This is a genomic window from Bacillus sp. FG16 (assembly GCF_057809515.1).
The window spans coordinates 1-57671 of the sequence record NZ_JBMDKC010000022.1 but is presented as its reverse complement, the minus strand read 5'-3'; the positions used below and the strand labels follow the sequence as shown (position 1 = coordinate 57671).

Annotated in this window: 66 protein-coding genes, 3 pseudogenes and 2 riboswitches (1 of these 71 running past the window's edge); of the genes and pseudogenes, 53 read left to right on the top strand and 16 right to left on the bottom strand. The window is 34.4% G+C overall.

What is annotated here, in order from left to right:
• Together ACODS7_RS10855 and ACODS7_RS10850 are read left to right on the top strand one after the other, a co-directional pair.
• Positions 1-640, top strand: the 3' portion of a protein-coding gene (locus ACODS7_RS10855) for a tyrosine-protein phosphatase (RefSeq protein ID WP_029442848.1). Its footprint begins 380 nt before the window's first position; only the last 640 of its 1020 coding nucleotides appear in the window; its start codon lies off the left edge, out of view; it ends in the stop codon at positions 638-640.
• An 89-nt stretch (positions 641-729) separates the two neighbouring features.
• Positions 730-1440, top strand: a complete 711-nt coding sequence (locus tag ACODS7_RS10850) for a YjjG family noncanonical pyrimidine nucleotidase (protein WP_029442847.1) — start codon at positions 730-732, stop codon at positions 1438-1440.
• Between the two features lie 459 nt (positions 1441-1899).
• Here ACODS7_RS10850 and ACODS7_RS10845 read toward each other — a convergent pair whose 3' ends face one another.
• A complete protein-coding gene (locus ACODS7_RS10845) occupies positions 1900-2397 on the bottom strand; it encodes a DinB family protein (RefSeq protein ID WP_016080905.1) in 498 nt (165 codons plus the stop codon).
• Positions 2398-2941: 544 nt separating this feature from the next.
• Between ACODS7_RS10845 and ACODS7_RS10840 the strand changes: the two genes are divergently transcribed.
• Positions 2942-3907, top strand: a complete 966-nt coding sequence (locus ACODS7_RS10840; RefSeq protein WP_048564575.1) for a tubby C-terminal domain-like protein — start codon at positions 2942-2944, stop codon at positions 3905-3907.
• 77 nt (positions 3908-3984) lie between these two features.
• Here the strand turns inward: ACODS7_RS10840 and ACODS7_RS10835 are convergent, their stop codons facing one another.
• Positions 3985-4185, bottom strand: a complete 201-nt coding sequence (locus tag ACODS7_RS10835) for a helix-turn-helix transcriptional regulator (RefSeq protein WP_029442846.1) — start codon at positions 4183-4185, stop codon at positions 3985-3987.
• Positions 4173-4532, bottom strand: a complete 360-nt coding sequence (locus ACODS7_RS10830) for a DUF3796 domain-containing protein (protein ID WP_000859213.1) — start codon at positions 4530-4532, stop codon at positions 4173-4175. Before ACODS7_RS10830 ends, ACODS7_RS10835 begins: the two co-directional genes overlap by 13 nt.
• A gap of 179 nt (positions 4533-4711) precedes the next feature.
• Between ACODS7_RS10830 and ACODS7_RS10825 the strand changes: the two genes are divergently transcribed.
• The 5 genes from ACODS7_RS10825 to ACODS7_RS10805 all read left to right on the top strand — a co-directional run bounded on the left by ACODS7_RS10825 (position 4712) and on the right by ACODS7_RS10805 (position 9242).
• Positions 4712-4906 (top strand): hypothetical protein, encoded by a 195-nt coding sequence (locus tag ACODS7_RS10825; protein ID WP_243169141.1) that lies wholly within the window; start codon positions 4712-4714, stop codon positions 4904-4906.
• Between the two features lie 88 nt (positions 4907-4994).
• Positions 4995-5720, top strand: a complete 726-nt coding sequence (locus ACODS7_RS10820) for an ABC transporter ATP-binding protein (protein WP_000570204.1) — start codon at positions 4995-4997, stop codon at positions 5718-5720.
• Positions 5713-7371 (top strand): putative ABC transporter permease subunit, encoded by a 1659-nt coding sequence (locus ACODS7_RS10815; protein ID WP_029442844.1) that lies wholly within the window; start codon positions 5713-5715, stop codon positions 7369-7371. Before ACODS7_RS10820 ends, ACODS7_RS10815 begins: the two co-directional genes overlap by 8 nt.
• A gap of 57 nt (positions 7372-7428) precedes the next feature.
• Positions 7429-8187, top strand: coding sequence for an SDR family oxidoreductase (locus tag ACODS7_RS10810; RefSeq protein WP_016080909.1), 759 nt, complete (start codon positions 7429-7431; stop codon positions 8185-8187).
• Between the two features lie 338 nt (positions 8188-8525).
• A complete protein-coding gene (locus ACODS7_RS10805; RefSeq protein ID WP_029442843.1) occupies positions 8526-9242 on the top strand; it encodes a hypothetical protein in 717 nt (238 codons plus the stop codon).
• A 61-nt stretch (positions 9243-9303) separates the two neighbouring features.
• Here the strand turns inward: ACODS7_RS10805 and ACODS7_RS10800 are convergent, their stop codons facing one another.
• Both ACODS7_RS10800 and ACODS7_RS10795 read right to left on the bottom strand, forming a co-directional pair.
• Positions 9304-10242 carry a hypothetical protein gene (locus ACODS7_RS10800; RefSeq protein WP_029442842.1) on the bottom strand — a complete coding sequence of 313 codons (939 nt, stop codon included), beginning with the start codon at positions 10240-10242 and terminating at the stop codon, positions 9304-9306.
• 71 nt (positions 10243-10313) lie between these two features.
• Positions 10314-10790 carry a hypothetical protein gene (locus ACODS7_RS10795; RefSeq protein ID WP_029442841.1) on the bottom strand — a complete coding sequence of 159 codons (477 nt, stop codon included), beginning with the start codon at positions 10788-10790 and terminating at the stop codon, positions 10314-10316.
• A gap of 282 nt (positions 10791-11072) precedes the next feature.
• On the opposite strand from ACODS7_RS10795, the gene ACODS7_RS10790 reads away from it, so the two are divergent.
• Complete coding sequence (locus ACODS7_RS10790) at positions 11073-12131, top strand: pyruvate kinase (RefSeq protein ID WP_016080912.1); 1059 nt, start codon at positions 11073-11075, stop codon at positions 12129-12131.
• Between the two features lie 39 nt (positions 12132-12170).
• On the opposite strand, the gene ACODS7_RS10785 is transcribed toward ACODS7_RS10790, so the two are convergent.
• Complete coding sequence (locus ACODS7_RS10785) at positions 12171-12452, bottom strand: DUF1292 domain-containing protein (protein WP_025118598.1); 282 nt, start codon at positions 12450-12452, stop codon at positions 12171-12173.
• 153 nt (positions 12453-12605) lie between these two features.
• Positions 12606-13289: an NAD(P)H-dependent oxidoreductase gene (locus ACODS7_RS10780; protein WP_048564577.1), complete on the bottom strand. Its 684-nt coding sequence runs from the start codon at positions 13287-13289 to the stop codon at positions 12606-12608.
• Positions 13290-13418: 129 nt separating this feature from the next.
• Between ACODS7_RS10780 and ACODS7_RS10775 the strand changes: the two genes are divergently transcribed.
• The gene (locus ACODS7_RS10775; RefSeq protein WP_016080914.1) at positions 13419-13799 is read left to right on the top strand and encodes a winged helix-turn-helix transcriptional regulator; all 381 of its coding nucleotides are present in this window, start codon (positions 13419-13421) and stop codon (positions 13797-13799) included.
• Between the two features lie 121 nt (positions 13800-13920).
• On the opposite strand, the gene ACODS7_RS10770 is transcribed toward ACODS7_RS10775, so the two are convergent.
• Positions 13921-14232: a hypothetical protein gene (locus ACODS7_RS10770; RefSeq protein ID WP_098629761.1), complete on the bottom strand. Its 312-nt coding sequence runs from the start codon at positions 14230-14232 to the stop codon at positions 13921-13923.
• 162 nt (positions 14233-14394) lie between these two features.
• Entirely contained in the window at positions 14395-15672 is a 1278-nt protein-coding gene (locus tag ACODS7_RS10765) for a histidine--tRNA ligase (RefSeq protein ID WP_098629760.1), read from the bottom strand.
• A 340-nt stretch (positions 15673-16012) separates the two neighbouring features.
• Here ACODS7_RS10765 and ybaK point away from each other — a divergent pair, with 340 nt between their 5' ends.
• From ybaK to ACODS7_RS10725, 8 genes are all read left to right on the top strand, one after another.
• Positions 16013-16489, top strand: a complete 477-nt coding sequence (gene ybaK / locus ACODS7_RS10760) for a Cys-tRNA(Pro) deacylase (protein WP_000710852.1) — start codon at positions 16013-16015, stop codon at positions 16487-16489.
• A gap of 270 nt (positions 16490-16759) precedes the next feature.
• Positions 16760-16942: a hypothetical protein gene (locus tag ACODS7_RS10755; protein ID WP_000875160.1), complete on the top strand. Its 183-nt coding sequence runs from the start codon at positions 16760-16762 to the stop codon at positions 16940-16942.
• Positions 16943-16967: 25 nt separating this feature from the next.
• On the top strand, positions 16968-17474 hold the full coding sequence (locus ACODS7_RS10750) for a DUF6141 family protein (RefSeq protein WP_072939095.1): 507 nt from the start codon (positions 16968-16970) through the stop codon (positions 17472-17474).
• 354 nt (positions 17475-17828) lie between these two features.
• Positions 17829-18953, top strand: coding sequence for a helix-turn-helix domain-containing protein (locus ACODS7_RS10745; RefSeq protein ID WP_095690495.1), 1125 nt, complete (start codon positions 17829-17831; stop codon positions 18951-18953).
• 16 nt (positions 18954-18969) lie between these two features.
• Positions 18970-19980, top strand: a complete 1011-nt coding sequence (locus tag ACODS7_RS10740) for an alpha/beta hydrolase (protein ID WP_098629759.1) — start codon at positions 18970-18972, stop codon at positions 19978-19980.
• A 179-nt stretch (positions 19981-20159) separates the two neighbouring features.
• Positions 20160-20263, top strand: a riboswitch (purine riboswitch).
• A gap of 176 nt (positions 20264-20439) precedes the next feature.
• The gene (locus ACODS7_RS10735) at positions 20440-21318 is read left to right on the top strand and encodes a 5'-methylthioadenosine/S-adenosylhomocysteine nucleosidase (RefSeq protein ID WP_243168682.1); all 879 of its coding nucleotides are present in this window, start codon (positions 20440-20442) and stop codon (positions 21316-21318) included.
• 212 nt (positions 21319-21530) lie between these two features.
• A complete protein-coding gene (locus tag ACODS7_RS10730) occupies positions 21531-21887 on the top strand; it encodes a hypothetical protein (RefSeq protein WP_016080922.1) in 357 nt (118 codons plus the stop codon).
• Between the two features lie 499 nt (positions 21888-22386).
• The gene (locus ACODS7_RS10725; RefSeq protein ID WP_029442833.1) at positions 22387-23214 is read left to right on the top strand and encodes an endonuclease I family protein; all 828 of its coding nucleotides are present in this window, start codon (positions 22387-22389) and stop codon (positions 23212-23214) included.
• A 170-nt stretch (positions 23215-23384) separates the two neighbouring features.
• Here ACODS7_RS10725 and ACODS7_RS10720 read toward each other — a convergent pair whose 3' ends face one another.
• Positions 23385-24815, bottom strand: a complete 1431-nt coding sequence (locus ACODS7_RS10720; protein WP_243168681.1) for a YfcC family protein — start codon at positions 24813-24815, stop codon at positions 23385-23387.
• Between the two features lie 199 nt (positions 24816-25014).
• Between ACODS7_RS10720 and rraA the strand changes: the two genes are divergently transcribed.
• The 7 genes from rraA to ACODS7_RS10685 all read left to right on the top strand — a co-directional run bounded on the left by rraA (position 25015) and on the right by ACODS7_RS10685 (position 32656).
• On the top strand, positions 25015-25494 hold the full coding sequence (gene rraA, locus ACODS7_RS10715) for a ribonuclease E activity regulator RraA (RefSeq protein ID WP_243168680.1): 480 nt from the start codon (positions 25015-25017) through the stop codon (positions 25492-25494).
• A gap of 339 nt (positions 25495-25833) precedes the next feature.
• Entirely contained in the window at positions 25834-27657 is a 1824-nt protein-coding gene (locus ACODS7_RS10710; protein WP_016080926.1) for a DUF4430 domain-containing protein, read from the top strand.
• Positions 27658-27714: 57 nt separating this feature from the next.
• The gene (locus ACODS7_RS10705) at positions 27715-28542 is read left to right on the top strand and encodes a DUF4430 domain-containing protein (protein WP_243168679.1); all 828 of its coding nucleotides are present in this window, start codon (positions 27715-27717) and stop codon (positions 28540-28542) included.
• Between the two features lie 22 nt (positions 28543-28564).
• Complete coding sequence (locus ACODS7_RS10700; RefSeq protein WP_029442830.1) at positions 28565-29443, top strand: energy-coupling factor transporter transmembrane component T; 879 nt, start codon at positions 28565-28567, stop codon at positions 29441-29443.
• Positions 29416-31077, top strand: coding sequence for an ABC transporter ATP-binding protein (locus tag ACODS7_RS10695; protein ID WP_029442829.1), 1662 nt, complete (start codon positions 29416-29418; stop codon positions 31075-31077). The genes ACODS7_RS10700 and ACODS7_RS10695 overlap by 28 nt, the downstream gene beginning before the upstream one ends.
• The gene (locus ACODS7_RS10690) at positions 31050-31751 is read left to right on the top strand and encodes an ECF transporter S component (protein WP_016080929.1); all 702 of its coding nucleotides are present in this window, start codon (positions 31050-31052) and stop codon (positions 31749-31751) included. Before ACODS7_RS10695 ends, ACODS7_RS10690 begins: the two co-directional genes overlap by 28 nt.
• 182 nt (positions 31752-31933) lie before the next feature.
• Positions 31934-32656 carry a YwiC-like family protein gene (locus ACODS7_RS10685; RefSeq protein ID WP_029442828.1) on the top strand — a complete coding sequence of 241 codons (723 nt, stop codon included), beginning with the start codon at positions 31934-31936 and terminating at the stop codon, positions 32654-32656.
• A 30-nt stretch (positions 32657-32686) separates the two neighbouring features.
• Here ACODS7_RS10685 and ACODS7_RS10680 read toward each other — a convergent pair whose 3' ends face one another.
• Positions 32687-32878 (bottom strand): hypothetical protein, encoded by a 192-nt coding sequence (locus tag ACODS7_RS10680; RefSeq protein WP_016080931.1) that lies wholly within the window; start codon positions 32876-32878, stop codon positions 32687-32689.
• A 131-nt stretch (positions 32879-33009) separates the two neighbouring features.
• Positions 33010-33108: riboswitch (SAM riboswitch) on the top strand.
• Positions 33109-33148: 40 nt separating this feature from the next.
• On the opposite strand from ACODS7_RS10680, the gene ACODS7_RS10675 reads away from it, so the two are divergent.
• The 4 genes from ACODS7_RS10675 to ACODS7_RS10660 all read left to right on the top strand — a co-directional run bounded on the left by ACODS7_RS10675 (position 33149) and on the right by ACODS7_RS10660 (position 35065).
• Entirely contained in the window at positions 33149-33466 is a 318-nt protein-coding gene (locus ACODS7_RS10675; protein WP_016080932.1) for a hypothetical protein, read from the top strand.
• Between the two features lie 261 nt (positions 33467-33727).
• On the top strand, positions 33728-34111 hold the full coding sequence (locus ACODS7_RS10670; protein WP_029442827.1) for an SWIM zinc finger family protein: 384 nt from the start codon (positions 33728-33730) through the stop codon (positions 34109-34111).
• 28 nt (positions 34112-34139) lie between these two features.
• Positions 34140-34715: an NAD(P)H-dependent oxidoreductase gene (locus tag ACODS7_RS10665; RefSeq protein ID WP_029442826.1), complete on the top strand. Its 576-nt coding sequence runs from the start codon at positions 34140-34142 to the stop codon at positions 34713-34715.
• A complete protein-coding gene (locus ACODS7_RS10660) occupies positions 34712-35065 on the top strand; it encodes a hypothetical protein (RefSeq protein WP_029442825.1) in 354 nt (117 codons plus the stop codon). Before ACODS7_RS10665 ends, ACODS7_RS10660 begins: the two co-directional genes overlap by 4 nt.
• Positions 35066-35105: 40 nt before the next feature.
• Here ACODS7_RS10660 and ACODS7_RS10655 read toward each other — a convergent pair whose 3' ends face one another.
• Complete coding sequence (locus ACODS7_RS10655) at positions 35106-36452, bottom strand: short-chain fatty acid transporter (protein ID WP_029442824.1); 1347 nt, start codon at positions 36450-36452, stop codon at positions 35106-35108.
• A gap of 347 nt (positions 36453-36799) precedes the next feature.
• On the opposite strand from ACODS7_RS10655, the gene ACODS7_RS10650 reads away from it, so the two are divergent.
• Entirely contained in the window at positions 36800-37282 is a 483-nt protein-coding gene (locus ACODS7_RS10650; protein WP_016080937.1) for a hypothetical protein, read from the top strand.
• 159 nt (positions 37283-37441) lie between these two features.
• Here the strand turns inward: ACODS7_RS10650 and ACODS7_RS10645 are convergent, their stop codons facing one another.
• From ACODS7_RS10645 to ACODS7_RS10635, 3 genes are all read right to left on the bottom strand, one after another.
• On the bottom strand, positions 37442-38701 hold the full coding sequence (locus tag ACODS7_RS10645) for a serine hydrolase domain-containing protein (RefSeq protein ID WP_029442823.1): 1260 nt from the start codon (positions 38699-38701) through the stop codon (positions 37442-37444).
• Between the two features lie 100 nt (positions 38702-38801).
• On the bottom strand, positions 38802-40001 hold the full coding sequence (locus ACODS7_RS10640; protein ID WP_029442822.1) for an MFS transporter: 1200 nt from the start codon (positions 39999-40001) through the stop codon (positions 38802-38804).
• Positions 40002-40016: 15 nt separating this feature from the next.
• A complete protein-coding gene (locus tag ACODS7_RS10635; RefSeq protein ID WP_016080940.1) occupies positions 40017-40433 on the bottom strand; it encodes a MarR family winged helix-turn-helix transcriptional regulator in 417 nt (138 codons plus the stop codon).
• A gap of 189 nt (positions 40434-40622) precedes the next feature.
• Between ACODS7_RS10635 and phaZ the strand changes: the two genes are divergently transcribed.
• From phaZ to ACODS7_RS10535, 20 genes and pseudogenes are all read left to right on the top strand, one after another.
• A complete protein-coding gene (gene phaZ, locus ACODS7_RS10630) occupies positions 40623-41519 on the top strand; it encodes an intracellular short-chain-length polyhydroxyalkanoate depolymerase (RefSeq protein ID WP_016080941.1) in 897 nt (298 codons plus the stop codon).
• 67 nt (positions 41520-41586) lie between these two features.
• A complete protein-coding gene (locus tag ACODS7_RS10625) occupies positions 41587-41814 on the top strand; it encodes a hypothetical protein (protein WP_243168678.1) in 228 nt (75 codons plus the stop codon).
• Positions 41815-41927: 113 nt separating this feature from the next.
• Positions 41928-43124, top strand: coding sequence for an MFS transporter (locus ACODS7_RS10620; RefSeq protein ID WP_000062800.1), 1197 nt, complete (start codon positions 41928-41930; stop codon positions 43122-43124).
• The gene (locus tag ACODS7_RS10615; RefSeq protein WP_000166303.1) at positions 43108-43308 is read left to right on the top strand and encodes an NETI motif-containing protein; all 201 of its coding nucleotides are present in this window, start codon (positions 43108-43110) and stop codon (positions 43306-43308) included. The genes ACODS7_RS10620 and ACODS7_RS10615 overlap by 17 nt, the downstream gene beginning before the upstream one ends.
• Positions 43309-43912: 604 nt before the next feature.
• The gene (locus tag ACODS7_RS10610; protein WP_243168677.1) at positions 43913-45148 is read left to right on the top strand and encodes a CapA family protein; all 1236 of its coding nucleotides are present in this window, start codon (positions 43913-43915) and stop codon (positions 45146-45148) included.
• Between the two features lie 48 nt (positions 45149-45196).
• Entirely contained in the window at positions 45197-45928 is a 732-nt protein-coding gene (locus tag ACODS7_RS10605; RefSeq protein ID WP_000241993.1) for a M15 family metallopeptidase, read from the top strand.
• 597 nt (positions 45929-46525) lie between these two features.
• A complete protein-coding gene (locus tag ACODS7_RS10600; RefSeq protein ID WP_088114087.1) occupies positions 46526-46948 on the top strand; it encodes a hypothetical protein in 423 nt (140 codons plus the stop codon).
• A 27-nt stretch (positions 46949-46975) separates the two neighbouring features.
• Positions 46976-47281, top strand: a complete 306-nt coding sequence (locus tag ACODS7_RS10595; RefSeq protein WP_029442819.1) for a WXG100 family type VII secretion target — start codon at positions 46976-46978, stop codon at positions 47279-47281.
• 22 nt (positions 47282-47303) lie between these two features.
• Positions 47304-48023 carry a DUF5081 family protein gene (locus ACODS7_RS10590; RefSeq protein WP_029442818.1) on the top strand — a complete coding sequence of 240 codons (720 nt, stop codon included), beginning with the start codon at positions 47304-47306 and terminating at the stop codon, positions 48021-48023.
• Complete coding sequence (locus ACODS7_RS10585) at positions 48023-48349, top strand: hypothetical protein (protein WP_001198201.1); 327 nt, start codon at positions 48023-48025, stop codon at positions 48347-48349. The genes ACODS7_RS10590 and ACODS7_RS10585 overlap by 1 nt, the downstream gene beginning before the upstream one ends.
• A gap of 33 nt (positions 48350-48382) precedes the next feature.
• Positions 48383-50251 carry an ADP-ribosyltransferase gene (locus tag ACODS7_RS10580; protein WP_224980092.1) on the top strand — a complete coding sequence of 623 codons (1869 nt, stop codon included), beginning with the start codon at positions 48383-48385 and terminating at the stop codon, positions 50249-50251.
• 17 nt (positions 50252-50268) lie between these two features.
• Positions 50269-51243, top strand: a complete 975-nt coding sequence (locus tag ACODS7_RS10575; RefSeq protein WP_000609923.1) for a hypothetical protein — start codon at positions 50269-50271, stop codon at positions 51241-51243.
• 16 nt (positions 51244-51259) lie between these two features.
• Positions 51260-51715 (top strand): hypothetical protein, encoded by a 456-nt coding sequence (locus ACODS7_RS10570; protein ID WP_029442815.1) that lies wholly within the window; start codon positions 51260-51262, stop codon positions 51713-51715.
• Positions 51716-52316: 601 nt separating this feature from the next.
• A pseudogene (locus ACODS7_RS10565) lies at positions 52317-52547 on the top strand (DNA/RNA non-specific endonuclease); the annotation flags it as partial.
• Positions 52548-52707: 160 nt separating this feature from the next.
• Entirely contained in the window at positions 52708-52833 is a 126-nt protein-coding gene (locus tag ACODS7_RS10560) for a hypothetical protein (RefSeq protein ID WP_488826637.1), read from the top strand.
• Positions 52834-52854: 21 nt separating this feature from the next.
• A complete protein-coding gene (locus ACODS7_RS10555) occupies positions 52855-53067 on the top strand; it encodes a hypothetical protein (RefSeq protein WP_080681818.1) in 213 nt (70 codons plus the stop codon).
• A complete protein-coding gene (locus ACODS7_RS10550) occupies positions 53064-53714 on the top strand; it encodes an SMI1/KNR4 family protein (RefSeq protein WP_000611386.1) in 651 nt (216 codons plus the stop codon). The genes ACODS7_RS10555 and ACODS7_RS10550 overlap by 4 nt, the downstream gene beginning before the upstream one ends.
• Positions 53715-53925: 211 nt before the next feature.
• Positions 53926-54021, top strand: a pseudogene (locus ACODS7_RS10545) (HNH endonuclease); the annotation flags it as partial.
• The gene (locus ACODS7_RS10540; protein WP_029442814.1) at positions 54018-54506 is read left to right on the top strand and encodes an SMI1/KNR4 family protein; all 489 of its coding nucleotides are present in this window, start codon (positions 54018-54020) and stop codon (positions 54504-54506) included. The pseudogene ACODS7_RS10545 and the gene ACODS7_RS10540, both read left to right, overlap by 4 nt.
• 630 nt (positions 54507-55136) lie before the next feature.
• Positions 55137-55469 (top strand): DUF3895 domain-containing protein, encoded by a 333-nt coding sequence (locus ACODS7_RS10535; protein ID WP_243169368.1) that lies wholly within the window; start codon positions 55137-55139, stop codon positions 55467-55469.
• A 110-nt stretch (positions 55470-55579) separates the two neighbouring features.
• Here the strand turns inward: ACODS7_RS10535 and ACODS7_RS10530 are convergent, their stop codons facing one another.
• Positions 55580-56287, bottom strand: coding sequence for a DNA alkylation repair protein (locus ACODS7_RS10530; protein ID WP_029442812.1), 708 nt, complete (start codon positions 56285-56287; stop codon positions 55580-55582).
• Positions 56288-56577: 290 nt separating this feature from the next.
• Between ACODS7_RS10530 and ACODS7_RS10525 the strand changes: the two genes are divergently transcribed.
• The 3 genes and pseudogenes from ACODS7_RS10525 to ACODS7_RS10515 all read left to right on the top strand — a co-directional run.
• Positions 56578-56916, top strand: a complete 339-nt coding sequence (locus tag ACODS7_RS10525; RefSeq protein ID WP_000831724.1) for a DUF4064 domain-containing protein — start codon at positions 56578-56580, stop codon at positions 56914-56916.
• Positions 56917-57017: 101 nt separating this feature from the next.
• Complete coding sequence (locus ACODS7_RS10520) at positions 57018-57347, top strand: hypothetical protein (RefSeq protein WP_243169367.1); 330 nt, start codon at positions 57018-57020, stop codon at positions 57345-57347.
• A gap of 56 nt (positions 57348-57403) precedes the next feature.
• Positions 57404-57622, top strand: a pseudogene (locus tag ACODS7_RS10515) (DUF7018 domain-containing (lipo)protein); the annotation flags it as partial.
• Positions 57623-57671: the final 49 nt, after the last annotated feature.

Here is a 57671-nt window from a genome sequence, read left to right as displayed (position 1 = left end):
GGATATTGCGTATTTACAAAAGTCTGGTTTAAAGTTAATTTGTGATTACCGTACAGACTTTGAAGTGAAGCATAAGCCGAATCCAGAAATTACGGGTGCTCGTCAAGTGTGCTTACCAGTTATGCAAGACTTAGCGAAAGACTTAAATATAAATGAGTTTTTCCAAGTTGGTGACCTTTCTATGTTAGGAAAACCAGGTGAGTATCTTGTGAAAATGAATCAAGATTTCGTAAGTGGTAACGAGGCATTCGTGAGCTTCTTAAACTTAGCGCAAAACCCGGAAAACTTACCATTAGTAAACCACTGCACAGCTGGAAAAGATCGTACTGGATTTGGTTCAGCGCTTTTATTACTTTTACTAGGTGTACCGGAAAAAACAGTAATGGAAGATTACTTATTAAGTAACGGATTCCGTGAAAAGCTAAATGAAAAAATGATGGCCTTTTTAGGTGCGAAATTACAAAATGATGAGAGCAGAGCAATATTAGGTGCAATGTTTGAAGCGCGCGCCGAATATTTACAAGCTGCGATTGATGGAATCCAAAAGCAATACGGATCAGTCGAAGCATACGCCGAAAAAGCTCTTGGCTTTACGAAAGATTCGTTAGAAGAAATGAAAGTGTTATTGCTGGAAGATTAATAATGAGAAGGAGGCTGATTTGGATTAGCCTCCTTTTACTATTGTTGTTATAATTAAGCTATGAGAATATAGGAGTTGAGGAAAACATCATGAAATACAAAGTAATACTATTCGACGTAGACGATACATTATTAAATTTCCCTGAAACGGAAAGGAATGCATTACACAATGCGTTTGTACAGTTCGGCATGCCTACAGGGTATAATGATTATCTTGCAAGTTATAAAGAGATTAGTAATGGATTATGGAGAGATTTAGAAAATAAAATGATTACGCTAAGTGAATTAGCAGTAGATCGATTTAGACAATTATTTGCACTTCATAATATAGACGTAGATGCGCAGCAATTTAGCGATGTATATCTTGAAAACTTAGGGAAAGAAGTACATCTTATAGAAGGTGCTGTGCAATTATGTGAAAATCTACAAGATTGCAAGCTAGGTATTATTACGAATGGATATACGAAGGTGCAACAATCAAGAATCGGAAATTCGCCTTTATGTAATTTCTTTGATCATATTATTATTTCTGAAGAAGTTGGTCATCAAAAGCCAGCACGTGAGATTTTTGATTATGCATTTGAGAAATTTGGAATTACGGATAAATCAAGTGTACTTATGGTTGGAGATTCGTTAACTTCTGATATGAAAGGCGGAGAAGACTACGGCATTGATACATGTTGGTATAATCCGAGTTTGAAAGAAAATAGGGCAGAAGTTAAGCCGACTTATGAAGTGGAGAGTCTTCTGCAAATTTTAGAAATTGTGGGAGTGGTTCAAGAAAAGGCAGCCTCATTTTAATTGTGTTGAAATTTGATGAATCGTCGATATAATTTCATATACTAAGATATGGAACAAAAAAGATGGCACCAAGTCAAAACAATTTTACTGAAGAAAACAGAAATAAAATCAGAACCATTTAAACAAGCTGGAATTAAAATTGAGGGTTAATGTGGAGAAGGTTTTGGAAAACAGAAATAACACGAAATAATATTTTAAGCAGTTTGTAATGACAAATTACAAACTGCTTAAAAATAAAAAAAGATTGCCTCTTAGGATATGAGCAATCTTTTTTATTTTGTTAGGAGATGAAATGTATATTTTTGTACCCTATCTCCATCAAGTAAAAAAATGTTTGTTCCCTAATAATGAAAAAAATGAATTTAATTTTCATAAATAACTGTAAAGTGGTAAAAATTTCGTTTTGGAAGTAATTCGAAATTTTAAGTTAATGGGCATAGGTTGGAACCATTTCCTTGTTTAGACTGGATATCCGCCTGTTGGTGGTGGCCAAGCACTAAATAATCTGCGGATCAGCACAATTTCTCCTAAATGGTAGGAGTTGTGAGATGCAATATTGCGTAGAACACCGCCAGTGGTTTCACCAGGCCATTCCTCCAATATTTTGTCCAATTGAACAGTTTGGGCAATCGTGCATGCCTGTTCAATCCCTTGAAGAAAATACTGAATAATCTGTTGCCACTCTTCTTCACTGGCAGGACATTCTTCTTCAGGCCAGCTCTCTTTTACATGGGCGGGCAATGCAGGCTTCTTCCCCTGGGCGGATAATAAGAGAAAATCTTGCCAGTAGGTCATGTGTTTTACTAATTGATAAATAGAATAAGGTAGTTCCTCTCTGCGTTTTCCCGCAAGCACCATGTCTATATCCGACAAAGCATTTTTGATGGGAAGATGTCCTCGTTCTCCTCTTAACGATTTTACTAATGCTAGGCTAAATGCCTTATTTGATTGATCCATAATAATTGACTCCCATCCTGTTTTATTTTCTAATTTGCTGATTTTAAGGTTCCGTCTCTTTTATATGTACTAAATAAATTATAGAAGATTTACGACTATTAAGAGAAAGTAAAATAAGGAAAAAATAACAAGAATCACTTACTTCTTAATGCACAGGAAATTGTTGTTTTTTATTTGAATAGTACCTTAATATACAATTGTAGTAACAGATAAATCAAAGGTTCGAATAACAATATCCAGGTCTGCGATAATGTCAGCCACTTTTGATTTTAGCTATTCCAATCCCTACTGAATTTTGTCCAATTGATTTTATTGTGAATGAACTATGAGTTGATTATAATGGTTAGAGTGAACTCTAAGTCAAGAAAAAATAATAAAAGGATAGTTATTCTATTATGAGGGAGTTCGTAAAGCGAAAATAGTGTTTCTATACTAAGGTCATTTACGTGTTATAATACATAAATTAAATGTGTATATATACATAGTTTCTCAGAGTGCTGCAATGTTAGGTATGAACTGTGTAACAACTAGAGGTGAATAAAGAATGTTAAAGTTTTTATTTGAGTTAGACAAGGCTATTCCGCAGAAGGATGAGCCAAAGTATGATGCTTATACAAAGGGCTTTATTGAAGGGGAATTAACGATTCTCGCGAGTGACAGCGTACTTTTTCAGAAGTCATGTATGAAGGTTGCGGAGCTGGGCATTTATTTAGGTCAGTGGATGGAACAAGTTCAACACGGGCAAAACGTGCCTATGAAATATGAAACGGCTGACCGTGAAGAGGTCATTCTTGGCTTCTTCTATGAAGAGGATCATAACCAATGGAATGTTTCTTCCAGCTGGCAAGAATTTGAACTTCAAGAGCGTATCTCTACTGAAACATTAGTAGAGAGCGTTCAATGCTATTTATATGAGCTAAATAAGGAACTGCGTGCGATAGAATATCCTGTGACGTTTGATCAGTACTTAAGAGGAGAGCGAATGATGCAGCTTTCTTACAAACGACTGTGTGATAGCAAAGCAGATACGACGCCGATAGAGGTTTATAATGGAAGCGAGCAAGTAGGCGTAGTAAGGGGCTATTATAAAAATACGCTGATGAGAGTGCTGGATTTTATTCCGAAAATTGGTAGTAATATCATTTATGAAATAAAGGATATTAAGAAAAATATTCGCGTCATTGCAAAGGATGTAAGTAGGCAGCGCCAAAGAAAGATTTTAGTAACGTACATCGATAATAATGATGCAGAGCATGAAATACTTGTATGTGACGGAAAGTTATTGGATGCAAATTTCTTATTTACCTTTACATATAAGAGAGAAGAATTTGTTGTTCACAAAACTACAATTGGGCTTGGAAAGTTATTACGAAACGGCTATGTAACTGCAGATTGGAATATTCGTCTTGAGGAAGATATGTATTACATTGAGATGAATCTATATGATGAGGATTATATAGACGATCAATATTTACTGTTAGGCGTATTTCATGCGGTTTTGTATGGATGATAAATGAGAAATACCGGTATTCTTCATAGGAAGGATGCCGGTATTTTTACGTGGTTCTGGTGATTTTGTACCCTTAATTAATCCTCAAAAATAAAAATCTCATCAATCGTACTATGAAGTGCCTTCGCTATATCGTGAGCGAGTTGCAATGAAGGATTATACTTACCTTTTTCAAGGTGGCTAATTGTTTCACGGCGTACACCAATGCTCTTTGCTAAATCTTCTTGTGTCATGTTCAATTTGGCGCGGTATTCTTTTATCCTCGTTACGAACGCCATGGTGCATCTTCCATTTCATCAACAGGTTTATCATAAAAGAACATAGAAAAACCGAACGTAAGAATGAGTGTACCGAAAATAAGAGCGATATCAATTTCTTGTAGCGCCGGGTTTGGAAATAACATTTCAATAAACATAATGATTGCGGTAGTTAGTAACGTAACGATAAATGCATTGCGGCACGATTTATTGACAATTTGTTCAAACAGTTCATCGTGTTGAACTGTTCTATACGATGTGAAAAAGGAGAAGAAACAGAACATAGTAAACAATCCTTTTTCATAAAAAAATCCGAGGAAACCGAAGAAACCGAGAAATCCTAAATATTTTATCCAAGTTGTTTTCATGATAGGTCCTCCTTACGTTGTTAGAAATAAGTCACGTTATGTTACAAATATATCACAATTGGATAGGAATGGTAATAATAGTTTTCCAGTTTGCTTCATAATAATAGTAAAAAGAGGAAATATGCTGCGAAATAAAGAGGATAATATTGTAAAATGGTTGTAAGGAGGGGGAGGAAGAAATGCTAACTTGGATCATGATCGTTGTATTACTTGTAGTGATTACTGTCATTGCGACGGTGTTAATTGGGTGGAATGGTGATGCAAATTATAGCAAAGCGACAAAGGGGAATATTAAACGATTAACAATGATTTATATTATACTAGCTGTCGTTTTAGTTGTTGGATTAGGGGTGTATATTTATTTTAAAGGTTAAATAAACTGAAAAATGTAAAAATCTTAAAATAGAAGTATGCTATAATATCAATATAGTTATTTGGTAATTAAGGAAAGGATTGGATGGAATGATTGAAATTACGAATGTGTCAAAAAGTTATAATGGGTCTACCTATGCAGTAAAAGATTTAAGTTTATCTGTACCTAGCGGCGAAATCTTTGGATTTTTAGGACCGAATGGTGCGGGTAAATCAACGACAATTAAGATGATTACTGGTATTCACGGAGTGGACAAAGGGACTATTACGATTAACGGAAAAAATATTATGGAAGAGCCGATGGAAGCGAAGAAGACGTTTGGTTATGTGCCGGATAGTCCGGATATGTTTTTACGTTTAAAAGGAATTGAATATTTAAACTTTATGGCTGATATGTATGAAGTGCCGAAAGAAGTAAGACAAGAACGAATAGAGTCTTTAGCGAAGAAGTTTGATCTTTATAATGCATTATCTGATCAAATTCAAAGTTATTCGCACGGTATGAGACAAAAAATCGTTATTATTGGTGTGCTCGTGCATGAGCCAGATGTATGGATTTTAGATGAACCGTTAACAGGGCTTGATCCGAAATCTGCATATATTTTAAAAGAAATGATGAGAGAACATGCGGATAAAGGAAAGATTGTATTTTTCTCTACACACGTATTAGAAGTAGCGGAAAAAATATGTGACCGGGTTGCTATTATTAATAAGGGGAATTTGCAGTTTAAAGGAAATTTAGATGAAATGAGAGATCATTTTAAATCCAATGAATCACTTGAAAAAATGTTCTTGGAGATGACGGGCAATGAGTAAAATTTGGACGTTAACGAAGGTACTATTAAAGTTAAATTACGCAGATTTTATAGCAGATAAGAAGAAGCGATGGGCGTATTTATTTTCATTTGCAGCTATTTTATTTGTTGGATTTTTAATATTTGGTTCGATGACGCACGGAATGTATGAAGGTCTGAAACAATTAGGGCAAGGGCCGGGAATGATTATTGCAATGGGACTTGCGATTGCGAGTATATGGGTATTTTTAATGAGTATAACGAACATTTTAACTGTATTTTACTACAGCAATGATATTGAAATGTTACTGCCGTTACCATTAAAACCAGCGCAAATTATTTCGGCAAAATTTTTAACGGTATTAATTACACAGTACGTAATGAGTTCATTCATTTTATTACCAATCTTCATTACGTACGGTTTAAAAAGTGGCGCATTTATTACATATTACATATATATGATTTTTATTTACTTACTCTTCCCAATCGTGCCGTTAGTATTAGCTTCGTTACTGATGACAATTATTATGAGGTATACAAATATAGCGAAAAATAAAGATCGAGGAAATATATTTATTGGAATCGTAAGTATATTATTTATTGTAGGAATTAACGTATTTATGCAGTGGAGAAATAAAAGTGCGTTTTCTGGTGATGGGGCTGCGGAATACCTTGTAAATAATCAATCTTCTCTTTTAGTACAAATGACAAATTATTTTCCAACTACATATTTTGGAGCAGTGGCATTAGTAGAAAATGCAAATTGGAAGGGACCTTTATATGTAATAATCTTTGCAGTTATTTCATTTGTCTTCTTTGTGTTGTTTTATTACGTTGCAGAGCGTACATATTTAAAAGGGGTTATTGGACTTTCAACGAGTACAGCAAAGAAACAAGTTATTTCGGCGGAAGGTTTACAGAAATCAACAGTACAAAGTTCGCATTTAAAAGCGTATGTGAAAAAAGAATTTAAAACGTTATTCCGTACACCACAATTTTTCTTAAATTGTATTGTACAAACTTTCGTTATGCCAATTATGTTGTTCTTTATTTTATTTGTGCAAGATGGAAATTTAAAGTTTATTACAGAGTATATTAACAATCCAGAGACAACAGGATTCGCAATTGGTGTTGGTCTTTGTGCATCGTTATTTTTAATGGGTAGTAACGTCATTGCAACAACGTCATTTTCGCGAGATGGAAGCTCTTGGTTTGTGAATCGTTACTTACCAGTAAAGGCTTCGGATATCTTTTTTGCGAAAGCAATCACTGCTTGGTTAATTAATGTAATCATTTTAGCAGTATTCGGTATTACGATGGCAGTTGTAGCTAGGATTTCTCCTGTTTTCATGTTACTGTGGTTTTTACTAAGTGCGAACGGGTTATTGTTAATTAATTTAATCGGTACACGCTGGGATGCACAAACTGCAGATATACATTGGGATACAGAACAGAAATTATTTAAAAGCCGATATACAACATTGTGGAATTTTTTAGCTAATATTTTAATAGCTTTAATTATTGTAGCGGGAGTAAGTGTATTATACTTCTTCCTTCATGTCGGACTGTGGGTTATGTTTATCGTTTTATTTGTAATGTTTACGATTGTAAATTATATCTTTATTAAAATGTTAAAATTAGGTGCTGAACGTATACTGTCAAATATTCAATAAGAAGATAGATCCTCTGTATTCATGCAGGGGATCTGTGTATAGATGGAGGAGAAAAAGGTGAAGAAAATAGCAATTGTAACAGGGGCAACTCGTCTGAATGGAATTGGTGCAGCTGTATGCAAGGTGCTTGCTCAAAAGGGGATAGACATTTTTTTCACGTACTGGCCAAAGTATGATAAAGCGATGCCATGGGGAATGAGTGATCAAGAACCCTTTTTGCTGAAAAAGGAAATTGAAAGTTACGATGTGCGATGTGAAATGGCAGAAATCAATTTATCGCAGTCTTATTCGCCAAATCGTTTGTTTTATATGGTATCAGAACGGTTAGGTGATCCATCTATTCTAATTAATAATGCAGTGTATTCTACTCATACGAGAATTGAGGAATTAGATGTAGAGCAGTTGGATAAACATTATACAGTTAATGTTCGGGCTACTATGTTATTAAGTTCATTGTTTATAAAACATTATTCACTTAAAACGAGCGGGAGTATTATTAATCTTACTTCAGGGCAGTCAGTAGGTCCAATGCCAGATGAACTAGCATATGCAGCAACGAAGGGAGCAATTGAAGCATTTACAAAGTCAGTAGCACCAGTAGCGATGGAGAAGGGGATTACTGTTAATGCCGTTGATCCAGGACCAACAAATACAGGGTGGATTACAGAAGAATTAAAACATTATTTAGTGTGGAAATTCCCGCAAGGTAGAGTTGGAGAAACAATGGATGCTGCGCGCTTAATTTCTTTTTTAGTAAGTGAAGAAGCGAAATGGGTTACTGGGCAAGTCATTCACTCGAATGGTGGTTATTCATAAAAATATTATGTTAACAAATATTGAGAAACAAAAAACGAAAGAAAATTTCATTTTTTTTTATAAATAAAATGTCAAGAAAGATAAAAATTTGATAGAAGAGTATATCGTCATATGAAGATAGTAATTCTTAATGTGACAATATACTCTTTTTCTTTTACTGGCGAGCAGAAAAATGAAGTAGAAGAAACTCGAATATTAAAATGAGCTTATCGGTTTTTGTCCGTATTATTATGAAGATTACTGTCGGAAAGATGATAATTCGTGTGAAAAGGGATTTTTTAAGGGGAAATCGAATCGTAAAGGGGAGGATAAATTATGTAAAACATAGGGGGATTTATATGAAATTAAAAAAGGTCGCTATCGCATCGATAACAATTGGTACAATGCTTACTATGGCAGCTTGTAGTCCTTCAGCAGATAAAGAAACGGAAAAGAAAGAGCAAGTAACTGCGCAAAATGATGGAGAAGCAAAAACGACAAGTGCAGATGAAGCGTCAAAAACAACGAAAGATACTGAAAAAGAAACAAATACTTCTTCAAATGAAAAAACAGATAAGGATGCAAAAAATACGAAAGAATCATCAGGGACAGAAAGTAACGGCAAAACGTCAACTCAAAACGAAAATGTAAAAACAAAAGAAAAAGAGACGACAGGAAAAACGAATGATCAAACGACTAGCGGGAAAACAACAGATCAAAGCACAAGTACAAGCACAAACAATAACGGAAAGACAACGAAAGATCCGAAGAAAAGTGTTGCTGTGAAAACGAATGTTAAAGAAGTTGTAGCATTAATTGATAGTTTGGACAAGCAGTTAGCTGCTAATCCGAAATTGGAAACAGTGAATAAGCTTGGCAAACAAATTAATGAAAAGTGGGATGTGATTGAAAAAGAGCTAGAGGCATCACATCCGACGGATTCTAAAACAATCGGTCAAAGTATGTATCCGTTAATTGTAGGAGCGGAGAAAGAAAAAATCGATATTAATAAAATGAAATCTTTAACGACGAAAACGAAAAAAGATTTAAATCAGTTATTGACGAAACTTTCGTAGTTTCAAAAGCCTACTCGTGTGAGTAGGCCTTTTTTGGTTGTTGTAATGTGCACAGTATAACTTATTTATTTTCATTTTCAATTACGATGCGAAAGGAACTGAATACTTGTTGACTGACATAATCTTCTTCGCTAACTTTAAAAGGAAATGGAAAAGCGACGAGTTGAAAATTACTTTCCTGATTCACTGAAGGCAATGTGAAATTAAAGATTTGTCTCGTTTCAGGTGCAACCTTAGTATAAACGACTTTTCTATTGTTAAATATTTCAACTTGTTTCCAATCTTTAAAAGCCACGATTGCGTAAGTCATTTCATCTTTTGTTTCATTACCGTTTGATAGGGTTAATTGCTTGCCTTCCTTTTCAAAGAAGACAGTTTGTAAGTTCTCTTCACGGTTCGTAACAAATAATGGTTCGTAAAGACCATCTTTTAAAATAGCATCTGGATCTATAAGGGAGAGTTTTATTTTTTCGCTTTCTTTCTGAGGAGGATGCATTGAGTATCGCATACTTAGAATATCTTCTAAAATGGCTGCTTTATTTAAGTTATTATCTTTTAATTTGTATTCAGGTTTTTTAATTATTAAAAAGGTTAATTCACTTGCATTAGGAGAAATGTGTAAAGAGATTTTCGTAGTAATTGAACTGTTTGGTTTCATATCAAAAAAATAGTGTGATATTTCATTAGTAGTATCTTCTATTTTAAAAGGTTTTTGTTCGTAATTTTCTAGAACAATTAATCCATATTTTCGGTTTTCGTTAATAGTATGTACGAATGATAATGATACATTAATTTTATTATCCTCACTAGTAATTGTACTACCGTTGTTAATATGTTGGCCTTGATTATCCTTCAATCCGTAAGAAATAGTATTGGTTTGTTGCTCTCTCTTATTTTCTTTAGAAGGTGTATGAGGTTGTATGATTGAAGTATTGAACAAAATATAAATTGTAAGTAATGAAATAAGTAAAACACCGATAATAATATATATTTGTTTCATAAATAGCACCTCAATATATGTAAAGTATTAGAGAAAAAAGATATGCAAGATGCATATCTTTTTTCTCTTTCTTACCAGAAGGCTTTTGTTTCGTGATTCACATCATTATAACCACTTAATTTATAGGTGTGATTACCGATAGCGTAATCATCTCCATAATAAACGCTTGTGTTGGTCGCTGTAGCACTGACAAAGGATGATTTTTTTGCACTATTACTTTTCGTATTTACTAATGAGCCATCGCCATTGAAAGTTCTTGCTTTTGCATAAACATAGTCTTCGGTCGTAGTTGATTTCGATTTCGCAACTGCATATGGGTTACCAAAAAAGGGAGTATATACGCTAATGTTAGAGTCATTCTTAGGTGCAGCTGCAACAGTCAAACTAGGAACACTAGATGTTTTTGTTGATTGAATTGTATCAAAGTCAACTAAAATGGGCTGCTTGTCTACAGTATCGACCTCTGAAGCACTTGCGTTATTAGTAAAACCAAAACCTAAAACCGCTAACCCTAAAGTTGTCACCGATAAAGATTTTTTCATATTCACTAATTTTCCCACCTTTTTAAATTTTTGAGTTCGAACTCAATTCATACAATATATGAAAATTTCGAAACTCTCAATGGTTTATCCCATACTTAACTTTTCTTTTACTTTCGATTCAACATGTCTTCATTTGCAAAAAAGCGAATATATCTTCTAATGCTTAGCCAGCAAGGGATACAGGTTTAACTTTATGAAATTCGTGTAAATTTAAATCTATTCATGTCATTATCTCTGTTATTTTTAAGTTCATATGGGAAACTTATTAAAAAAAGGATGGTGACAAAAATGACAATCGATCGAATTTGTACAATTGGACCCGCAAGTAATAATAAAGAAACGTTAGCACAGTTAATAAAGAATGGTATGAAAATTGTTCGACTGAATTTATCGCATGGCACGCATGAAAGTCATAAAGACATCATTCGTTTAGTGAAATCATTAGATGACTCTATTAAATTTTTGGGTGATGTACAAGGTCCTAAAATAAGATTGGGTGAAGTGAAGGGAGAGCAAATTACACTTCAGGCAGGAGATTCTTTTATTTTACATACAAAACCAGTTACAGGGAGTAATACAGAAGCAAGTGTTGATTATGAAGGAATTGCGAATGATGTGAAAGTAGACAGTAGAATTTTGATTAATGATGGAGAAGTTGAATTAATTGTTGAAAAGATAAGTACGGACAAAATAGAAACAAAGGTTAAAACAGGTGGCAATATCTCCTCTCATAAAGGAGTTAATTTACCAGGTGCGGTTGTTCGTTTACCAGCTATTACAGAGAAAGATAAAAAAGATATTCAGTTTCTTTTAGAAGAGAATGTTGATTTTATCGCATGTTCTTTCGTAAGAAAACCTAGTCATATAAAAGAAATACGAGATTTTATACAACAGTATAAAGAAACGTCACCTAATTTAATTGCAAAAATAGAAACGATGGAAGCAATCGAGAATTTTCAAGATATATGTAAAGCAGCAGATGGAATTATGATTGCAAGGGGCGATTTAGGAGTAGAGTTACCATATCAATGCATTCCGCTTTTACAGAAAATGATGATTCAGGAATGTAATCGAACAAATACATATGTCATTACAGCAACACAAATGCTTCAATCTATGGTAGATCATTCTATTCCAACAAGAGCAGAGGTGACTGATGTGTTTCAAGCTGTACTGGACGGGACGAATGCAGTTATGCTTTCAGCTGAAAGTGCATCAGGAGAACATCCAATCGAAAGTGTGAGAACATTACGTCTCGTTTCAGAATTTGCGGAGCATGTTAAAAAAGATGGACCTTTTGCGATGAAAGATGTACTGGAGTTACTGCATAAATCACTGAATGAGTGATGAATAAAAAAAGAGGGTGGATATGCATCCCCCTCGTGTTTACTCTTGTTCTTGTTCATCTAAAATCTTATCAAAAGCAGCAGATACTTTATCAAACTCTTCATCATTTTCAATGTATGAAAACTCATTATCTTCTTCTACTTTTAAAAAGAAAATATCAATGTCTTCCTCAGTTTCTGTTTGGATATCTTCAACAAAGGCAACTGCAATATACTCTGCGCCTTCGACATCCATCGCTCCAAGTACTTCTACTTCTTGCTCTTCGTTATTCTCATCACTAAGAGTAAACACTTCGCCAACTTCAATATCAGACATATTCATTCTCCTCCTGTTCGACTCTAAAAATAGAGCACTCAAACTGTATACATACTAACATATCTTTCCATGAAAAACCAAATTCATACGTAAGAAAACAACTGATTCTTCTTTAGTATGAGTATACAGCTATTAGGAGCATTATTTGTCTGTGCTATATTACTTAATCCATTCAACAATTGTATCCATAGTCTGTCTTGTTCTATCACGCTTTGGCTCTTCTTTACGGTAACCAAAGGCAACCATAACTGATACTTCAAGATTATCACCTTGTATAATGCCTTCTTGACGAAGTAAAGAATCTACTTCCTCTTTATCAAACCCTTCTATTGGACAAGAATCAATACCGATTTGAGCTGCGCTCGTCATCATATTACCTAAAGCAATATAAGTTTGTTTAGATGCCCAATCAAATACAGCACGATCGGATTGTAATAAGTTAAAATCTGATTCCTGGAACTTTTTGAAGAATTCATATCTAATTTTTTGAGTGTCTTCAGGCAATCCAATAATATCGTTCATCATATATTTAATATACTCTGCATCATAGTGCATATCTTTAATGTTTCTTGAAAGAACAATGACGAAGTGGCTTGCTGTTGCAAGTTGCCCACCAGCGCCCCATGAATACGGTTGTAGTTTTTCTCTTAATTCTTTATTTTGTACGACAATAAATTTCCAAGGCTCATATCCAAAAGAAGAAGGGGATAGTCTTCCTGTTTCTAAAATGAATTTGAAGTCCTCTTCTGAAATTTTGTGCATAGGATCGAACTCTTTACATGCATGTCTGAAATGAAAAGCCTCCATAATCTTTTCTTTTGTAATTTGGTTTGTATTTGTCATAAAAGTTCCTCTTTTCATGGATTTATTTTTGTAAGTAAATTATATTTTTAAAGTAACGTAGATACAAGTACGCACATTTATGTGGTATAGTATCAAAAAAGATACTAATGTTAAGGGAAGGGAGTTATTATGGATTGTTCGAATGAAAATAATATAAATTACCCATTTTTAAATAAATATTCTTGTCCAGTTGAAGCTATGGTTGAGGTGATTGGAGGGAAATGGAAAGGGGTAATTTTGTATCATTTATTAGATGGTACAAAGCGGTTTAATGAATTAAAAAGATTAAAACCTAATATCACACAAAGAATGTTAACACTTCAGCTTAGAGAACTTGAAGCAGATGGCATCATACATCGTGAAGTATACCGTGAAGTGCCGCCAAAAGTAGAATATTCGTTAACTGAGCTTGGTGAATCACTTCGTCCAGTGATTCTATTAATGATGGAATGGGCAACTCATAATATGGAGAAGGTTTTGGAGAGTAGGAATACGAAAAACAATAGTTAAGAGTTGTAGAAATAAAAGGTGTTTTCCATATGTGAAGACACCTTTTATTTTTTACTTTCTAAAATTTTGGTTGTCATTAAAATGCATGTAAATCTATTCTTAGGATGTGCTATTGATTTTGCTATGAATCAAAAACTTCCCTTTTAGTAGTAGAAGCAGCATCTAATAAAAGGAAAACCGTTGCTATAATATGTAGAACGATTACTATATAAGGAAAGAAGGCAACTAGAGTAACGATAATACCTATATAATGAGCGTACGTATTCATGCCTGATTTTTTAGCTAATAAAATAGTAGTGATATGTAAAACAATCAATAGTAGTAAAGGTAATCCATCTAGGTTAACAAGACTTGGAAATACATAATAACAAGGAATTAATAAAAGATGATAGATTCCTGTGATCCACTTTAGTGCTTGTATGTAGGTTTTCAAAGTTAATTCTCCTAAAATCATTCATAGCTATATATTACCAAAAATAATAGGTGATTGGATATTAAATACTTGTGGTTTTTAGTTGGATATAATCTTTTTATGTTAACTAATTGTTTCTTGATCTATAAAATAGAAAAACCACCCAAACGAGGGTGGTTCGTATTATAAATAACTACTTAAAGAAGAAAGGGAGACCTTCACCTCACTACCTTCCTTCATATTTCGCAGCATAACGGTTTCTGTACTAAGTTCGTCTTCACCAATGATAAGCACATAAGGGATATTCTCTTTATTGGCATAATTAAGGGCACGTTTTAATTTGCGTCCTGCTAGCTCAAGTTCAACTTTTAAGGAAGTGGTAGAACGTAATTGCTGGGCAATTTGTAAGCATTGTAATTCTGTCCCGAGTGGGATGATAAATAGATCCGCTGTAGAGGATATTGTTTCTTTCTGCGATAGTGCTGTATAAATAACGTCTAAACCGAATGAGATACCGACTGTTGGATAGTTCATATTATCACCACGGAATGCTCCGATAATGTTATCGTAACGGCCGCCGCTACCGATGCTAGATGTAATTGATCCATCTTTTAGAAAGATTTCATATACAGTACCTGTATACATTGTGAGTCCTCTTGCTAAAAACGGATTGAATATCGTATTTTCATTTATTCCGAGAGCGATTAAATATTGCTGTAATTGTTGTAATTTGTTTACGCCATCGGCAACGAGTTGGTTATTGAAAGCTTCTTTAAAGTCAACAATTGTAAGCTTTAGACAAGATAATACAGTATTACATATTGTATCAGCCATTTCTTCAGAAATGCCGCGCTCTAATACATCTTTTCGTACACCATCAATCCCAATCTTTTCGATTTTGTCTAATGATAAAATGACGTCACTTGTTAATTCAGTAGGGATGTTAATGGCCTGAAGAATACCATTTAACAATTTTCGGTTATTATATTGGATCGTTACTTCTAAGTTTAACGTTCGAAAGAGCTCAAACGCCATGCTCATGAGTTCCGCTTCTGCCATGACTGATTCTACACCGACTATATCAACGTCGCATTGTATAAATTCACGAAATCTTCCTTGTTTAATTGGCCCATCTCGAAATACTTTCCCAATTTCATAACGTTTAAAAGGGAGGCGAATATTCGGATTCATTGCCACAACTTTTGCGAATGGAATAGTTAAATCGTATCGTAAGGCAAGCTCACGTTTTCCCTGATCCTCAAGTGTATATATTTCTTTTAAAATTTCATCGCCACCGCCGTACTTGTAAGACATAAGCTCATACATATTTAACGTCGGTGTCTCTAACGGTTTGCATCCGTATCGTTCAAACGTATCTTCACAAGCCCTTTTAATTTTATTTCGCAGCACTTGCTCCTCTGGTAAATAGTCTTTTGTGCCTTTTACATTTTTCATTTCCATTGTAATCACTCCTTTTTTAAATTAAAAAAAGCTATGCAGGTATAAAAATACCCACATAGCTTTATGAACGCTTCGTGGGTCAACAGGAAAAGCCCTGTACCCACGAAGAAAAATTTTTCTTCGGATACACGGCGTTACGTATGATGATGAAGTTGGAAAGAAGTATTAAAATTTCGCATTACAAATCTCTCCTTAACATAAGTTTTTCCAAATTATATCAGATGATTTTTGAATTATCAATATTTTTAGTTTTGAAATATACGTGAAGTTATGTAGGAGAAATGGAAAAGGGTGTATAATAAAACTTAATAATATGAAATAACCTTTTAAGGAGAACGTTATGAAAAAAGATAAAACAAATGCGATGCGAATATTAGATAAAGAAAAAATTGAATATTCGATGATGTCATATGATCCAGACGATGGGAAAATTGATGGCGTATCAGTAGCCGAGAAAATTGGACGAGAAGTGAGAGAAGTATATAAAACGTTAATCGCTCAAGGGAATAGTAAAAATTATCATGTGTTTATTATTCCGGTAGATGAGGAACTAAATTTAAAAGCTGCCGCAAAAGCAGTAAGTGAAAAGAAGATTGAAATGATTGCTGTGAAAGATATTACAAAAGTGTCAGGATATATTCGTGGTGGTTGTTCACCAGTCGGAATGAAGAAGTTATTTTCTACATGTATTGATGAAAGTGCCCAATCACTTGAAACGATGATAGTAAGTGGCGGGAAAATTGGTATACAAATTGAGCTTAAAGTAGATGACTTGGCGAAAGTGACGAGAGCGCAGTTTGGAGAGGTAACGAAGTAAATATACATAGGAAAAGAAGTTCTTGTTTTATTAAATTTAGATAAAGATTTATAGGATAATTAGTCCATTATGAGGACGGATTATCCTTTTTTCTTGCTACTGATCATGAGACGTTATGTTAACCGAGTGTGTATACAATATTCAACCGAAAACAAACAACATATCAACTCTATAAAATGGTAAAATAGGGAAAAGGGCATTCTGAATAATACCTTTAGAAACCACTATTTATCACATAGGGGTTTTCAAAAAAGTAAAGGGGGGGGATAAATGAAATATATTAATGGATTGTACATAGCACTTATATTGATGATGTTCATTAATTTACTTAATTTCACAATTTTTGATAATAAATACTCAGGGATAACAATGTATCTTTCTTCCGTTATATTCATAATTGGGAGCGCATTTTTTGGAAGTGCAAAACGGCTTAAAATGAGTGAGAAAAAATAAACCTTTTAGGAGGTTATAATCATTAATGAAACAACAAGAACAAGTTATCTTTCGTGAGGTTCAGCGATCCCCAATTTGGGTATGGATACTCATATTAGGGATCTCCATGCTGATGTGGTATGGATTTATTCAACAAATTATTCTTGATATCCCGTTTGGAGATAAACCAGCTTCTAATGGTGTCTTAATTGTTATGTGGTTGTTCGGGATTGCCTTTCCTGTATTAATGCTTGGAGTATTGAAACTGATCATTGAGGTCCGTGAAAAAGGTCTTTATGTCCGCTTTGTTCCTTTTCATTTTCAATATAAGCAGTACCTTTTCAAAGATATACATCATTATGAATGCATTACTTACAGTCCAATAAAACGATTTGGAGGATGGGGAATTCGTTTTAACCTTAAGAATGAAAAAGCCTATAACATGAATGGAAATAAAGGTATAGAGTTAAAGTTGCAATATAACACAGTAGTAATCGGCACTCAAAAATCAGATGAATTAAAAAAAGCACTGGACTCAGTACAAAAAGTATAATGAAAATTAAACTTTAACAAACGGGCACAATTCAATAATTTCTACTAGGTATACCTACTTTAAAAACAACTTAAATTTACTTCCAATATCGAAAATTATGTAAATAAGTTGTTCACTGGATTCCCATAGAAAACTGTGATGAGATGAAATGTTTGATTTTGAAGCACTTCAAAATCTTAGCTAGATGGCTATGTATCGGTACCGACATTAAAAAGGCAGGAACATATCAAATATGTTCCTGCCTTTGATTTTAGACAGATGTTTCCTAACAGTTGATTTTGTAAATGAAAGTCGAATTTAAATCCATATTTTGTGTGAAATATAAAACATATAATAAAAGTATGAGGTGATACAGTGAGAGAGATTCATATTCATAAAATCATTGCGAATAAGAGAAAAGAAAAGGGAATTACGCAGGAAGAGTTAGCGGCGTATATCGGTATTACGAAGGCATCTGTTTCCAAATGGGAGACGGGGCAGAGTTATCCGGATATTACATTTTTACCACTATTAGCATCGTACTTTAACATAAGTATTGATGAACTAATTAGTTATACACCACAAATGGAGCAGGAAGATATTAAAAATTTATATCATCGACTAGCCGAAGCTTTTAGTGAAGAACCGTTTGATGAAGTAATGATGGAGTGCAGGGGAATAATCAAAAAATATTATTCTTGTTTTCCATTATTAATTCAAATAGGAATACTTTTTATTAATCATCACATGTTAACAGAGGACACGGATAGAGGAATTGAAATTTTAGAAGAGGCAATGAATCTCTTTAGCAGAGTGCAGGAAGAAAGTGACGATGTTTCTCTTGTGAAAGAGGCGGCATCGTTTCAAGCAACTTGCTATCTTATACTCAATAGACCAAATGAGGTGCTTCAATTACTTGGCGAAACGATACGTCCTAACTTTCCAGAGGAAGATCTAATCGCACAGGCGTATCAAATGCTTGGAAATACTGAGAAGGCAAATGAAGTGATGCAAATTAGTATGTATCAACATTTAATACAACTCGTTGGGACAATACCGAATTATGTAGTAGTAAATGCTTCAAGCGCTGAAAAAGTAGAGGTAATTTTAAATAGAGCTTTTATGTTAATAGATATATATGAATTAGAAACGTTACATCCCAATATGACTTTAAAAGTATACTATGCTGCTGCACAAGTATATTGCATGCAAGGGAATTTTGAAGGTTCATTAGAAATGCTACGGAAATATGCAGCGGTTTGTACGAATAGCTTCACAGTAAATAGCCTGCATTTACACGGCGATTCCTATTTTGATGCGATTGATGGATGGTTTGCAGAATTTCCACTTGGTGCTAAAACAGTTAGAAATGAAGAGATTATAAAGCGAAGCATGCTACAAAGCATTGCAGAGAACCCGGTTTTCGTTCCGATGAAAGATGTAAGAGAGTACAAAAATATAATAGCGAGTTTGAAATTCAAATTAGATATAACGGAATAGAAGGAGGATTAATATAATGATCTTTGATGAATATGAAGTAGCGGTAAAAAGTGAATTAACTTTGCAAGGTACGATTACAAAGCCAAAAGCCGGTGGGAAGTATGCTGCTGTTGTAATTATCGCTGGATCTGGAGAAGTTGATCGTGATGGAACGATAGTACCGCTAAAGCTTGAGTCGAACATATATAAAGATTTAGCACATGTAATGGCGCAACTTGGAGTAGTGACGCTCCGTTTCGATAAGCGCGGAGTAGGAAAGAGTAACGGAGAAATTCTGAAGACTGGAATGTGGGATTTAGTTAGTGATATAGAGGCCATGATAACGTATTTAAAAGAACAACCATTTGTTGATCCAGAAAATATCATTTTAGCTGGTCATAGTGAAGGGTGTATGTTAGCCACTGTAGTAAACGCAAGAACACCAGTTAATGGACTCATACTTATTACAGGAGCTGCAGAATCATTAGAAGAAGCTACAAAAAGACAAAGAGAAATTGCTTATAAAGAACTAAAAGAGCAAAAAGGAATAAAAGGAAAACTAATGCGTCTTCTTAATGTAGAGAAACGCGGAGAAAAACAGATGGGAAAAATAAAAGAGAAAATGATGAACACAGAAAAAGATACGATTAAAGTTGGTTTTAAACCGATGAATGCAAAGTGGTTTAGAGAGCATTTTCAGCATGACATCTATAAAGACTTACAACAAGTAACATGTCCAGTACTAGCTATTGCTGGTGATAAAGATATTCAGGCTGACCCTGAAAGAGCGAAGCGGATCGGTGAGTATGTGAAGGGTGATTCTGAAGTACGTGTAGTAAAAAATATGGATCATAGTTTAAAAAGTTTTGAAGGTGAATTTAAAGCATTAGAGTTTAAAAAGAATTATGAAGAAGGGGCAGGAAAGCCACTTCATCCAGAGTTGGAAGAAATAATTGTGAATTGGATGGAAGCACATTTTATCCCGGGCAGTAAGGCTTTTACATCAAAATTAGGTGAGGAAGTTGGGAAAGAAAGAAACTGCTTGTAAAAGATTGGCTGTTGAGTGGGAATCTAGTTTAGTATATAAAAATTTTTAATGAAAAAATCTGTTAAGAAATAGTTTTTTTATCTAATTTTCATTTAAAAACGAACATTTTAAGTTATTGTATAGGAAATGTTCACTTTTTTCTTGCGAATATACTAGTAGTTTGTTATATTATCCATATAATAATTTTGAATAACATCACTCGTATATACTCGGTAATATGGTCCGAGCGTTTCTACCTAGTTCCCAATGAAAGAACTGGACTACGGGTTAAAGTATTCGGTCGCCCTGTGTAATGTGCGCTACCGTTCTATAATGTAGCATTGGTCTCATCTTTTGCTTCATTAACTTTGACTACCGTAGTTCTAGAAAGTAGAGAATCTTCTACAATTTCTAGAACTTTTTTTGTTTGGACCAAAAGCATCGAGTATAGAAAACAACAAGAGAAAGAGGAGATTATTTATGAAGAAGAATACGTTGAAAAAATGTGCTGCCCTAGTAACTACTATTGCATTGTCATTCTCGATACTTGCGGGATGTGATGCGAGTCCGAAACAAGTTGAGGCAAAAAGCAATCAAAAACCAATCTTAATTCAAGGGCCAATGCCGATAGAAGCAGAAAAGTTTGCGAAAAGGCTAAAAAATGTGAAAGAAGAAAAGTCTGGAACTTTTGTATTTTATAAAGGAACTGTCGACAATTATCCTGTAATCGTTGCAAAAACAGGTAAAGGAATGGAGAATACAGCAGCTGCTACAGCGGTGGCTATTGAAAAATATAAACCTACAGCAATTATTAACCAAGGAACATCAGGTGGACATGATCCAAATTTAAATGTATTTGATATTGTGTTAGGAAAACAAGTTGCAAATATAGGTTCATTAAAAACAACCAATAAGGATGAGAACCAAGGAATTGAGCTGACAAAATGGATATCTATGGACTTAATGGCTTCTGAAGGAAGTGCAGGAGAAGATCCAAATGCTGAGAAAATCCGATACTACGAAGGAGATAAGGAATTACTTGCAGCGGCTCATGCAGTGAAAGATAAGTATACAAAAGGTAAAGTAGTTGAAGGTACGATTGGTTCAGCAGACGTTTGGAATAATGAAGTTGATAGAATTAAGTGGTTCCATACAAAATACGGTACATCTGTAGAAGAAATGGAAGGAGCTGCAGCAGCTCAAATCGCGAAAGCTTATGATGTCCCATTTTTAGGAATTCGAGTATTATCTAATAATAAAACAAACGGCGGGAAATATAACCCAAATACAGCAGCGGCAAATCAAGAATATGTATATGAAGTAGTTAAAAAATATATAGATTCAATGCAAAGTAAATAGTAGTAGTTCTGTCCCGGCATAAACGTCAAGTAACTGTAAATGTTTTCGAGACGGATAAACTTGTCTTAGGAATGGTAGTTGAAAAAGAAAAGCTTGTTTCTTATAAAAAATATAAGAAACAAGCTTTTTTATTTAAAATAAATTGGATAATTAAACTATAACATCAATGTGCATCATTGAATATCATAATAATATAATGGAGGTGATGTTATATGGCTCTTACTACAGGACCAATTGAAAACGTAGGAAATCAACCTGCTAATGCAAATAGAGTTAGGGTGAAGATCCTTAACCGTACTGCGGGCCCGCTTACTGGAGTAGCTAGAGTTTTTAGACTTGACGGTTCATTAGTATTAATTGAACAGGTAAACTTCAATGTGAATTCTAATGCTTCAACTTTTGAAACTCTAAGTTTAGTTCATCCTGCTTTTGGACAAGCATTTGAATATGAAGTTCAAATTGTTCCTAATCAACCTGGTGGACTATATAGTGTTTATGGACTAACAGCTGACAGTGTTATCATTACTGCACAACGTGTTGTGAACTCAGAATTGACACAGTTTCTTTAATTAAAATAGATTGGTGCCTATATGGTATCCAATCTATTTTTGTACGTATTATTCAGAGAAAGAAAGGTTTTACACAAAAATAAAGACAGTTATGGAAAAAGGAAAAGTCGAGCTATCATCTTGATTTTTATTATTTCTGTCCTAAACTCTACCTTTTTTGTTGCATGGTTTTCTTTGAATGCTTTTTATTCAAACTGTTTTTTTAGTATTTATCAAATATGCATTATTGCATAAATAAATTTAAATTTATAAGTTAATATTAAACTACTTTTTAATTGTAAAGAATATTTTAATAATCTTTACGGGAGAAGGATATTTCTTGTGAAAAGTAAAATTGTTTGGAAAGTAGATAAACAAAAAGTTTGGAAATGATATAAACTCAATAGAGTTTTGTATTAAATAAAAAGAAAAGGGTGGGTATGGGTTTCTAAAAGTTTTGGGGGGAGAAAGCATTTTTTAGTTAGTAGCTTCAAATTATATTTTAAAGGGGAATGGGTATATGAAGTTTCGAAAGACAAAGATTGCTATGATTACACTATCTTCATTTTTTATTTTAGGTTCTGCATCTCTATCATTCACAGATACTATACACGGTGAAGTAGCTCCTGCATCAGTACAAGAGATTATTGTAAAAAGTTATGACGATACATATTATAATAACGCAATAGGAAAAACGGGCTTAGAATTAAAGAAGGAACTGCATAATATTATTGATAATCATACAAAGTTATCATACAGTGCGGTTTGGGAAGCACTAAGAGATACTGATGAAGATCCAAATAATAAAAATAATGTGATACTCTTATATACTGGTCGTTCGCAAGGGAAGCTTACGAATGGATCAGGAGTAAATAACTGGAACCGTGAGCATGTTTGGGCAAAATCTCACGGTGACTTTGGAACGACTGCAGGACCTGGAACAGATCTACATCATTTAAGAGCGACGGATGTATCTGTAAATAGTTCACGTGGAAATCTAGATTTTGATAATGGTGGTGTAAATCATTCTGAAGCGACAGAATGTAAATATGATAGTGATTCTTGGGAACCTCGTGATAGTGTAAAAGGAGATATTGCTAGAATGCTGTTTTATATGGCTGTTCGTTACGAGGGAGACAACGGCGAAATAGATTTAGAACTAAATGAAAAAGTGAATAACAATAAAGATCCATACATGGGGAAACTATCTGTTTTATTAAAATGGAATGAACAAGACCCGGTGGATGATTTAGAGCGAAAGCGTAATGAAGTGATTTTTACAAAATATCAACATAACCGCAATCCTTTTATTGATCATCCTGAATGGGTAAATGAAATTTGGAACTAAGATTTTTAAAGGTATTATATTTTGATAAGAAGGGATTGATTATTATGATCAATCCCTTCTTATATCTATACTAGAATAAATGATTTTTATAGGATTGGAGAGGAAAATAGAATAGATATTTTTATGAAACGATAGTACTTATTTATCAAGTTAAGTATATTATGAGTCTTTTAGTACGGTCCCCACTCAATATTCACCCCAACAATAAGAAAAACAAGTCCAATGATAAACCAAATGAATGCAAGTGGAGCCATGAAACGAATCCATTTTCCGTAAGAAATACCGCTTGCTGCGAGAACGCCCATTAAAACACCGGAAGTTGGATTTAAGCAGTTTACTACACCTTCTCCAAGCATAACAGCTTGTACTGTAACTTGGCGTGTAATGTGCATGAAATCAGCTAATGGAGCTAATATCGGAATGAAAATAACCGATTCTCCTGTCCCGGATGAAATGAGGAAATGTAATGCGGCACTACTCACATACATGCCGATAACACCAAATACAGGGCTTTGTCCTTCGAGAGCTTGTGCGAGTTGGTTAACAATCGTATCAAGCAATTTTCCTTGTTCTAAAATGACTGAAATACAACGAGCCATTCCGACGATTAAAGCACCGTATATGAGATTTTGGCAACCTGCTAGAAAAGTAGAAGCGATATCGTTTGCTTTCATACCACCTATTATTCCCGCTGTAATTGCTATGAAAATAAAAGTAGCAGTCATTTCTGCGTCCGTCCAATGTAGACGAAAAGCGCCTATTAAAAATGCAATTAATGATAAAGCTGAAACGAGTAAAATTAATTTATGACGTATCGTCCAAGGAACTTCTTTTTTCTCTGTTTCTTTTTCGCTTGAAAGAGCGTTACTTGGAAACCAGTTGTCGCCAAGAATGCTTCCTTTATTTGATTTTTTCAAGCGTTTTACATACCAATTTATATAAAGGATAGTGGCAAGTAAAAAAGATATATAGATTGCGGTGCGTAAACCAATCCCGGAAAACATCGGAAGTTCTGCGATCTTTTGTGAAATGCCTAAAGGTGAGGGAGATAAAATAGTAGCATTAAAACCAGCATAAGTACCTAAATAAATAATTGCTACACCGACGATAGCGTCCCATTTTAACGTGCGTGCAACGATGATACCGATGGGGATAAAACCGATAACTGAGTTAACGATAATACCAGTCGTTCCAAGAATAGAAAAGAGCGCAGCAACTATACAAATGAAAAGTAATTGCTGATTCCGAAATTTGTTAATAACATGATAGATTAAACCGTCAAGAGCACCTGTTTTTTCAAGAATTGCAATAGCTCCACCTGTAAATAAAATTAGAAAGATAATAGGAGCAGCAAGTGTCATTCCTTTTTCAATAGCGGTAAAAAAAGAAACAAAGCCTACGGGTGATTGCGGAACAGAATGATAGCTACCTGGTATTGTTGTTGTAAAGGTCCCGTTTGTAACCCTTTTAAATTCTCCGGCAGGAACGAAATAAGTAGCGATGGCGCAAAGTAAGGCAATAAAAAATAGTAGTACGTACGCATCAGGCATTTTAAACTTTGATTTACTAGGTTGTTTTTTTGCCTCAGTTTGTATTTGCATAAAATTCCTCCTTCTTCACTTGGTTAATTTTTAATATTCTGAATTTAATCTGTGAAATAGATTATAATAAAGGTGGCTTCTTAAGGCAATAGTTTTTGTATCCTTTCCCGTACATACAAATTATTGCAATATTAGACAGAGAAACGAAAATAAGCCAAGAATATGTTAAATAGAAAGAAAAAGGAAAAGAGGGAACAAAATGTGGAAAACTACGGATCTATGTGATGAATTTGAAAAGGAATTACAAATATGTCGCCAGTCTTTTCGGTCTTTTGGGAAGAAAGAACAATTCCACGGGAAAATTGCAACTGTAAAAGTGAAAGATGATAATGTACTAGTGAAGGAAGGATTGCAAACACTCCCAGAAGGAACAGTATTAGTTGTTGATGGCGGAGCGTCTACGAATTGTGCGTTACTTGGTGATAATTTGGCAGCTATTGCGGAAGAAAGAAAGCTAGCAGGAATTATTGTGAATGGATATGTTCGTGATTCTAGTGAACTAAAGAATATTAATATTGGTATTTTAGCGTTAGGGACGATGCCAAATAGAAGTGTGAAAGAAGGAAAGGGAGAACGAAATATTTCACTGCACTTTGGACAAGTGGAATGGAATCCAAATGAATATGTCTATGCGGATGAAGATGGCGACATTATTAGTGAAAAGAGTTTACATAGTTAAGAGTTAATAAGTTATTATTCTTAGAAAATAAATCCGATAAAGCATGGACAAAATTCTTTGTCAATAGTAAAATAATACAGAAATTTAAAATTTACAGAATGTATAGGTTTATCGTTTTACGATAACTTAAATGGAAGTAAGTTGTGCCAAGAAAAGTGAATGTTATCACAATGATACGTTCATAAACAAAATTATTTTTCCTATACAAATATAGCCGCGAATAATGCGGGTAGGAGGTGTTGTACATTTTTGTTCGACACTTACAAAAAGAGAGTGTCAATCGCACGCCCTTGAAGGGCCTTTTTTTGTGTAAATGGTAGTAAGGGAGGAAATTTTGGGATGGCAATGTTGAAAAAATGGCTGCTTACGTCGTTAATGGCAGTGACACTTGTATTTGTTTCTTTTGCGAATACAGTACATATTACGTTTGCTGAAGAAAATACAGCAAAACTTGCAATTATTGGGGAATCACAAAAAGGCATTATGTTATGTCCGAAAGAAGAGCAAATTAAAGATGGGGAAACAGCTTTAAGTTTGCTGCAAAAGGTCATGGGGGACAAAGTAGAATCTGAAACGATGTCGTTTGGAACATATGTAAAAGGAATCGATGGTTTAATGGCCGGGGCTACAAGTGCTTGGCTGTATGATGTAAATGATAAGTCTGCAGAAGTCGGAGCAGATAGTTATAAATTAAAATCTGGAGATGTTGTTGTCTTTCGCTTTGTTTCAGACTGGAGCAATATGAGCCAGGAAACATTGAAAGAAACGTTAGATAAGTTCGGAACTTGTAAAACAGAAGAACCAAAACCAGAAGGCGAAAATGGTAAACCGACAGTCGAGCCAAAACCAGAAGGTGAAAATGGTAAGCCGACAGTCGAGCCAAAACCGGAAGGTGAAAATGGCAAACCGACAGTTGAGCCAAAACCGGAAGGTGAAAATGGTAAACCGACAGTCGAGCCAAAACCAGAAGGTGAAAATGGTAAAAAAACAGAACAACCAAAGCAAGAGAACATTCAAGTTCCAAGTGCACAATTAAATGAAGCCATTTCTAAAACATCAGACAAGATGTTACAAGATGGAATTGAAAGTGATTGGGTAGCTGTAGCGCTTTCTCGTTCTGGAAAGAATGTGCCAATTGAGGCAAAATTAAATTATGTTAAGTCAGTAACTGAAAAAGTAGAAAAGCGCATTAATCGTTTTTCAGCGACAGATTTAGCTAGAACAATTATTATGATGAATGCAATGAGTGCAGACCCTAAAAATGTAGGTGGACATAATTTAGTTCAAAAATTGTATGAGTCAGATAAAGTGAATTCTGTTACAGGTTATGCATTTGCTTTACTTGCATTTGATACGAAGAAGTATGAGATTCCAGTTGAATCAAAATGGAACAGAGTTGCTCTAGTGGAAGCACTGTTAAATAATCAGCATACAGACGGTGGATGGACTTATAATAGTTCAGGTAGTAAAGATAGTGCTAGTAGCGTTGATGTAACAGGTATGGTTTTATCAGCATTAGCTCCTTATCAAGAGCGATCAGATGTGAAACCAGCTATACAAAAAGCTGTTGCGTATTTATATAACGAACAGCTGCAAAATGGCGGTTTTTCAGCTGATGGACAAGAAAATTCAAATAGTACTGCGCAAGCAATTATTGGATTATCTCTTGTTAAAGATGTAGATCAAAATCGTCTTCATAAGGCAATGCAAAACCTATTATCATATCAACTTTCAAATGGTGAATTTAAATGGTTACCAAGTGATCAAAATGGTAACGGAATGGCTACAGAACAGGCTCTTTTAGCATTACTTCAATTTAAGGAAATGGGAAAATCTATTTATGATTGGTCTAATGTAGACGCTGGTGATGTAATTAAGCCAAAACCGATTGAAGAGCCAGAAAAGGTCGTTGAACCAGAAAATAATGTAGTAGAAAAAGAAGTTACTGAAGAACCGAAAGAACAAAACCAAGTACAACAAGAAACAAAAGATGAAAATCTAAAAGTAGTTGTAGATAACGAACCGGTTAAGAATAAAAAAATCGGAAACGGTAACAGTCTACCAAAAACAGGAGCATCTTCTCATAGTGCAGCAACAGAAGTAGGTATGGGTGTATTATGTATTGCTTCTGCATATGTATTATGGAGACGTAAAGCAGCTTAACAAAAAATTAGGAGCAATTATTTGCTCCTAATTTTCGTATGAAAGGTGAGAGATAGGATGAGTAAGGTGAAATGGTTCATTTCTTTACTGCTTTCGCTTGGGCTACTTGCCGGATGTGAAGAGGCAGGTGTAAAGCCTGAGAAGAAGGTAGAACCGAAGCAAGAAGAGGTAGCGAAACAAGAAGAACAAAAAAATGAAGCGAAGCCGGAAGAAAAAACAGAAGAAAAGCAAGCTGAATCAGAGCAAAAGCAGCAAGAAGAGCAGAAAGAGAAACAAGAACAAAAAGTAGAAGAGAAGCCGAAAGAGGAAAAGCCGCAGGCACAACCAGAGATAAAGAAAGAAGAGAAACAACAGGAACAACCGAAAGAACAGCCGGATGTAAATAAGCAACCAGAGCAGCAACAAGCACAAGAAGAGAAACAACAACCGAAAGCACCAGAAGTAAAAGAAGAAGCAAAGGTTGTGAATCAGCCGAAAGAAACACCGAAGCAGGAGCAAAAGAAAAAGCCAGAAGAGAACAATAGTGTACCAGCTCCACCAACACCGGTACCACCACAAAACCCAGTGCCACCACCAGTACCTAAAGCAAAACAAGTAACAATCTCGGTAAAAGGAAATAACGGATATATAATGGGTGCGAAAAAGATGGATGTACAAGATGGCGATACTGTGTATAAAGTATTACAACGTACAGGATTAGATGTTGATGCAAGCGGATCTAGAGATAGTATTTATGTAAAAGGTATTAATGATTTATATGAAAAAGATATTGCGGATACTAGTGGATGGAAATATCGTGTGAACGGTGCTTTTCCAAACCATAGTGCTGGTGTAGTTACGGTAAAACCAGGAGATACAATTGAGTGGGTATACGTATTACAATAAGAAAGGCATTCGGTAAAGGGCTATGAAAATAAGTTTTTCTTCTTTACATCCTTTTGTGAATTTTTTCTATTATATCGGGGTGATGATACTATGTATGATGTGTCTTCATCCTCTTTTTTTAATTGGAGCAATAGTATTAATTATTATGTTAAATGTGATGCAAGGAAATAGCGAAAAGATAAGAAAGATGCTACCGAGCACAATTGTTTTCTTTTTTATGGTAATTTTATTTAATTCGTTATTAACGCATAGAGGTCGAACTACGTTATTTTGGTTAGGTGATAGCCGTATTAAGCTTGAGGCGATTATGTTTGGAATAGTAATGGGGTTATTACTAGTTGCAGTTATGTTTACGTTTGCGTCATACAATGATATTATTTCCAGTCATAAATTTTTATATCTGTTTTCAAGAATTTCACCGAAAGTTGCATTGTTAACGATGATTACAGTGAGATTTGTTCCTTTGTTTATAAGACGATTAAAGAAAATCACACTCGTCCAAAAAACGAAAGGTGTGCAGGTAGATTCAGGTTCAATGATGGAACGCGTGAAAAATGGTATGCAATTGCTGCAAGTATTATTAATTTGTTCATTAGAAGATGCACTGCAAACGGCAGATTCTATGCAAGCTCGTGGATTTGGTGTGACGAAGCGTACGACGTATATTCGCTATAGAATGGAAAAGCGCGATTGGTATACGCTCAGTTATTTAATCATTTTATTTATAGCTGCTATTATATGTAGTAATTATGGCGGAGGGAAATTGATTATTTATCCGAAAGTCGAATCTATTTTATTCCAGCAATATGATGGAATGATGTTTGTATTATTTACACTGTTTATTAGTTTACCAATTATGATGGAAGGAAAGGAATGGATATGGTGGCGCATGCAGAAATAAACAATTTATCATTTGTATATGCTGATGAAAACGAATATGCGTTACAGCATATTTCTCTTTCTGTTCAAAAAGGTGAGTTTATTGCACTTGCTGGAGGATCGGGATCTGGGAAGACGACTTTATTAAAACATTTTAAAAAGGAGTTACTTCCAATTGGTACGCGTTCTGGAGAGATATTTTATGAGGGTGTTTTAATAGAGGAAGTAGCTGATTTGTTATCTGCCCAAGAAATTGGGATGGTATTTCAAAACCCAGAAAATCAGATCGTTATGGATACAGTGATTCAAGAATTAGCATTTTCTTTAGAAAATATCGGATTACCATCACATAATATTCAAAAAAGAATAGCGGAGCTTATTAGTTTTTTAGGATTTCAAGATTTATTGCATCAATCTGTTCACACGTTATCTGGCGGGCAAAAGCAACTTGTCAATTTAGCTGCGGTATTAGTTATGCAGCCGAAGTTACTATTATTAGATGAACCGACAGCCCAGTTAGATCCAATTGCTGCGAAAGAGTTTTTAGGATTATTAAAACGTATTAATGAAGAACTTGGAATTACGATTATTTTAAGTGAACATCGTTTAGATGAAGTTATACCGCTTGCAACACGCGTTGTTTGTATGGATAATGGCCGTATTATGTATGATGGTAGTCCTAAAACTGTTATTACGAATATGTGGGGAGTAGAAACATTCCGTCCATTTATTCCGCAAATTCCAAGGCTATTTTTAGAGTGGAATGTGAGAGATATTCCGTTTACAGTGCGAGAGGCGCAAATGAAAATGAATGATTTTGCAGCGATATCATATGTAAATGACCCAATAGCACAAAGTGAAAAGCAAGAGGTAATTTTAAGCGCAGAGCATATTTCGTTCCAGTACGAAAAAAGTAGTCCGCTTATTTTACGTGATTTATCAGTTTCAATTGAAAAAGGAAAATGGGTAGCGCTCGTTGGGAAGAACGGTACAGGTAAGTCTACACTGTTAACGATTTTAGCAGGATTACAAAAAGCGAGAAGAGGGAAAGTAAAGTGGAACGGGAAAGTGATACATAAAATTGATTCGAAAGAACGATTTAAAAGGATCGGGTATGTATCGCAACATCCGTATTATCATTTTACATTTGATACAGTGTGGGATGAAGTGTATGAACGTGCACGTGAATTATACGGAGAACAAGGAAAAGAAATAGCAGAAGATATGTTGAAGAAGTTTTGGTTGTACTCGCTTAAAGAACGCCATCCGCATGATTGTAGCGGGGGAGAGCAACAACTACTTGCGTTATGTACAACGTTATTATCAAAGCCAACTTTATTATTACTTGATGAACCGACAAAGGGGCTAGATCCGTGGAAGAAAGAAAGAGTAGGAGAACTATTTAGGAAGCTACAAAAAGAAGGAACAACAATTATAATGGCAACGCATGACATTGAATTTGCAGCGAAATACGTTGATCAATGTATGATGTTATTTGACGGAACAGTCATTATGAATGATGCACCGAAAGAATTTTTTAGCGGCAATTTCTTTTATACAACATCTATTAATCGATTCATTCGAAAAGAATTGCCATATGCATTAACGTGGGAGGATGTGTACGAAGCGTGTCCAAACGATATGTTGCATTCATAATATGTATTTTTGCAGTAATAATAGGCACATTACTTCTTACGACACTTGTCATGGACGGTTATTACATGTTAAGTAGTTTGTTTATATTAGCAGTTATTATGTTACCTTTCTATATCCGTTTTGAAAGAAAGGCGTTTGTTTCACGTGAAATTGTTCTCGTTGCTGTATTAGCGGCAATTGCAGCAGTAAGCAGAGTGCCATTTTCTATTTTACCAAGTGTACAACCAACTTCTTTTGTCATTATTGTTTCTGCAATTGTATTTGGAAGTGAAACTGGTTTTATGATTGGTGCCACAGCAGCGATCGTATCTAATATTTTTTTAGGACAAGGTCCGTGGACACCGTGGCAAATGTTTTCGTGGGGCATGATTGGTTTTATAGCAGGTTTACTTCGTAATACATTTTTAATGAAAAAACTATGGGGGAGACTTCTTTACGGAGTAATTGTTGGATTTTTATTTGGCTGGATTATGAATTTCTGGGGTCTTCTCGGTTTTATAAGAGAAGCAACGTGGGAGACTGTCATTTCGTATTATATCGCAAGTTTTTATTTTGATTTGAGTCATGCGATTTCGAATGTTATTTTCTTACTACTATTTAGTACGTCTTGGATTACGATTCTTACAAGATTTAAAAAGAAATACGGTATATTAGATGAGCATAACGTGACATAGAAAAGCATACTCATATAAGGTAGGGTCGCGACTTACATATTCGTTTGCCTCTTTCATGCTTCTTACATATTGTAAGGAGCATTTTTTTGTCAAAAAATAGATTCAATATGCATCCGCCATTATATAAAATTATTTGTATAATAGTACGTGAGAACTCTTTTCAAGAGGGAGGTGTATAGTTAATGAAGTTAGTTATTCCGAAGCAACATGGTGCATGGGCCATGCTTGTTATACCTTTTCTATTAAGTGTCATACTTGGGAAACCCACTATTTATCATATTCCATTGTTTATAGCATGGTTTTTTATCTATTTAGCTACATATCCATTTCTGACGTACATAAAGCAAAGACGAAAAAAAGAGTTTTTACACGCCGCAATTGTTTATTTTAGTATTGCGTTCCTATTCGGGATGATTTCTTTATTATATGAGTGGCGAATTCTTTTATTCGTAATAGTAATGATTCCATTATTTATAGTAAATATGTATTATGCTCGTCAAAAAAATGAAAGAGCACTATTAAATGATATTTGTGCAATTATTGTATTTTGTATCGGTGGGTTAATTAGTTATTATTTTTCAATGAAGCAAATCGATCATATAGCATTATTCATTGCGCTTAGTTCATTCTTATACTTTTTAGGTAGTACGTTTTATGTGAAAACGATGATTCGTGAAAAAAATAATCCGAAGTATCGTCTTATATCTTGGGGATATCATATCGTATTAACTATAATTGTATTTGTGATTAATCCGTGGTGTTCTCTTATTTTTATACCAAGTGTCATTCGAGCAATTGTGTTGTATGGCAAAAAAATCTCTATTATAAAAGTAGGGATTTTAGAAATTGCTAATTCTGTATATTTTTTAATCATAACGGCAATAATTATGAAGTATGCCATTTGAAAAAACTTCCCATCGATAGATGGGAAGTTTTTAATCTTTTTCTAAAATGTGAACGGTGTACTCGCAACGTTGAATAGCTTGTTCAACAGCATAAAGTGATTGTTCAATACGAGCACGATTAAAATCTTTTTCAACTGTTTCAAGTGCTTCTTCTAAACAGTGTTTTGCTTCTTGTAATGATTGAAAAGAATCTTGTACATATCCGCGAGCATTTTGATGCATTTTATAATCCTCCTTAGCTGTTCATATACGAGTAGTATGAACAGTAAGAAAGAAAATATAATTTGTTATATTTATTATATTTGTTTGACAATTAAAGTGAAATTACGTATAGTAAGGTTTAAGTGAATATTTTCTTATCCAGAGAGGTGGAGGGACTGGCCCGATGAAACCCAGCAACCGCGATGCAGGTGCTAATTCCAGCAGAACATATTTGTTCTGGGAGATAAGACGAAGATATATACGTAACTTCTTCTTATCGGAGAGGTTTTTTTGTTGCAAAAAAACCGATTACGAAAATTTATATTAAGAAGAAAGGGGTTGCGAATTACTGTGACACTCGAAAAATACGTAAAACTGCGTAGTACAGTTTATGAATATATGATAGAGCAAGATAAGCCGATATCATTGTTAGATATTCAAGAACATATCGTTTCGCATCATGAAGGAAAATTCACGAAAAAAATGTTACATCAATTTTATTTATCAAGGCTATTAGACGAACTGAAACTGGATGGGAAAATTACATTAGCTGATGAATATCTCTATGCTGAAAAAGGGGTATTTTATAAGGCGAGAAAAGGGAGCTAAGCTCTCTTTTTTTTAAAAATAACGGAGTATGTAGAGTAAAAGACTGCTAAAGCAGCCTGATACAGGGAATGGTGTTGAGTGTGTAGTGTCAAAAATTGAATGTGCCTGAAAGAGGCAATTCGTATCGGCTGCAAATGAAAAGAGACACCTTCGCCGAATAGGTGTCAGTCGTTTTGTAAAATAGACTTGCTATTTAACAGTTCTTAGAATAACATGCAGGGTTTTGGAAGTCAAAAGGGAATTAAAGGAAGGGGTACAATTATGTACGCTTACTTATTAAAAGATATAACGAAATGGATCCCAAAGTACGTTGTAGATAAGGGATATGAATATTATGAAGATGGATATATAGAAGATGTTGAAATACAAGATAACAAAGTGTTTGCATTCGTTACTGGAAATGCAGGGAATTATGAAGTAGTTATCGATCTCGAAGATTTTTCAAAAAGTAGTTGCGAATGTCCGTATGAAAATTATTGTAAACATATGGCGGCAGTTGTTTATGATATTCAAGGTGCTGGTGAGAGTGCAGTTAAAGAGAAACTAAAAGATTTAGAAAAAGAAGAGTTACTTACTGTATTAAATCGACTGTTGCAAAGTTCGAAAAACGTACAAATTGTAGAGAAGTTATTAAAGAAGGGGTAACTTTAAAGATAGAGGGAGTTGTTTTGTAGTGAACGTACTGATTATATACGCTCATCCTAATCCTTCAAGTTTTAACGGGGCAATTTTAGAGCATGTGCAAAAAGGGCTACAGGAAACAAATCATTCGGTTACGTTGCTTGATTTATACAAGGAACAATTTGATCCGGTACTTGTATTCAATGAAGAGAAGAAAAGACGTGATTTAGTAAATGAAGAAGAGACAGCGCGGTATAGAAAATTAGTGGAAGAAGCAGATACACTTCTCTTTATATATCCGATATGGTGGTGGGGGATGCCAGCTATTTTAAAAGGTTTTATTGACCGTATTTTCGTAGCTGGATTTGCTTATAAATATGAAGGTGCTCTTCCGAAAGGGTTATTGAAAGGTAAGAAAGCTTGGGTTATTAATACGTTAGACTCGCCTCTATGGTACGTCGCATTGTTATATCGATCAGCAGATTGGATTATGATGAAGAGAGGTGTTTTACGTTTTTGTGGCATTCGTGATATAAAACGGTCAGTTTTTCAATCTGTGAAAACGAGTAAAGTATCAAAGCGCGAAAAATGGTTATTACAAATAGAAGAAAAGGCTCGTACATTATGAATGAAGTCGATCGTATTATAAACTGTTGTCAGTATGATAACGAACTTTTTCGGAAGTATATTACGTGTTTACTTCAATTGAAAAAATGCAGCGATACATTTCAACAAATTCAAATAGAGTTAAGAAATGATTATTTAATAAGGGGAATTTGTGAAAGAGAAGTTGATGAGGTAGTACGGGGAAGTAAAGAATATGAAATGCATTTTCTTCCTAAAGTATTACAGTGGAATTTTTTGAGGGAACATCCACACCTGATTGGAAAAATTTGCGAAGATTTTTTTGCATTTGAGTCATTACATCTTAAGGACATAGAGTGGGATACAGTTATAAATTGCATGGGAAATAAATGATTTATTATGTAAAAAAGCTAGTATAAAACTAGCTTTTCGTTTAAATAACTAAGAAGCATAGACTAATGATGAAACCTGCATATAGTAAGTTAACAACGCAAAATCCCATAATGTCACGAGCACCTAAACCAGCTATCGCTAATGCTGGTAATGCCCAGAAAGGTTGAATTAAATTCGTCCAAGCATCGCCCCATGCAATTGCCATTGCTGTTTTTGCAGCAGGTACACCAAGTTCAGCGCCAGCTGGAATCATAATTGGTGCTTGCACGGCCCATTGACCGCCTCCTGATGGAACAAAGATATTAACGATGCCAGCACTTAAAAATGTAAAGAGAGGAAAAGTCGTTTCATTTGAAATGCTAATAAAGAAATTAGAAATAGCTCCTCCAAGTGAAAGTCCTTCACTATTTGCTCCAATCATCATCCCCATAATTCCTGCGTAAAACGGAAATTGAAGTAAAATGCCAGAAGCACTTTTCGTAGAGTCTGAAAAAGCGCGAATATACTGAATCGGAGTGCGGTGGAAAATAAGTCCAGCAATTAATAACATAAAAATTACGATATCGAGAGTAAGATTAAATCCTTTCGTATAAAAGTAATTGAAAATATAAATGAGACCTAACAATCCAACGCAAAGTGTAATAATGATGCTATTTTCCATTTTTTCAGCGAATGTATTTTTTTCTACTTCTTGAGCAGCAGCTTCTTCATGGAACACGCTAGGATCTACAGTTATCGTATGTTTTTCATCTGGATGCATCGCTTTATTAATGAGAGGCATCGTAACGAGAAAAATAATAACTGGAACGAGAGCGTATGGTGAGAATAGCGTTTCTGAGATTGGAATCGCTTCTTTAATACTGCCAGCTGTCGTTTTAATTAACGTTTCCCCGCCTGTTGCTAATGTCAGAGGAATAGAAGCAGAAAGCCCCGCATGCCAAATGAGAAATCCAGAATAAGAAGAGGCGATTGCTAGTCTATAATCTAATCCTTCTAATTGTCTTGCCACTTCTTTTGCGTATAAAACAGATACAACAATTCCAAAGCCCCAGTTTATGTATGCACCAAGTAAACTTACAATGGAAATGGCAATAATGCCTTGTCCATTCGTTTTTGGTAGTCTGGCAGCTTTCGTTAATCCTTTTTTAATAAGAGGAGCATTTGCTAAAGCAGATCCAGTCACGAGTACAAGTGCCATTTGCATAGAAAAGGCGAGAAGCCCCCAAATTCCATTCCCCCAGTGATTGATCATTTCTACAGGTGTTTGATGAGTCGCAAACATACCGAAGAAGATAACAAAAACAGTTAATAAACATGATAAAATAAACGGTTCTGGCAAGAAGCGTTGCACTAAGGCGACGCAACCATTTGTAAAAGAACGAAACAAAATAGATCAACCTCCTTATGTATATGTATTACAATTATTCGAGGTTATTTGAGAGATAACCTTTAATATAAAGAAAATTCAGATATTTATAGGGTGGTAATTTATTGATAGATTGATATAGAGCCTCGTATCAGATACTGCTTTTAATATACTAGAAGAAAAACGGTTGTAAATGTGGCTAGCACTTATTGGGAGAGTATAGAGAAAGGTTACTAGCTGGTTTCAAAACAACTGTTGCAAAGGGAGAGGATACTCAATACAATAGTGTTGTATTACATGAGAAATATGTTTAAGCACAAATCTAGTTAAAATGTTTATACAAATAAATTTAATATTTAGGGGGGGTTATGATCAAAAGTTTTTATCTTTTAAAGCCTAAAATGTTTACGGCAGATATGTATTATAAAGTTTTTATTACAGGTGACTGTATATATTTTATAAAGATTGGCGGACAGTTTCATAGTCGACATGCTTATAAAAAACAGTTACCTGGTATTTCTGAGTTACTATTTTTGTTTTGGTTCAAAAAAATCGAGAAAAAACAATTAAACTTAGAAACTGAAATAGATACAAAAATACATACTGGAGATGTACATGAACTTTTGCAATTAAAGAATAACTTTTCCATTAAAACAAATACAATTGAAGAGGTACTATTAAATAAACGAGGAACGTTTCATACAGGTTTTAATGATAATGGGAAAATTTCATTTATATTACAAAATGGTCAAAAAGTAAAGTTCATCATCCCGGAAGAAACTTTATTTTCATCAATAGAAGAAATTTTCGACGAATATGAACAGACAATATTTGTAAGGGAAGTGTTTTAACGCATTCTCCAAAAGATGTGGATGTATTAGTTAAACACTTAATTAAACATGTAAACTGCTTATAGAAATTTTGATAGGCGTGTTTTAAGCAGTTATTCTTTCAGTATCTTCTAATATGTAGGAGTATAAATGAAATATCCCAACAAGAAAAAGCTTCCACTACTGTGGAAGCTTTTCTAAATGATGTGCAATATCAATATACATATTTGAGTAAACTGAATGTATTTCATTACTTGGCGTAGCGTTAGAAGAGAAGTGGACAATTACCATATTTGCTTTTGGATCGATGTAAAGTGTTTGTCCGTAACTACCTAACACTTCAAAAGCACCTTGTTCATTGTGCGGAATCCACCATTGATTATGATAAGAAATGGAAGCTCCAGGGCCAATTGCAAGTTCACCTTCTTGGACATTTTTTATATCTTCAGTAATAGAAGAAGGGAGAATTTGTTTTCCGTTATATTCCCCGTTGTTTAATAGTAATTGCCCGAATCTCGCCATATCTCTAGCAGTTGCATTTAAGCCAGCGCTTGCTTGTTCTATTTTCGTTTCATCTGTAACGTAATACGCGTTTTCTTCCATACCAATTTGAGACCAAATTCGTTCGCTAACATTTTCAGCTAATGATTTACCAGTGATAGTTCGAATAACCCAAGCGAGTGTTTCCGCTGATCCGTTATCGTAAGAAAAATCGGAACCAGGCGGTGCAGTTTCTTCTGCTTCTTGTAACATATCGTAAATTTTCATCGGACCTTCGTAGTTTTTACCTCGAGGTAAAATATTGCTCGCTAAATATAGTTGTGCATCTTGATTTTCTAATGCTGGATGTTCATATCCGTGAGTAGGGTACTGTGCAGAAACTTGCATGTCCAATAATTGCTGAAGTGTGGCATTACCGAACGGTGTATTTTTTAATTCTTTTATATATGTGTCAGCTGTTTTTTCTAAGTCAATACGTTTTTCTTCAGCGAGAGATTGTATAATTGCCCCGGTAAAGACCTTTGCTAATGACGCCATACCATGAGGTTCACTCTCGTTATATTTATTGAAATATCGTTCATAAACAAGTTGTTCATTATGTATAACGACAAAAGCATCCGTTTTGTTATCGTCTAAAAGTTTTTTTAGAGGAGTTGTATTTCCGAATCTACGCTCCACAGCAAAATCGTCTAAATTTTGTAGTGCGGAAGGGAAGTGAGCAATTTGATCAGGATTGTTTTTTACGTTATTAACTAAAGTGAATTCTTTCATATGTGTGTACGACCAGCGTAAGTAAGGGTCATCTAACCAGTTTTCTTTCGTCACATTATGTTTTGATGGGGTCGTTTTATTTTGTTTGAAGTAAGTAAACCCAAGCCCTGTAATTACAAATATGGATGTTAGTATGAGTAAGAGTAGGGGAGATTTTTTTAGTTTCATATAGGTCCCTCCTTTTTATTTCTATTATAAGTATACGCTTCTATTGAAAGAAATACAAAATAAGGAAAGTAAACGGGGAAGTTTACTTTCCTTATTAACGTTAAGCAGAAATTTTTCCGTCTGTAGATTGTTTCTTGAATTTTTGTTTTCGTCCGTGTAATCCGTAATATAAAAGTAAAGTGAAAGCAACGATAATAGCTGCGATAAAATACATATTATGATAACTGGATTTGGCTGCGACAATACCTAGAATGAAAGAACCAAAGCCAATACCACTATCAAAGAATGAGAAATACGTAGCTGTGGCAGAACCACGTCTATGGTTTGGAGCTGCAGAAATCGCAATCGTTTGGAAACTCGGAATTAATGTTCCGTAACCTAAACCGATTAGCATACCTGCGCCAAGGAACCAAAATGACGTTTGTGCTTGGCTTAATATGAACATTCCGATTGTGAAAATAATGATAGCAGGGTAAACAAGTACATTTTCACCGAAGCGATCAAAAATCTTTCCTGTAAATGGACGAGAAATTACAACGACAAGTGCATATACAATGAAGAAATAACTTGCAATTTCACTTAAACCGATTTCTTTCCCATAAATAGGAATGAAGGATAAAATACCACTATAAGAAAAGGCTAAAACAAATCCTGTAAGTGCAATCGGAATAGAAGATGGTTCAATTAAGTCTTTCCATTTCATTTTTTCGCGTTTTTGTTTGCTTACAGGTGCTTCATGCGGAATATTTACAAGTAGTCCTAATAAAAATGCAAGTAATGAAAATACGGAACAAACGATAAATAACACAGTGAACGAAAAATGAGAAATAATTGTTAAACCTAAAAAAGGACCAATTACCATCGGCAGACTCATAAATACGCCGAAATATGCAAGTGCTTCGCCTCGTCTATGAGCTGGCGCAACATCAGTTACAATCGTACCAGTAGCTGTCGTTGCCATCCCGAACCCAATACCGTGTAAGAAGCGAAGGGCAAGTAATAAAAATAAACTTTGCGCACCGAAATACATAACAGTAGCGGCTAAAAATAATGAAAGTGAAATAAATAATATTTTCTTTCTTCCTAAATCATCGAGCCATTTTCCTGTGAATGGTCTACATAAAACAGAAGAAATAAGAAACACAGTTGCAACTAAACCAATTTCCTCAGGTTTTCCTTTTAGGCCGTCTATTACATAGACAGGCAGAGTAGTCATAAGCATGTAAAATGTTAAGAAGAGAAATAGACTACTAAAACAAGTTCCGAGGAAATCCTTCGTCCAAAGTTTCTCACTTTGCATCGTCATCCCTCCAATTTAATCTAAATTTTTAATAATTTGTTGTAACACTTGAAATGCTTGATGTAAATCATCTTCGTTAATACCTTCTAGCGTTTTTTCTTCGAAAGTATCAACTTCTTCTTGCCATACTGGAACCATCTTTATCGCTGTTTCGGATAAAGAAATGAGCTTCTCGCGGCGATCTTTACCTTCTGTACGAATAATCCATCCCATCGTTTCCATACGTGTTAACGTACGAGTCATCGTTGGTGATTCAACATTTAAATATTGGCATAATTCTGTTTGGGTACAAGAACCAGTTTGATTAATGCGGAAAATAACAGCCCACTGCGCACTAAATAACCCAGTTGGAGATACACGCTCATTAAATTTCTTCGTAAACTTTCGAGAAGTCTGGCTGACGATATGAAAAAAATGTTGTTTTTCGTCCATGTATTTTGATCCTTTCAAATTAGTTACCTAGCTAACTATATGCTTTTTTATAATAATTGTCTAGTAATAGACATGTTGATTTATGTAAAAAATTCTTATAGGTTTTATGTTGCGAACGTATATTCTACGTGCTATTCTTTAATTAAGTAAAGAATTTTCTTTCTATTAAATAGAATGGGGGAACTTGTGATGATTAAGCCTGCAACAATGGAGTTTGTTTCACTATCGAACGGAGAAACGATTGCATATCAGGAAGTTGGAAGGCGAAATACAGATATTCTTGTACTCATTCACGGGAACATGACATCGTCACAACACTGGGATTTAGTCATTGAAAAGTTGCAAAATCAATACCATATTTACGCTCTTGATTTAAGAGGATTTGGACAATCAACATATAATCAGTCGATAGATTCATTACAAGACTTTGCAGAAGATGTAAAATTATTTATCGACGAGTTAAAGCTAGAGAAATTCTCATTAATGGGCTGGTCAATGGGCGGTGGTGTTGCGATGCAATTTACAGCGAATCACCCAACTTTTGTAGAAAAGTTAATTTTAGTAGAATCAGTAGGAATGAAAGGATACCCAATCTTTAAAAAAGATACGAATGGGCAGCCAATCGTATCAAGTTTAGTAAAGACGAAAGAAGAAATTGCGCAAGATCCAGTACAAATCGCTCCAGTATTAGACGCGATAAAAAATATGAACAAACTATATTACCGTACAGTATGGAATCTATTAATATATACACATAATCAACCTGAACCGGACCGTTATGAAAAGTATTTGGATGATATGTTAACGCAGCGTAATTTCGTAGATGTGAATTATGCGCTCATCACATTTAATATTTCGGATGAACATAATGGGGTTGTAGAGGGAAGTAAGCAAATTCATCGTATTAAGGCGCCGACACTCGTCATACAAGGTGATAGGGATTATGTCGTACCGCAAGTAGTCGGTGAGGAATTAGCGAAACATTTGCCAAATGCAGAGTTGAAGGTATTAGAAGATTGCGGACACTCACCGTTTATTGATTGTTTAGATGTATTTATAAAACATGTAGAAGATTGGTTAGAATAGAAAGAATCCCCAAAATGAAAAGTGTTGCATATACTATAACATTTGTATGTAAAAGGGGAGATTATCAATGCATAAACCATCCTTAATCGCTTATTCGCCATATGATCATCAAATATACAAAAAAATAATGATAGACCCGATGTATATGCAAGTTTTACCAGCTGTAGTTCCTTGGCAAATGCAGCAGCCACTAGCAGCTCACATGCAACATTACTTATATGGACCATCATTTTATGAAAATCCATATTTCAAGCACTTTCATAACAATGTGAAAGCACAAGTTTGGGAAGGATAGGAAGCTAAAAGGTTCATTCTTTTAGCTTCTTTTTTATTGCGAATATTCGTACACGCATTTGAAGAAACAGTTTATAATGAAAAGTGGAAGCGTGAGAAGGAGAGGGACAAAGGATGTCAATGCGTTTTACATTTTGGATTATGGTTGGTATTGTAGCAATTTCTGGTTTATCACAAGGAATGCTCTTACCTGCCATTGCAATGATTTTTGAACAAGAAGGGGTTAGTTCAAGTATTAACGGTATTCATGCAACGGCATTATACATTGGGATATTAGTTATTTCGCCGTTTCTTGAAAAACCGATGCAAAGGTTTGGAATGAAGCCAATTATCGTTATAGGTGGGTTTCTCGTTATTATTTCATTATTCTTTTTTACACAAACATTTTCGTTTTGGGTATGGTTTATCCTTAGATTTCTAGTTGGAGTCGGAGATCATATGCTGCATGTCGGAACGCAAACGTGGATCACGACAACATCAGACCCAAGTAAAATAGGGAGACAAGTATCGATATACGGTGTATTCTTCGGAATTGGTTTTGCTGTTGGTCCGTATTTAGCAAGCACTGTGCAGTACGGTCTTGCAACACCATTTATTATATCTACTATACTTTGTTTAATAGGTTGGCTTTTACTACTTCCAACAAAAAATGCATTCCCAGCGCAAGATGAAAGAGAAGTGAAGAGTGAATCATCATTTTCTCGTTATAGACAAGTTGTTGGATTAGGATGGATTGCGTTACTAGGACCACTTGCATATGGCGTACTTGAGGCGATGTTAAATAGTAACTTACCAGTATACGCGCTTCGTAAAGGGTGGTCTGTTTCAGATGTATCCTTCTTATTACCAGCATTTGCAGTTGGGGGTATTATTACACAAATTCCGCTCGGTATATTGAGTGATAAATACGGAAGGGATCGTATATTAACGTGGACGTTTAGCATAAGTACGGGCATTTTTCTACTTGCCGCCGTATTTGATCAATATTACTGGATCGTCTTTGCCTGCATGCTTTTAGCGGGTATGGTTATTGGATCGTGTTTCTCTTTAGGGCTTGGATTTATGACTGATTTATTACCGAGACACTTACTACCGGCAGGTAATATATTATCCGGAATCGCTTTTAGTTTAGGAAGTATTATGGGGCCTGTATTAGGCGGCGTATTTATAGAAAAAATACAGTATACAAGCTTTTTTATTGCGGTTATGATTATAATGGGAATTCTAGCAATGTTATATATGGTCTACATGAAAAATCAATTCGCATCAAGAAAAATAGAAAGCAGGTTAGGGCATGACAAAACAACCTAATAAAAAGAAATTTGAAGTACTTGAAAATGAAACAATTACAGACTGCTTAGCACGTATGGAACAAGAAGGCTACGCTCCGTCTCGTCGTATGGAAGAGCCGATCTTTCATGAAGTAAAGAAAGACGGTAAAACAGTAGTTGAGCCGTGCGGTAGGAAGATTGTTTTTGAAGGGAAATTGAAGTAATCCAATAACAAATTCTCTTTATCGTATAGAGCCATCCAATAGCTGGGTGGCTTGTTTTTTTATTAATCAATGAAGGAAGGAATTAATTAAAATGAATCTCCCTTTCATTTCTCCTAATTGGCTTCTTTATATGGGTCAAAAGATTGCTACTTTTTTCGTATATTGGTAAAATAAGTTCTTGGGTCTTACTTATTGTTATCGGTATAATGTTTGTCGCTTAACGTAAAGAAATTAGTTACAAAGATTCCATAATATTTAAAGGGGGTACAGCAACGATCCCCTCTTTTTGGAGCCACTCACAAACGTAAAGCAAGAGAAGAGGCTATATGAACTATTCTTCTATCTTGTTTAGATTAAACGAGTTACTGCAATTGGAACAGGTATATGAAACTAGTCGACATCCTGATGGATCATGTTTTTCTAGCAATCTATCAATTCTGATGGAATTGATAGATTGCTAGAGAATGGAAAATGATTATCTGTATATTCCGAAGTAAATGTAACAGAGTGTCCTTCCATAATTAAGGGTAAAACCAAAATACGTTGTTTTAAAGAATGATTTGTTAGAACTGGTTATAAGTAATAAAACAGAAAAGAGGATCACATGTTAGATACTTTACAGAGAAGTAAAAAGTTTTTTTTATTATGTCTTATTTTTTTAGTGCTTTTAACTGCTTGTGGTAATACAGATGTTAAGACATCTAAAGCTTCATTACCACCGGCTGAATCTAATATAGATACATCATTAAAAGCGCCAAATTGGGTAGAGAAGAGTCCTATCCAACAGGCTCCTAATTTTACGGAAGATAAAAAAGTAAAATCGGTTGTGAATTTAATAGCAACGGGTGATAATTTATATCATGACGCAGTAATTAAAGATGGCAAACAAAAAGACGGTTCATATGATTATAACTATATTTATGAAAATATCAAAAAAGCTGTTAAATCAAGTGATCTTGCTATCGTGAACCAGGAGACTCCAATTGCAGGGAATAATCTAAAAGTACAGGGATATCCGACTTTCAATACACCTGAAGAAGTAGGACAATCTTTAGTGGACACTGGATTCAATATAGTGACTCAAGCGACAAATCATGCTATGGATATGGGTATTAAAGGTGTTGCGAATACAAGAGAATACTGGAAGAAATATCCGGATATTATCCCAGTAGGCATTAATGAGAATCAAAACGAGCGTAATGAAATAAAAACGATTACAAAAAATGGTATTCGTTTTGCGTTACTCAATTATACATATGGTACGAATGGAATTAAAATTCCAGGTGATAAGTCTTGGGCTTTAAATTTAATTGATAAAAAAGCGATACAAAATGATGTGGAAAAGGCAAAGAGTAGCTCTGATATGGTGATTGTTATGGTGCATTGGGGAGTAGAATATACATCTACACCTTCAAAGCAACAAAAAGAAGTTGCTCAATATTTAACAGATTTAGGTGTAGATGTAGTAATTGGAAATCACCCACATGTAATTCAACCAATTGAGTGGAAAAAAAATAAAGATGGACATGAAACGCTAATCTATTATTCTCTTGGAAATCTTATTTCTGCGCAAGAAAAATTAGAAACATTGGTTGGAGGATTATCTTATGTACAATTTGTTAAGTATGAAGATAAAACTTTTGGTATACGACAAGCGGCAATCGTACCGACAGTAACCGACTACGCTGATGGTAAGAAACAATTTAAAATTCAATTTTTAAAAGATTATTCGGATGAAGATTCTAAAAAACATGGAATTAAAAAATTTGTCGGCCCCGTTTCTTTGAAGGATTTCAAGGAGATTCCTAGAGACGTGTTGGGAAATTGGTATAAAGACTAATAAACAAAAAGGGAATGAGATACAATTAAAAAATTTATAATTTTAGCATTGGTATTGGCAATGGGATGGAGTCTTGCTGCTTGTAGTGGAAAGCAAACATCTCAGGAAACTACTAATAATAACGATAAAAATAAAAAAGAGATACATGCGAATAAAAAAGATGTTTTACCTATCTCTGATCCTAATGATTGGAGAATTATTCTTGTAAATAGAGAGCATATGTTATCAAAGGAACTAGGAATTGAATTAACAAGTATTACCCAAAATGCTAAGCCGAATATGAAAATAGATAGTAGAATTGCAACTTCCTATCAGGATATGGTAGCAGCTGCAAAAAAAGAGGGAATCAATCTTTATTTAAGATCAGGTTATCGAGCTATAAAATTACAACAAACCTATTATGATGCTTCAGTTAAAAGCTATAAATCTCAAGGTTTGTCAGATAAAGAGGCTAGTGCTAAGGCATTGGAATATCTTCAGTATCCTGGTGCAAGTGAACATCATACTGGATTAGCGTTAGACATTATTTCAGTTGAATGGCAGAATACTGTAGAAGATTTAAATGCAAAATTTGAAACTACCGATGCATTCAAATGGTTAGATAAGAATGCTGCAGAGTATGGATTTACTCTCCGCTATCCGAAAGATAAAGAGAATATTACTGGCATTAAGTATGAGCCATGGCACTATCGTTATGTAGGAAAAGAAGTTGCTGTTTATCTAAAAGAAAAAGGGTTAACTTTAGAAGAATATAACGAAAAAATTAAGTCTGGTAAGTAAAAATATGCTTTAATTTTATTAAACATTAGGCACTGCTACAAGAAAAGGTGAATCTGAGGATGTGTTAACCTTCCGCCTAGTATTGTAAAAACTGAGTATGATAATTTGAGCACGTATGAACCAGTTATCGTGTAAAAAGATGTATGTATTAAGAAATTAAAGTTAAGGATCTGATATTCATATCAGATCCTTTTTCTATTGTTCTTTTAAGAGCGACTGAGCCAAAATATTGGAATGAATATAGAAATAAAACAGCCTAAGGAATAGTATAACGAATCAGGGAGCCTACTCGTACGCTTCATTGGGATTATCCAGAAATAGTTGTTGATGAAATAAGAAAGAACTGGTCTTACTCTCAAGCAAGGATTTAATATGAATGAATTGGATAAAAGGTAATAATACATAGTCATATTGATTAAAGTTTCACTTTATTGAAGAAAAATGCGAAAGCCATTCATAAAATATGGAAATGTTAAAATCCCTTTGATAAAATAGCGATATGTAAAAATAATTATTTGTTAATTCTTAATGTAATGAATATTCATGTTTAAATATACGAATTTAACTACATAGTTATTGTGCTAAAGGGGGAGAAAGATGTTAGATGAATTGTACAATGCTTTTTTAAATGCGTCGGGTTTTACAGAAAGCGCGAGGAAACGAGATCGGTATGATGATTTACATGATTATTTAAAAGATAAAGAAAGAGAGTTAAAGCAATTCATTCAAGATGCTGAATCAGCGAAGAGAGATTATGAGAGTAAAAGTAATGGTTTAGAAGCTAATAAAATTCCGGCAGTTGAATTTGAACAAAAACGTCATGAAAAGGATGAAGACTTAAATACAGTATTATCCTATTTTAAAAGTGCATTAAGCGATGTTGGATCTGCAAAAAGTACAGCTTATGCAAAGTATTTGGAATATAAAGCGAAAGCAGAATCGGAGAAAGCGTCAGCATACGCTGCTGCGACCAAGGCTTTTGAAGAAAAGAAAAAGGAACTTGAAAATCTTATCCATTAAGCATACAAAGAATGTGGGGGAACTAACATGAGTGGTAAAGAGGTTGAAATTATAGGAAGTAACACTGCAAGTGCCATTTCTTACGCACAAAACATTGAAAATGGTATGAAGGATTCTTTAAACCAAGCGAAAGATTTAAAAGCATATGTCACAGGTGCGAAATGGAATGGAAAAACGAGAGATGCTTTTTTAAGTTATCTTGATTTGATCATTCAATATAATTCAGAAATGGTAGAGGCATTTGAAGGACATACGAAAGCTTTGAAAGAGTTAGATAAAAGTATTCAAACGTACGGAGATAGATTGGAAGTAAGGGCGATAAAACAACTGTGATGGAGAAACGAGGGATAAAAGAATGGGGAAAGAAATGAGTTTTGCACCTGCTGAATTATATGTTCTCGCAGGTGCAGCTGGGGTTACCGACATATTTGGATTGCCAAACCGTGACGCAATTATTTTGCTTGATGCAGAATGTGTCACGAAAGCAACTACGAGTTTAAAAGAAAAAGGCTTACTTACAAGTGAAAATGGAATTACCCCTGCAGCTTTTCAAATAATTGAGCTATTAAAGGAATATGAAAATTGTCATGAATACACGAGAATGAATAATGTATTAATTGGCTTTTTAAAAGAGGATAAAGACCGAGTGGCTGTATTAACAGAAATAGAACCAAATAAAAAATACGAGATCGACTACATACCAAAACCGGACGTATATTTTTCATTATTAACACGCATTCCTTTCTTATTGAGAGAACCGAGGGAAATAGAAGATACATTTTTCTCAAAGAGAATGACAGAGGCAGAACAACAAACATTTGAGGAAAAAGATTTATCAAATAAAGACGTTATAGCGATAGAAACGTATACGAGGCCTCGAAGTAATAGAGGAGGAAAATGGGAATGTTTCTTATATTTCACTGAAGGAGAAGATTTCGTTCAAATTGATGTAGAACGTAATCGATATGACTGGGTGAGTCTCTATGCGGTAAATAAAAAATTGTATGACGTGTTAAAAATGCCATATAAAAAGTTAATTGACCCGAGACAATTCTCGTTAGGAGGTATTCAATAATGCAAGTATCAATGGGAGATAGTGGTTCTGGTGGTGGAGAAGAAGTATTAGTTAATTTTCAAGAACTACTTGATATAGTAATGAAGTTAGAAAATATATATAAAATCCATGTAGACGTCATTGGAACGAATATTGAGAGTTTATTAAGCTGTGATTTTTATCAAAAAGGTGAAGCGATGAGAGTAATTGAAAAATATCCTGATATATTACACAAAACACTAGAATTGGCTGAACACTATTCTAGGTCAGCGACAGTTGTAGGAAATGTATGTGTAGAAATGCTTGAAAAGGACGAACAATTACGTGAAATATTAAGTAAGTTGTAGAAATCACCATACGGCTGGGGGGATGAAAACGAGATGGATGTGAAATATAGACCTGAACCATGGCAAAACATGGGGGATGGTATGAATCGAATTACAAAAGATGCACTCATGAAATTACGGGAAGCAAATGAATCATTAAAAAGAATTGATGGAAGAATACGAGATTTAGACTCGGATGGTAGTATACATTTTAATCCTAAAGATCAATCGCAAAAAATCGGGGAATTACTTGATAGTTATACGACATTACAAAAATATTGCGGAGAAGTAGGGCGAATAGTCTCTGAACATATAGATAAACCTTTTTTAGTAGAAATGGATAAATTCGCTCAAAAAATGAGAGATACATCTATTCTCAGTTTTGAAACAAATAACCGAATTGGCTCTACAACAACGACAGTATTACCAGGTGCGCATGCGGGCTACGGAAGTGTACCACAAACAATACAGAAGAAGAAAGATAAAATAACAGTAGAAGATATTTTTAAAGATTCACCCGCATTTGATAACGTACTGAGAGCGGAGTACAAAGAACTAAAAAAACAAAACCCAGATGCAAAACTAAATTATGAAGAATACAAGAAATTAGTCCCATCCACACGAGGATTCGAATACAAATCGATAGAAGATGAACAGAAAAAACTAGAAATGGTGCGAGACATAGGAATAGGCGTAGGAATCATCATCACAACAATCCTTTGTCCACCACTCGGGGCCGCTGCCGCAGTAGTATACGGAGCTGTACAAATCAAAAGTGGTATTGACGGAGAAGACTGGGGAACACACCGGAAATTGAGCCAAGAAGAACGCACAGCAAACATCATTTTTGGCGGATTAGATGCAATCCCAGTTGTTGGAGCAGTAGGAAAAGGAGTAAAAGCATTCAAAGGCACGAATGAATTAGCTGATTTAGCGAAATTATTAAAATTCAAAGAAGGAATGCCTGGTTTTAATCCAAATTTGGGTAAAAATGTGGTACAATCGCTTAAGGAAAATAATCTATTAAAAAATTTAAAAATACAAGGTTGGAAAACCGTAGATAAGATTAATGATGCGGACTACTTCATTAAAGGTCTAGTAGCAAAAGGTGCGGACTCCGTATCCCCAATCTTTAAAGGTGTAGAAATAATGCCAGATGGAAGTGTCGCTAGAACTGGAACGAATTATAGCGGGAAATTCCAAGAAGCCCATGATGCCTCGAAGGCGAGTATTCAGAGTAGGATCTCGAATTTGGAGAGTGGTGGGGTTAAGGCTACGGGTAAAGTTGGTTATGGCAGTAACATTTCAGACAATATCTCAAAAGAAATTAAAGAGTTAGATAAAGAAATAAATAGATTGAAAATAGAGGGAAATGACAAAGAAGTCAAAAGATTAACGCGAGAAAAAAATAAATTGGCCAACAAGTTGGATACGAAAGATGTTATTAGTGATCATTATGACTTGAAGGTTGCAAAGGAGTATGAAAGAAAAATCGATAATTCTAAATATTTTTCTCATGATAAAGGTGATTTTGGGGAAGAAGTGACAAAAATCGTAGCTAGAGACAGTGATTTAGGTAAAGATGTTTCCGATCTGTTCCAAGTGGGGAGAAATGGTATAGATGCAGCATTCCTATCGAAAGGGCCGCCGCCAAAGTTAACTATTATTGAATCAAAGGCATCAGATTCCGCTAGTTTTAGTTACTCGAATAAACAGAAAAAGGGCGGAGATAAGTATTTCCAAGGCATGGTTAACAGCAAAGATCCTAGGTATGACAGTTTTAAAGATAACTTAGAGGAACTGATGGAGGAGAATCCTGGTCTAAAATTCGATTTTATTAGAGTTGAAACAGATATCAAGATCACTGATATTGGATTCGGCGTTGATGAGTTACAGGTAAAGGAATGGAAGGAAATAGATTAATTCATAGGGAGGATACAATGATAAACCAAAAAAAGTTAGAAATGGCTTTTAAAAAATATAGCAAAAATTTTGTAGATGGAATCAAATTTGAAGATGTGAAAGATAAATATAATGTCAGTAGAAGAAAGATTGAGAAAATCGTTGAGCAAAATGAAACAGAGAAAGATCACATACTATTAATAAATCTAAGCAAAATTTCCTCATATCACTTGTCATTATGGAAAAACGATGTATTGATCAGCGGTGGAAACAATGCAGAAGGATTAAAGAACATGCAGAAGGTTTTATTTTACCAGTGCATGGGACAGGATCTCTATACAAGCAGGTATCCAGGAATGATCTTGGGATATACGTTTAGAGAAGTCGTCCTCACATTAGTTCATTTTGCAATGTATGGATGGGAGAAAGAAGAAAATATATTATATGATTTTATGACTCATCACTTCGGTGAACATTTAATAGATGCCAATGAAGAGGATAGACATATTTGGTTTTTGCTAGAGCTGTACTTGCAGTATAGAAATAAAACCATCATGGGAACGAATAAAAAATTGCATCTAGCTGTGAAAAATAAGTTTAAGGAAGCTGAACTGCGATGCGGCTCAATCCCTGAAGACCTGAATATTTATGATGAAGTGCTGGAACGTTGGTCGACTGGTGATTTAGAAGAAATAGAACATCTAATTTCGATAATGTCACAGTATCATTCTGCATTAGCTTCTGAAATCGGACAGCTAGGTGAATTTGGCGATTTCGGATACGGATTTTATCCTTTTGAAATCTTATTCTTGATCCATGTAAGGAAACAACTAGGGTTGCCAGTACCTACTCAATTCGATAATTTTCTGATGAATACTCCAGAAGCAAAAATGGTATTTAGAGAACGTGAGCCATACCCTGAGTGGGATCCCGTGCTTCAGATGATCGATCAATTTTATCGTAAAAACTACCCAGAATATATTCCTAACAAGCATGGAGAATTATTTCAATAAAAGGGAGGAAGCTAAGATGCCTGATCATGGGATAGCGCAGATTATATTTCCTGATAGCAAGGATTTGGAAACATTTTTGAAGGAACAAGGAGGTTATGACTTACATGAAGACCTATTAAAATATGGATTGACAACGAAACAGTTTTTATACGTTGACTATAAAGGTGAGCAATACCAAGAAATTGTCAATTTTATTCTTGATTACGAATTTGCCCACCAAATTGAATTAGCAACACAAGAAGAACTTGAGAGATTAGAAGCATTTAATTATGAATTTTTACCCGATAAGATCAAGATGGCCAACAAAATACTGTCACCAAAGGGATATGGTCTGTTTTTATATCCAAATTCGGGCGACTTTTACGCATTATTCATTGGGAAAATAGAGAATATAACAAAAATCCTGCAAGAAGAGGTGTTGCTTGATGATAGAATTCCTTTTCAAGAAAGGTGTATCAAATATTATAGATAGACCTAAGGATTGTATGCCTTCACCCTTGAATCCGATCAAGATTTTCTTATAAGTTAATATCAAGATTGCATAACCATCTAGAATGTGCTATTTTTGGCCACGTGCAATTTTAATAACACCATGTGTTACTACAAATGCATTTAAACTTTTCACCTCCTGAATTCGAAATAATAAAAATGTTTTGGATTTGGGAGGGTTGATAATAGAAAAATAAATTGAGAAATGTGCCTATTTTATTGGTTACTTGGACGCTGACAAAGGTACATGCTTAGTAAAGGAATTCAATGGCAACGTTAGGAGAACGTAGTGGCTATTGAATTTTTTATTTTTACAACTGTATTAGAAAGAAAAGCGTGAGAATTAGGCGAGATGATATTTTATTGAAAAGACATGGAAAGGACACAATAATAATGAACTCGTAAGTATTAATGTATTACTTGTTACCATATAAAAAGGTGTCATAATACTGTTACTACAAAATTTACAAATTTAATGCTACTTAAAACAGATGAATTTAAAGCACTTGATTGTCTACGAAAGGCAACGAGTGCCTTTTTAATAGATAGACATGCTATAAATTTTTAGAAATTATTTTTTATGAATTCAGGCTAATGAAAATTACTATTATTATATAATTGAAAATACATTAGCAAAAGGTGCGGACTCCGTATCCCCATTCGTTAAAGGTGTAGAAATACTGCCAGATGGAAGTGTCGTTAGATCTGGAACGAACTATAGCGGGAAATTCCAAGAAGCCCATGATGCCTCAAAGGTGAGTATTCAGAGTAGGATCTCGAATTTGGAGAGTGGTGGGGTTAAGGGTACGGGAGAATCCAGATTAGAATATTTAAGAGGGAAATATGGCGAATTAACTTCTGAACAGCTCCATGCTAATTAATGAAAGGGCTGGTATTGCATTTCCGCAAAGGTCCACTAGGAGTCAACTTAAAAATGGAGGTTATATTGTTGAAGATGTTGACTTGTATAAAAAAATGAGTCCAAATAAGAATCGTGCTCTAGGTTTTCGGAATACCAAAAATGATGGATTGGTACAAGCGCATCATGCAATACAAGATGAATGGGCTAAGATATGGGCTAAAACAAGCGGTAATAATTAGAGCAGTCGACAAGCACTATCAATATTACTCAAATCTACCTCTGGTGAACCACATACTATAATATCCGCTCTTCAAAGAGCTAGAAGAAGGAATGAAGGTTTTAGTACGGATATAATATACGAATTTAATATTAGCTATAAAGAAATGATTGAAGCGGGTGTAGATTTAAAAGTAGCAAAAAAAGTAATGCGAGAAGCATATAGATATTTTGATGGATTAGGAGGATTTAAATGATAAATGTTCAAAAATTGTCGACTTATGAATTATATTCTCCAGTTGATGAAAATGAAATTAAAAAAATTGAAGAGGAAATGGGATTAATACTCCCTAATGCTTATAAACAATTACTAAAGCATACAAATGGTTTTGTGTCCGATAATGGAGTCGTTATATTTGGAGTGGATATAATAGATGAAATGAATAAAACATATGAAGTCCATGAATATGCAAAGGGTTATGTTGCTGTAGGAAGTAATGGTGGAGGCAAAATACTGTTAATGACTGCAAATGAAAACGCAACAGAGTTAGTACAAGTTGATTCGGGGATTATGGATCCGAATTATGCAACCACAGTAAGTGAGAATTTAATACAGTGGATAAATGACGGAGCGATAGATATTGACTGTGTGGACGAAGAACAGGAAGTGTTTAAGGAAAAACTGTGTAATCTTATATTGGTAAGTCCACCAGTAGGAGGGGCTATGGATTTAAAGAAAATACAAGAGGTATTTATCATCAAAAAGGGATTGTTTGACTTATTAAAAGGATCAAAACAATTACCATTTGTGTTAATGAAAGACATACCTGTTGAGTTGGCTTTAAAAAACATAGAACTGTTAGGCGAATTAGGGGATATATTGAAAATATCTAGTACTGATTAACTGATTTTAGGGCTTAAAATAGAGGGTATTTGAATTAAGAACCGTTTAATACAATTATTAATTCAAAATAATATTGTTGAAAAATTGCTATTGGTTCCGTGTGTGTCTTATATAATCAATAAATTAAACTCTTAGAAAATATTATTTGAATTTAGAGTGCTTGATTGCCGACTAAAGGCAACGAGTGCTTTTTTATTAGATAGACATGGATCATCAAGTACCTGGTAAAATGCAGTTAGTAGTGTCTAAAACGCATAAAGTTAACCATTTAGGTGGAAATGCATTATGGGGGGATGGAATCAGATGAGTAAGGTACAATGGAGATCACCAGATGAACCTATTATACGAGAAGATGTAAAGAATGTTGAACAGGAATTGAACATTAATTTTCCTTTAGATTATATAGAATGTGTGATGAATAATAATGGAGCGCATGTTAGTCCAGAGGTGTTTGAAATTGAAGGGAAAAGAAAGGTTTTTGGAACGTTATTAAGTTACGATATGGAAGATGATGAAAATATTATGGAAGTATTTGATGATTACAAGGATACACTACCAGCAGAATTAGTTCCTTTTGCTTTTGACCCAGCGGGAAATTTAATATGTTTTGACTATAAAAATGACAAAAATAACCCTGTTGTGGTATTTTGGGAACATGAAAATGCTGGTGAAAAAGAAATGTTGCTGCGAGAAGAAGGATTAACAGAAGAACAAGTGGAAGAACGTGCAAGAGAGAATGTATTTTACATTGCAGATACATTTACTGATTTTTTAAATAAATTACATGATTAAAAAAATAAAGTTTATGTGAAGTGGATAGAAAAAATAATAGGGTGTTTGAAAATTGATACTCCATGATGGTTGTACCATCATGGAGTACTGTGTGCAATGATAGAATAGAAAACGAAGTACGAGCTTAGGCGAGATGACATTTTACTGTGTGATGAATATAAACGCATGGAATGTATATTAAATTAACGAACTCGTACAAACTCGTAAGTTTTAACGTAGTAGTTGTCATGACATGTAAAAGGTGTCATACTGTTACTACAAAACTTACCAATTTATGCTACTAAAAATAGATGAACTTAAAGTACTCGATTGTCGATTAAAGGCAACGAGTGTTTTTTTGCGTTTTAGCGTAGAAATTTAACAGAGCACTATAATTTTATTATGTAAACTTTTTACGTGATTTTTTATACAACTAAAGAGAAGAAAAATGTTCACTATTACTTTCATTTCTGTTATGAAAATTCTACAATAGAAAACAGAACGTATATTTGGTATAATCAAAACATACTATATGAAACGATGTACATGAGTTTGAGATTTATGAAAAAAGGTAAGTAATACATAATAATAAATACGCTATAGGATTCAGTTCATATTATACAAATCAATCGTTAGAAAGGAACAGATGTAATGAATCAAATTTCATTTGAAGATTTATTTGAAGAAGAAAAAGAAAAAGAAAAAGTGGAGGTAGCTGAGGTATGTAAGGTACCAGTCCCTTTATCACCATTACAAAAAGATATTTTAGGATTAATTGATTCTGAAGAAATAAGTGCGCTTGAGCTATGTGAACGATTAATACGATCTGGTAAAATACCCGATGAAAGATTTACTACGAATAAGCCTAAAGCATATGGACAAGTATGTTTACTATTAGAAGGTTTTGTTACAGAAGGAAAACTTATTTTTATCAAAGATGATGAGAAAAGAGATAGGGTATATAAATTGAAAGAAGAAGTTTGAGATGTATAGTGGGAGATGAATGATTGGTTCCCTTTAACTTGCAGCTCCGTTAGTCTAATAATGTCCACAAAAAAGGTGTCAATCTCTCCTAGATTGACACCTTCATACTTTTAACATCTTACATACTTACGTTTGAAACCTAGTCTTCCTCTATCAAGTTCTTTCTGAATACTCTCTGTAGCATTTAGCAAACTGCTTTTTTTATTATTACGTTTGACTTCAACTATACCAACTTCTTTTGCAATCTCGACTGCTTTTTCGTGTAGTGGTACATATGAAATTGCCACGGTGTTTAGGAAATTATTCATAGCGGATTTTGTTCGTTCTGGAGAATGATGAATTGTATCTTTCACCATTTCAAGCATATCGGAAATTTTACTTTCGGAAAACTCATTGTCTTTGCGATTTCCTAATAGCCAACAGTAGCAACTCCAGCCGGCAGACATTTTAAGCTCGTCCCCACTTGCAATCCATGTATCAGCAACATCTTGTGCGATATTTGACTCCGATAAAGTTACTGCCACTACATAATCAGATAGCATATAAAAATATGCCCCGTCTATCCAGCGATCAAAATCAGACTCACTCATAGCTTTTGGATCGGCAATAATGCCTGCAAAGTACATAGCATCGTAGTTACCTGTGTCATAAAGCTCTTCAGCTAACTCTTGATTTAATTTTATTTTTTTAGCGATTGGTTTCATAGCACCTGTAGCAACTCCGAATACTGGCTCATGCGCACCGTTAGATATGTATATTTTTTTCGTTCGTTCCTTACCTAGAGATTCAAGTTCTTGCATAACTGTTTTAAAATCCATAGTTGTGCAACTTCCTTTCTTCATGTGAAAGCCTTTTTAAGCCTTTCGTATTTCATATGTTAATACTAATTGTATTCAAGGGGTATGTCTACTTTCTAAAAGTATCGAAACCGGTTAGTAATTTTGAAGCTTTTGATTTTGTGACTGCTACAAGCTATCTATAATGGTAAGAAGGTCCCTGTAAGGTAAGGAAGAATGAAAAGTATGTATAGTTTTTCCAATAAATATTTGGTATGATGGTGAATGGGAAAAATATACAAGTTGTTAGTTTTTCAAAAAAGGGGATTGAATTGAAAAGAACACCTGAATTTGTATTAGGTTTAATTGGTGGCATTTTGGGAATTATTATTTCTATAATATTAATAGTTGTAGCGTTTAATATTATGGAAGGTGTTGATTACGAACTTTTAGCTTATTACTCTATTATTTTAACGGTTCAAATAGGGTTGTTCATTTTATCGTGTTTAGTAAACAAGGTTAATAATAAAGTTTATGGAGTTTGTATGATTGTGATTCCTATAGTTATGTTATTTATGTCATTATTCTTTTTACTTATTCCGACAATTTTACAAATTATATCTGGTTCATTTGCATTTAGAACATTAAAGTTAGAATCGAATGTAAGCTAAATGTAATTATTAACGTCTGAATATTCGGTTTTTTAAACATTTTCGTTTGCAGTTCAAATTAACATAAAGCACAAAGTTGTATGCTTTAGGAGGAGAAATAAATGATTATTTGGTCTGGTTGGGGTTTTTTAGTCGCAATTATTGTAATTATTAATACTCTTTTGGGTAAGGCTATCTTTGGATCTATAACGGGGGAAGCTACATATTTTCAAGATCATAGTTGGCCAATGGCGGTAATGTTTATTATATCAGGGGTTATGTCTTGGTATTTAGGGAGATATATTAATAAGCCAAATGGGAAAGTTTATATAGATGCCGAAACTGGTGAAAAAGTTATGTTTAACAAAAAACACTCGCTATTTTTTATAAAAATGGAATATTGGGGACCAATTTTAGGAGTTATTGCAGTTGTAACTTTAATTACAAGATAAAAAAAGAGGATGGGTATAGTAAGAGTAATCTATTCAAGTAGAAGGAGAAATCAGTCATGAATGCAAAGAAACTACTAGGGGTAGCAGTTCCGGTCATGTTGTTATTTGGGTGTGGAGTTTCTGAGAAAACGAACACTTCTAAACAGGAGAAAACGGAAGAGTCTACAGTAAAAGAATCGAAGTCTAATAGTAAGAAAGAAAAAGTTTCAAAGGAAGACTATCCTAATAAAGTGTATAAATTAGGGGTAGAGTTTGATAAGTTGTTTGCGGAGTATAAATGCTAGTTTAAATGTACACATTAACACTTGAATAATCATGTACATT

Bases quoted from the DNA above. Each gene is read 5' to 3' on its own strand.
- ACODS7_RS10775 (WP_016080914.1), top strand. From the start codon at position 13,419: ATGGATTGTTCGAATGAAAATAATATAAATTACCCATTTTTAAATAAA.
- ACODS7_RS10625 (WP_243168678.1), top strand. From the start codon at position 41,587: ATGCATAAACCATCCTTAATCGCTTATTCGCCATATGATCATCAAATA.
- ACODS7_RS10750 (WP_072939095.1), top strand. From the start codon at position 16,968: ATGAAACAACAAGAACAAGTTATCTTTCGTGAGGTTCAGCGATCCCCA.
- ACODS7_RS10740 (WP_098629759.1), top strand. From the start codon at position 18,970: ATGATCTTTGATGAATATGAAGTAGCGGTAAAAAGTGAATTAACTTTG.
- ACODS7_RS10685 (WP_029442828.1), top strand. From the start codon at position 31,934: ATGAAGTTAGTTATTCCGAAGCAACATGGTGCATGGGCCATGCTTGTT.
- ACODS7_RS10800 (WP_029442842.1), bottom strand. From the start codon at position 10,242: ATGAAACAAATATATATTATTATCGGTGTTTTACTTATTTCATTACTT.
- ACODS7_RS10580 (WP_224980092.1), top strand. From the start codon at position 48,383: ATGGATGTGAAATATAGACCTGAACCATGGCAAAACATGGGGGATGGT.
- ACODS7_RS10570 (WP_029442815.1), top strand. From the start codon at position 51,260: ATGCCTGATCATGGGATAGCGCAGATTATATTTCCTGATAGCAAGGAT.
- ACODS7_RS10620 (WP_000062800.1), top strand. From the start codon at position 41,928: ATGTCAATGCGTTTTACATTTTGGATTATGGTTGGTATTGTAGCAATT.
- ACODS7_RS10585 (WP_001198201.1), top strand. From the start codon at position 48,023: ATGCAAGTATCAATGGGAGATAGTGGTTCTGGTGGTGGAGAAGAAGTA.
- ACODS7_RS10575 (WP_000609923.1), top strand. From the start codon at position 50,269: ATGATAAACCAAAAAAAGTTAGAAATGGCTTTTAAAAAATATAGCAAA.
- ACODS7_RS10535 (WP_243169368.1), top strand. From the start codon at position 55,137: ATGAATCAAATTTCATTTGAAGATTTATTTGAAGAAGAAAAAGAAAAA.
- ACODS7_RS10755 (WP_000875160.1), top strand. From the start codon at position 16,760: ATGAAATATATTAATGGATTGTACATAGCACTTATATTGATGATGTTC.
- ACODS7_RS10520 (WP_243169367.1), top strand. From the start codon at position 57,018: ATGATTATTTGGTCTGGTTGGGGTTTTTTAGTCGCAATTATTGTAATT.
- ACODS7_RS10780 (WP_048564577.1), bottom strand. From the start codon at position 13,289: ATGACAAATACAAACCAAATTACAAAAGAAAAGATTATGGAGGCTTTT.
- ACODS7_RS10695 (WP_029442829.1), top strand. From the start codon at position 29,416: ATGGATATGGTGGCGCATGCAGAAATAAACAATTTATCATTTGTATAT.
- ACODS7_RS10790 (WP_016080912.1), top strand. From the start codon at position 11,073: ATGACAATCGATCGAATTTGTACAATTGGACCCGCAAGTAATAATAAA.
- ACODS7_RS10645 (WP_029442823.1), bottom strand. From the start codon at position 38,701: ATGAAACTAAAAAAATCTCCCCTACTCTTACTCATACTAACATCCATA.
- ACODS7_RS10785 (WP_025118598.1), bottom strand. From the start codon at position 12,452: ATGAATATGTCTGATATTGAAGTTGGCGAAGTGTTTACTCTTAGTGAT.
- ACODS7_RS10815 (WP_029442844.1), top strand. From the start codon at position 5,713: ATGAGTAAAATTTGGACGTTAACGAAGGTACTATTAAAGTTAAATTAC.
- ACODS7_RS10650 (WP_016080937.1), top strand. From the start codon at position 36,800: ATGATCAAAAGTTTTTATCTTTTAAAGCCTAAAATGTTTACGGCAGAT.
- ACODS7_RS10765 (WP_098629760.1), bottom strand. From the start codon at position 15,672: ATGGAAATGAAAAATGTAAAAGGCACAAAAGACTATTTACCAGAGGAG.
- ACODS7_RS10530 (WP_029442812.1), bottom strand. From the start codon at position 56,287: ATGGATTTTAAAACAGTTATGCAAGAACTTGAATCTCTAGGTAAGGAA.
- ACODS7_RS10590 (WP_029442818.1), top strand. From the start codon at position 47,304: ATGGGGAAAGAAATGAGTTTTGCACCTGCTGAATTATATGTTCTCGCA.
- ACODS7_RS10680 (WP_016080931.1), bottom strand. From the start codon at position 32,878: ATGCATCAAAATGCTCGCGGATATGTACAAGATTCTTTTCAATCATTA.
- phaZ (WP_016080941.1), top strand. From the start codon at position 40,623: ATGATTAAGCCTGCAACAATGGAGTTTGTTTCACTATCGAACGGAGAA.
- ACODS7_RS10560 (WP_488826637.1), top strand. From the start codon at position 52,708: ATGAGTCCAAATAAGAATCGTGCTCTAGGTTTTCGGAATACCAAAAAT.
- ACODS7_RS10640 (WP_029442822.1), bottom strand. From the start codon at position 40,001: ATGCAAAGTGAGAAACTTTGGACGAAGGATTTCCTCGGAACTTGTTTT.
- ACODS7_RS10720 (WP_243168681.1), bottom strand. From the start codon at position 24,815: ATGCAAATACAAACTGAGGCAAAAAAACAACCTAGTAAATCAAAGTTT.
- ACODS7_RS10730 (WP_016080922.1), top strand. From the start codon at position 21,531: ATGGCTCTTACTACAGGACCAATTGAAAACGTAGGAAATCAACCTGCT.
- ACODS7_RS10725 (WP_029442833.1), top strand. From the start codon at position 22,387: ATGAAGTTTCGAAAGACAAAGATTGCTATGATTACACTATCTTCATTT.
- ybaK (WP_000710852.1), top strand. From the start codon at position 16,013: ATGAAAAAAGATAAAACAAATGCGATGCGAATATTAGATAAAGAAAAA.
- ACODS7_RS10615 (WP_000166303.1), top strand. From the start codon at position 43,108: ATGACAAAACAACCTAATAAAAAGAAATTTGAAGTACTTGAAAATGAA.
- ACODS7_RS10550 (WP_000611386.1), top strand. From the start codon at position 53,064: ATGATAAATGTTCAAAAATTGTCGACTTATGAATTATATTCTCCAGTT.
- ACODS7_RS10850 (WP_029442847.1), top strand. From the start codon at position 730: ATGAAATACAAAGTAATACTATTCGACGTAGACGATACATTATTAAAT.
- ACODS7_RS10595 (WP_029442819.1), top strand. From the start codon at position 46,976: ATGAGTGGTAAAGAGGTTGAAATTATAGGAAGTAACACTGCAAGTGCC.
- ACODS7_RS10845 (WP_016080905.1), bottom strand. From the start codon at position 2,397: ATGGATCAATCAAATAAGGCATTTAGCCTAGCATTAGTAAAATCGTTA.
- ACODS7_RS10670 (WP_029442827.1), top strand. From the start codon at position 33,728: ATGTACGCTTACTTATTAAAAGATATAACGAAATGGATCCCAAAGTAC.
- ACODS7_RS10840 (WP_048564575.1), top strand. From the start codon at position 2,942: ATGTTAAAGTTTTTATTTGAGTTAGACAAGGCTATTCCGCAGAAGGAT.
- ACODS7_RS10705 (WP_243168679.1), top strand. From the start codon at position 27,715: ATGAGTAAGGTGAAATGGTTCATTTCTTTACTGCTTTCGCTTGGGCTA.
- ACODS7_RS10735 (WP_243168682.1), top strand. From the start codon at position 20,440: ATGAAGAAGAATACGTTGAAAAAATGTGCTGCCCTAGTAACTACTATT.
- rraA (WP_243168680.1), top strand. From the start codon at position 25,015: ATGTGGAAAACTACGGATCTATGTGATGAATTTGAAAAGGAATTACAA.
- ACODS7_RS10820 (WP_000570204.1), top strand. From the start codon at position 4,995: ATGATTGAAATTACGAATGTGTCAAAAAGTTATAATGGGTCTACCTAT.
- ACODS7_RS10825 (WP_243169141.1), top strand. From the start codon at position 4,712: ATGCTAACTTGGATCATGATCGTTGTATTACTTGTAGTGATTACTGTC.
- ACODS7_RS10830 (WP_000859213.1), bottom strand. From the start codon at position 4,532: ATGAAAACAACTTGGATAAAATATTTAGGATTTCTCGGTTTCTTCGGT.
- ACODS7_RS10610 (WP_243168677.1), top strand. From the start codon at position 43,913: ATGTTAGATACTTTACAGAGAAGTAAAAAGTTTTTTTTATTATGTCTT.
- ACODS7_RS10540 (WP_029442814.1), top strand. From the start codon at position 54,018: ATGAGTAAGGTACAATGGAGATCACCAGATGAACCTATTATACGAGAA.
- ACODS7_RS10700 (WP_029442830.1), top strand. From the start codon at position 28,565: ATGAAAATAAGTTTTTCTTCTTTACATCCTTTTGTGAATTTTTTCTAT.
- ACODS7_RS10635 (WP_016080940.1), bottom strand. From the start codon at position 40,433: ATGGACGAAAAACAACATTTTTTTCATATCGTCAGCCAGACTTCTCGA.
- ACODS7_RS10660 (WP_029442825.1), top strand. From the start codon at position 34,712: ATGAATGAAGTCGATCGTATTATAAACTGTTGTCAGTATGATAACGAA.
- ACODS7_RS10805 (WP_029442843.1), top strand. From the start codon at position 8,526: ATGAAATTAAAAAAGGTCGCTATCGCATCGATAACAATTGGTACAATG.
- ACODS7_RS10835 (WP_029442846.1), bottom strand. From the start codon at position 4,185: ATGGCGTTCGTAACGAGGATAAAAGAATACCGCGCCAAATTGAACATG.
- ACODS7_RS10710 (WP_016080926.1), top strand. From the start codon at position 25,834: ATGGCAATGTTGAAAAAATGGCTGCTTACGTCGTTAATGGCAGTGACA.
- ACODS7_RS10600 (WP_088114087.1), top strand. From the start codon at position 46,526: ATGTTAGATGAATTGTACAATGCTTTTTTAAATGCGTCGGGTTTTACA.